This window comes from Pseudomonas sp. MPR-R2A5, from assembly GCF_058793055.1.
The window spans coordinates 1-53,528 of sequence record NZ_JBXAFK010000045.1 but is presented as its reverse complement, the minus strand read 5'-3'; the positions used below and the strand labels follow the sequence as shown (position 1 = coordinate 53,528).

Below are 53,528 nucleotides of genomic sequence, written 5' to 3'. Positions count from 1 at the left end.
TTTAGGCAAGGCTGAGCCTTGCACCACTCGATGACGTGAATATGGAAATTCGCCACCTTTCAAACACTTATAGAACCTAAACCGTAGCCGGGCTAATGCCTGGGGCTAGGCCTTTCGTTTTTTATCTGCATGGATCCGAATTTTTACAAATGAAACATTGATTCCGTCAAATGAAATGCTTATTCTGTGTAACGAAACATCGATTTCATGGAATAAAACCCGATAGAGGGAAGAAATGAGAGGTGGGATCTAGATCAAAGACGTGTAGGACTCCAGTATCGCCCCTGTATCTAGTGAACGGTTGCCCTGGGGAAATGATGCAGAGCCTAGACAAAAGAGAGTTGGCGGTTTTCGCCGTCGCACAGCCTGATTACCGGGTCGTTCTTGAGGAACGAATCGACAGCGACGGACGAAAGTGGGCATTAATTATTGAAAGTCCTTCGACGGGACAGGTTTACAACGTTGTAACCGCGTTAGGGAAAACCAGGTTATTCAAGAATGCCGATACTGCTATCGACTTCATAAAGGAAACCTGCCCTAACAACCCTTTTAGAGTAATAACAGTAACGTACGGGGGTTCCCCGTCATGATGAAAGAGGCAATGGTATGCAATCTCAAACTTCCAAAGTTGGACGAACCGTAGAAGGACTGAACAAAGAAAGTTGGCGTACTTGGCTCAAGGCCAAGGCATCACAAACCCTGCAAAGCGTTCTCTCGCAAAAGACCCCGTCGCATAAAGCGATGATGCGTAATGACTGGATGGCCAAGGCCACCAAGTTTGCAACGCTGGGGTCGCTTCTCTCGCTGGCCCTGATCCCTGAATTCGCCAACGCGGCACTGGATTTCAGTGGATTGAAAAGCATGGCCAAGGACTTCGTGTCCTTCCTCATCTTTGACGTTGGTTACTACCTGGGTATCGCAGCCATTGCGTTCTGCGGCTTTCAGGCGAAGTCCGGTCGTATGTCGTGGGGCCAGTTTGGCTGGGCGGTATTCGGTATCTTCCTGGTGTTCTTTGCCCCGAACTTTGTCGACACGATCAAAGAAGGCGCTCAATCAAGCTTGAGGTAATCCATGGCCGAGCAAAATCCTGATGAAGGTGAAGTGCTCGTAGTGGCGATGGCCCGGCCATCAATGGTGGGGCCGTTTACCTTATCGAGTATTTTGATCAGCCTCATAACCCCAGTGTTGGCAGCACTGTTACTTCGATCACTTTATGTGCTCGCTACGATGCCAATACTTTTTGCCGCTGCGTACTGGATCTGTAGCAAAGACGTGTACTTGTTTGGTGTGCTGAGAGCGGCATTCAAGTTGAGAGCATCACGGCTACGTAAACTGTGGGGATATAGAAGTTATGCGCCTCGTTGATAAAGCTTTTAATAAGCTAGTGCGAAATATGGATCTTTCGCTTGGTGTCCAACATCCAGAAGGGTCCGATCAGGATCTCGATGAGTTGGTGGTCAGCGAGATGGTACCGTATGACGTGCATTATGACGATCAAACAGTCATCACCGGCGAGGATTCGCTGGTGCAGGTCATCAAGATTGATGGCCTGATGTTCGACTCGCTCACTAGCACGCAAATCAAGCTGTTCGAAGAACGCCGCAATACCGTACTACGCACAGTGGCAAGCAGTGATTTTGCCATTTACGTTCATGTCATCCGCCGTAAGGTGATCGACTTTCCAGAAGGGCAGGGCGGTACTTGGTTCTCCAAGTATTTCAATGCCCGGTTGCGCAAGCGCTATGAGAACAGAGGTTTCTACGTCAACGAGATCTATATCTCGCTGGTTCGGAACCGCTTTCGCTCAGGCGTGCCAGGACTCATGGATCGGGCAATCGCGCTGGTCACTGGTAACTCAGCTGCAGATGAAGCAGGCGAGACGCATGAAGCGATGGCCGACTCACTCTACAAGGCCGCAAACCTTGTACTGCGAGGCTTGTCCGACTATGGCGCTACTCGTCTGCGCATCCAGCGTCATCCGACTGCAACCAACGGCGTCATTGATCGCGAAGCTGCATATCAAGCAGTGTCCCGCTTCCAGTGGAAATGGGACGACTTCAAGGTCCAGCTGGGGGATCACGCCGAGTACGACGCAGATGCTGTTTACGATTACCTGGGCGAGGAATACTGCGAGCTGAGCAGCTTCTTCAACTACTTGATCAATCTTGAGTACCGGAAAATCCCGGTCACTGAACTGAAAATCAAGGAAGCATTGCCCTACGCCCGGTTGAACTTCCGCATCCTGGCAAACATGTGCGAGATTCGCGGCAGTACGTCAGCACGCATCGGTTCCATGTTGAGCATGGCTGAATGGCCGCGTCGTACACCGTCGCGCATGATGAACAAATTCCTGCAACAGCCAGTTGAATTCATCATCACTCAATCGTTTTTCTTCGAAAACCGTATTGAAGCTGAGTCGGCAATGATGGATGAAACTCGCCGTCTCAAGGTTGCGGATCCACACAAAATCTCCGAGGACGATGCCAAGGAACTGGCCGAGGGTATCCGTGCTTTGCGCCGTGGCGATACGGTCAATGGTAAACATCACCTGACCATTTTCATTCACGTTCCATCAGACACAAACACCACCGCCGAGAGTCGCAAAGCGAATGTGAAGCGACTGGATAATGCAGTTGGTTTGATCGAAGGCTGTTTTGTCGACCTGAACGTCAAGTCGGTTCGTGAGTGGTTGGCCCTTGAGACGTTCTTCTGGTCGCAGCTACCTGGTCAACAAGAAGCTCTTATCGGTCGCCGGGGAAAGATCAAGTCAACCAACTTTGCGGGCTTCGCATCGTTGCACAACTTTGCTCGCGGGCGTCGTGACGGCAACCTGTGGGGCCCTGCAATCACTGCTTTCGAAACGGAAAGTGGCACTCAATACAACTTCAACTACCACCGTGAATTGGAAGGGATGGTCGCTGGCCACACTGGCGTGGCTGCAGGCACCGGGTCGGGTAAAACCGCATTGATCGCTGAAACAGTCAGTGAAGCGGACAAAGCCTTGCCGGTTGTGTACTGGTTTGACATGCGCTACGGGGCCACGGTTTTCATGATGGCCATGGGCGGCGTGCATTCCATCCTTTCCCCGCACAACAGCATGGGTTGGAACCCCTTCAAACTCCCTGACACGCCTGAGAACCGTGCCTACCTGATCGATCTGCAGATCCAGATGCGTGAGTGCTACGCAAGCACCGCCACTGAGGCCGACGATATCAAGCGGTTCAAGGATGCAGTAAACGAGAACTACGAGCTGCCGTACGAAAATCGTCGGTTGCGCAATGTTGTATGGACCTACGGGCACGGTGCATTAGCCGACATCATGGCCATCTGGCACGGGGCCAAAGGAATCGAAGGTGCAAACGCCGGCGTATTTGATAACGAAACCGATACTTTCGATCTCAGTAAGTCCCGGCACTACTGCTTTGAAATGTCGGAGCTGATGAAAGGCGGCGAAGCACGCCCGGAACTGCCGGTAGTGATGAGCTACCCATTGCACTGCATTGAGCAGGCCATGAATGGCAGACCCTTCATTCTGGTTTTGGATGAAGGGCAGAACCTGGTCAAAAACGATTTTTGGTGCAATCGAATTGACAATTTCATCATGCAGATCCGCCGTAAAAACGGGATTTTGATCTTCATCACCCCGGACGCGAAGTACTTCCACAGTGAAACCGACTCCATCGACAAGCAGACCGTAACCAAGATCTACCTGGCCAGCGACTCGGTGAAAGACGAAGACCACAAGAACCTGACGGAGGAAGAAAAGAAGTGGTTGCGCGAGCTGAATCCAAAGGACCGCAAGTTCTTGATTCGTCGCGGCCAGGAATCGATTCGTGCGTGCTTCGACCTGTCCTCCGATAACCCTGACGAAGACCTGTCCGATTTCATTCCGGTCCTGTCTTCAAACGATGTTGGTGTGGCCTTGATGTACTCAATCATTGAGCGCCTGGGCACCAATGACCCCGAGGTCTGGGTGCCAGTTTTCATGGCAGAGGCCAAGGCCAATAACACCCACAACTTGAAGGCGATTCGATGATGGCTCGTATGAAGAAATTAAGTATTGCTACAGCAATAGTGATGGTTCTCGGTGGCTCAGCTCACGCGGGGGTTCCTACATTCGACTATGCAAACGCAGCCGCGATGGCTCAAGAGTTGGCCCAGCTTCAAGAGCAATTCAAGGTACTCAAACAGCAGTACGAAACTCAGACCAACATTATGAACAATATGCAAGGTTCCTATGGTCGAGGTTCTATCGGTCTGAATGATTCGATCAATTCCGCATCCGTAGTGCCCGGTTCCTGGCAAGAGGTTGTATCTCGTCAAAACTCGGGTGCCTACGGCAGCAAGCAGTCGTATTACGAGGAACTGGTCAACACCTTGCCGCAAGAACTGTTCGCCAGTCCCGACAGCAACCGGGCACGCGGATACCAGCTCAGCTCTAACTCTGTTGTCGCTGCCATGTCAGCGGGTGAAGCGCTGTACAGCGAGGTACAGGTTCACTTGAACAACCTGACCACGCTTTCCATGCAAGTTGATAGCACCACCAACTCCAAGGATGCCGCCGACCTGCAAAACCGAATTGCCACTGAGAACGGCATGCTTACGTCTGCCCAATCCAAGCTGCAGGCATTGAACATGAACCTGCAGGCGAACCTGGCTAATCAGGAAAACCAAGCAACGTCGCAGAACGAACAGTTCTTCCGTTGGAAAAAAGACTAATTCTCGCGTGCGAGAAAAGGAGATCACATGAAAACTCTTTGGCTGATTCTCAAGATCATCACCGTACCGGCCTGGGGGCCTCTGTGGCTGTTCTACCGGTTTGGCAAGTTCATGCTGCTGCTCGTCATCGTGTCTGCGGCTTCGGGCTGTGTAACCAACACCGGCAAGATCGACAAGTCGCCATGTGCCTGTGAGTTCAAGCCTTTCGTTATTCAGGCCAAGGAGGCCCGCAATGTCTAAGTTCTTCACCGTCACCAATACCGTGTGCGTGATCGTCGCCGGGTTTGTCGTGGGGACCATCATCTACGTCAACACCACCACCTTTCAGTTCGGTAGCGAGGCTCCAGCGGCTTCTAATGGCGATGCTCCCGTACGGATCGAAACGTCTTCTGGCAACCCGTTGTTGAAAGCCACTAAAGCTGATGTGGCCAGGTGGTTTCCGGGGACATGCTTCGCCGAGATCTACATGAAGAACCCATCGTACAAAGGGGGCCTGGTCGCTGGGTGCATCGACAAAACGTCGAAAGAGATCAAAGCCGAAACGGGCGTGACACTTGGTGCTGATGACTTCCGTTCTTCCGAGGTCATCACGCACTTCAAGTCTGTGTACGGGGCATCGAATCCATGGCGGACCTAACCCTCAAGGGCCTGATTGGGGCGACCGATGAGGTGACAACTAGCTTTGTCGCCGAGGTCTTCCCAAATCTCGCTGGCTTGGTAGAGCCCCTGGTCTGGACAATCGCCGTCGCTTATTGGGCAGTCCTGGGTATTCAGACCTATAACGGCAAAATCTCTGTTGCGCCGTGGGACATTGTTAAACGGGCAATGCTCACGTTTATGGTCTTCCTGACGCTCAACTGGTCAACCGGAGGGTCGGCGCTCTATCAGATTTGGGGCACTTGGACTGAAACCATTGCGGCACAAATTATGAGCCGGGGTGTTGATAGCACTTCAATGCTTGACGCGCTTTATGTGAATGTCGGCCAGGTCGCAAGCACGCTGATGAACGTTAGCTGGCGTCAGTTTGGCATGATCATCATGGGTTCGGGTTTGTTTGCGGTGAACTGCATTTTGTTTATCGCTGCAATCCTGAATATGCTGATCGCTAAGTTTGGTGCAGCAATCATTATGTGCATCTTGCCAATACTGCTCGGGTTCGTTTTTTTCGAGCAAACACGGCAATGGACAATGAGCTGGTTTAGCAAAATGCTGAACTTCTCGCTGATCTACATATTGTCCATCGCAATTGTTCGTTTTGGATATGCGATTTTCGGTCAAGCAATTGATGAAGTCGCCAATACAGCCACCATTTCGGATGCTGCGTTGATCACCGCTCAACAATGGGGAACTCTTATCATCGTTGAAGGCGTGTTGATCATCTGCTTATTGCAAGTTCGTGGGTGGGCAGCTGCGATTGCTACCAGCGCAACAGTCGGTGGTTCTTCGTTGGCGATGATGGCATTGCGAACTGTAGGATTGGGGAAATAAGCAATGGACAATACATTGAAGAAAGATGAGATTGCACGCCGTAAGCGTCAGCTCGAACACAAGAAGGTAAAACAAGAACGTAACCGTAGTTACTTCCTGAATGGTGCGTTCGCACTAGCCCTGCTGGGGTCGGCAATTGCCATCGCGTTCCTGGCTGAAACAAAGACGTTCGTCAATGTGGTGACGGTGATCGGCGCCGATGGTGAAGTGCTCAAGCAGCGCACGGTTACGGCGGAAAACGTCGATAAAGAGCAGGCTGTTATCGAAGGCGTTCTGTTTGATTTCATTCGTGCTTGTAACACCTTTGACCCTCGCCGCAAGCAACAGCTGTCCGATACCTGCCACACGTACATGACCCGGAATGTCGCTGTCGAATATGAGAAGGAGATCAGCCCTGATAACGCACGCAATCCATACGCTTCGCTCGGAGAAAACGACTGGATCGAGGCCCAACCCAAGCGCATGAACAAGGTTGGTGATGAGTATCAGGTGATATTCCTTTCAACCAATCACAAGTGGGGTGACAAAGAGCCAAGGGTTACTTCCTACCTGGCAACGATAAAGGTTGCACACACAATGGTCCCTAGAGCCTTGGGTGATCGTTGGGAAAACCCGTTTGGCACCTTGGCAACTTTATACCGTAAGAGTGAAGAACTGAGCCGCCAGTAATTCATTCCCACAAGGAAACTAATCATGAAAAAACAGTTCGCTCTACCGACAGCTATTGCCCTGAGTTTGGCTCTGTGTGCATTTAATGCACAAGCCGCAAAGTTGCCGAGGGCTCTGTCCTCTGACAACCGTGTCAAACAAGTGCCTTATGACCCAAACCAAGTTTACGAGCTGGTCGGGACTTACGGATACCAAACATCCATTGAGTTCGAAGCGGATGAAATGGTCAAAGTCGTTGCACTTGGTGACACGATTTCCTGGCAGAGCATGCCATTCCGTAACCGGGTTTTCTTGAAGCCCGTGGAAGACAATGCAGACACAAATATGACGGTGATTACATCCAAGCGGACGTATTACTTTCAGCTCAACAGTACGAAGGCGAAAACAAGCCAGTCGTACTTGATCCGATTCGTTTATCCAACCAGCCGTGTCACATCGTTTAACGATGCAGCGGATACCCCAGCGCCTACGGCTACTGGGCCAGTCACCAGCACCGGTACTCCTTCTTCCCCGAACATCAACTACGGCTATTCGGGTGACAAAGAGGCCATCGGCCTGCAGGGCGTCATGGATGACGGTCAGTTCACCAAGTTTTTGATGAAGAAAGGTGCGGATCTGCCGCAGTTTTACCGCGTGCTGCCTGACGGCACTGAGGCAATGGTCAATGCTCGCCGCGAGGGTGAGTATTGGGTGGTTCAGCGCCTGGCCAGCATGTTCGTGGTGCGCAGCGGCAATTCCTACATCTGCGTTGAAAACCTGTCGAATCCGTATAAGCGCACTGTTACTCGGGGTGCGCGTGATGGGGGAGGGGCATAACCATGGCGAAGGAACCTATCAAACCAACTGATCAACCAGCGGACAAAACCCGCGAAGAAGAAATGGCCGAGTGGAACGAGTCGCAATCGAACTCGATGCTAAAGGCTGGCTCTGGTGGAAAGCGCAGCGGCGTTCTGATGATTGGCGCGGCGGTTGTGGCGTGTGGTTTTGTGTACTGGCTCAAGCATGACAGCGGCGAGCCTGCTGCCCCTGCAAAAAACGACGAGATAGTCGCTGCTGATCGCCGCAAGGTCCAGGACCCAACACCTAAGCGCGAAGCGGCGAAGGTCAAGCCAGTGAGCAACGATGGCGAGCCTGGCGCACCCGCTGACACTCCGCGTTCAACAGCTGAGCGTCAGACTCAACAGGAGGGCTTGAGCGAAGCTGAACGTCAGCGTCAAGCGTTGGAATTGCAAGAAGAGGTGGCGCGCAAAAAGATGCTCGCTGCGCGTCAACGCTCCGCGATTTTTGCAACTGCAAAGGACGATGGTTTTGCGCAAGGTCGTGACGATCAAGATCCAGCTCAACAGCCAGCCGGTGGGTCGTTGCTGGGCGGTAACTCGGGTAATTCCGGGCGCGTCTCCCGCAATGCCAACGAGAATTTCGCATCGTCGACTTACTCCACCGGCGTACCGGTGGCGAAAGCTCGCGCTCTGGAAAATTTGCAGTTCAAGGTTCTGCAGGGTGCTGCAATCGAGGCGACTTTGCAGCCACGGGCGCAGAGTCAATTGCCCGGTCAGATTTGTGTAACCACTGCTCAGGACGTTTATGCGGCGGAGGGTCGCCGCGTAATGATCCCTTGGGGGTCTTCGGTGTGCGGGAGCTATAACGCCAGTCTGTCACCTGGTCAAGAGCGCCTATTCACCGTTTGGAACTGGTTGCGTATGCCCAAGTTGCCGGGTCGTCGCGCCATGGAAATTGCATTGGATAGCGCTGGATCTGACCAACTGGGCTCCGCTGGCCAAGGTGGTGTCGTTGATAACCACTGGGCGCAGATCTTCGGCGTTGCTGCTGCCGTCTCGATCATCGGCGCGGGTGCTTCCAACTCCGGCGTTTCCTCGGGTGATCAAGAAAACTCGGCCTCGCAGTACCGTACTGAAGTGCAACAGGCTGCTGCTGAGTCCTCGCAAACCATTCTTAGCCGGTACGCAAACATTCAACCGACAGTCACCGTTCCTCATGGCTCACGCGTTGTGATCTACCTGCAGCGTGATTTGGACTTCACCGAACAGTTCGCCGAGGAAGCCAAAGAGGCTGACAGCGGCGGCGTGAAATTCATTAACTGAGGTTTTTCCATGTCTGAGATTGCTTCGTTCCGTCAAAAGCTGCGCAGCTTTGATTTCCTGCTCGATGACCCTGCGGTATCCGAGATCGCTATCAATGGTCCAGGCAACGTATGGGCCGCGTATCGCGGTAGCCGGTTCATGCGCCCCGTCGTTGTGGATGGCGTCACCCTTCCGCTGATCAAGTCGCTGGCCGAGTTGATTGCGGCGCATACAGAGCAAGAGGTCAACGCTTATACGCCGATCCTGTCCGGTCGCATCCCTATGGACATGAGCGACCACGTAGCGGACTCGGAACGTGGCGACTATCGGGTCCAGTGCGTGCTTGCGCCTGCCGTTGAGCAACATATCGGCGGCATCGTCTGTATTCGTAAACCTGGCCGCGTTCAGCTGACGATGGACCAATACATCGCTTCGGGAGCGTTTGACCAGATCAACGAGGCACGCACGCCAGATCAGTACAGCGATGATCACCTGGTCGAGTTGTACCGCGCCAAGCGCTGGTCGGAGTTTTTCATTGGGTGCGTCAAGGCCCACAAAAACATCATGATTTCGGCAGGGACAAACGCTGGCAAAAGCACCTTCCTCAATATGCTGTTGCAGCATGTTGACCCTAATGAGCGGATCGTCACCATCGAAGATACCCGCGAGATCCGTCTCAAAAGCGAGAACGTGGTTCATTTGATCTATTCCCGAGGTGGCCAAGGCAAAGCGCGGGTCACTCCGTTTGATCACCTTGAGTCGATTCTTCGTCTTACGCCTGACCGCGCAATCATGGGCGAGCTTCGCGGTGCTGAGGCTTACCCCTATCTTGAATTGCTGAACACCGGCCATAGCGGTTCATTCAGCACAATCCACTCGGACAGCCCCGACCTGATGTTTGACCGGCTTGCGTCGATGGCATCGCGTGGCGGCTCTGACATGACCAAAAACCAACTTGTGGAATTCTCACGTCACCTGATCGACGTAGTGATCCAGTGGGAATACGGCTTCGATGGCCGTCGATTCATCACGGAGGTGCAATATGCAAAAGCTGCCTAAATTCGCGCTGGCCATCCTCGCATCGGCCTGCCTTGTCGGCCACGTTGCCGCCGAAGAATCACAGCCTAAACGTTTCTCCGAACTGGCAGCCAAGTGCGCCCCGAACGTTCACGCGTCAACGCTCAAAGCGCTGATAGGCAATGAATCCTCTTTCAACCCTTACGCCATTGGCGTGGTTGGTACTCGTCTTGAGCGTCAACCCCAGTCCCTAAGTGAAGCCGTTGCGACGGCTGAACAGCTGGAGCGGGATGGCCACCGTTACGCGATGGGCTTGGGGCAACTGCTTGTCACGAACATGCGCGCCCGGGGCCTGAGCTATCAGGACGTTTTCGAGCCCTGCCGCAACCTGCAGGCGATCAGCAATTTGCTGATCGAGTATTACAGTCAGGCCCTCAAGACCAGCAGCACGAAGCAAGAAGCGTTGTTGAAAGCAACGTCGATGTATTACAGCGGCAACGAACTGCGCGGTTTCAAACCAGACCATCCTGGGGAAATGTCCTACGTCGAAAAAGTGGTCGACCGTGCAAGTAACCCAACGCCAGAAGATCCAATTGTGCCCGCGTTCGACGTTCAGGAAGCCGCTCAAGCCATCCCTGTAGTTGCTAGCACCAAATCCCCATCGAAAGCGCGTAAGCGCGCTCAGGGAGCCTCTGAGCAGCCTGCTGGCCCGTGGCTGACCTTCACTGATTCAAACGGTCAGGCGGTAGCACAGGCACAACCCCAAGCACAGCAAAAGCCGCAGATTCAGGTTCAGTTGGATACCGGCGATGCGCCCGAGGAAAAACGGCAGTTCACAGCCTTTGACGGGCAGACTGCTAATGCTGAGCCAGCGGCAACGCCCGTACAGCAGCAAGCCACCCCTTCGTTCGTACAGATAATTAACTGATTTCTCGCATGCGAGAAAAGGAGATCCCAATGCGCAAACAAGTTTTAGCTTTTCTGGCGACTTTGGCATTTGCCGGTGTTGCCCAAGCAGGCGCGCAGCCCCCTAATGACCTTTCGAATGGGGAAAACAGCAATGACGATGCTTGCGGTGCAACTCTCTGTCTGCTTGGCATGTCCCGCGACGGTGATTGCGACAAATATCTCAAGCGCTATTTCAGCATCGTGAAGTTCAAGCATGGCAACTTCAGCCCATCCCGGACTGCTGCAGCCCGTGGGGATTTTGTCGCGCAATGTGTTGAAGCTCAAGACAGCGCCAAAGAAGCAAACGATAAGTGGGGAGGCTCGCGCTATGGGTTCTAAGTTGCACGCCGCCCGCATTTTTGCCTTCTCCGCGTTCTTTGGCTTGGTGTCTCCAATTGCTTGGGCGGACCAGTCCACGGACGCCAAGCCGTCAGCGGCGGCGGTCGATGTAGACGGTGCACGTCGCATCGAGGTGGGGTTTTCTCCGGAAGGATCTGCCCGCGACCTGGTACTGCGAACCATTGATTCTGCCTCCAGCTCGATCAGGCTCTCGGCCTACGTGTTCACCAGTCCTGATGTTGCGAAAGCATTGATCACAGCGAAACAGCGCGGGGTCGATGTGGCGGTGGTTGCTGATTACCAAGGCAACCTGCAGGGCAACGGCTCGCGGGCTGGGAAACACGCGCTGTCACTCCTGGTACGTGCTGGCATACCGACGCGCACGATCAGCACTTACGCGATTCATCATGACAAATTCATCGTTGTGGATGGCAAAGCGGTAGAAACCGGGAGCTTCAACTACTCCGCTGCCGCCGCCAAGAGCAACAGCGAGAACGCATTGGTGGTTTGGAATGATGCCGATCTCGCCGAGCAATACCTGAACCACTGGCAAAGCCGGTGGGATCAGGGCAAAGCTTTCAAACCGCAGTATTGAGCGAGGGTCTACCAATGGAAAAAGACGAAAACCCAATGGACAAGGATCGAACGCAACAGGGTGAACGTGGTGCTTATCAGCTGACAGGAGGCAAGCGACCTGGTGAGAACGCGGCGGAGCATGTGAACGCTTCGCCACGGAATGTCGAAGACTGGGCGACCGATCACAAGCGCAGTAGTGAGCCATCCTTCGAACTGTTTCAAAAATACGGTCCTGCTATTCAGCCGGACATTGGCAGGGCCTACGATGGCCCAATTGTTCACCGCGATTCACAGTCGTTTTATCAAGCTTCGCGGGTCAATGGTTACGATGTTTTGATTGAACACAAGCGCACGTCGCTCAACAGCGTGCAAGCCGCTGTGTTCACCAGTGACAGATCAGTGAGCATTCGCTATGTGTCTGAAAGCGTCGGCATAGCGAAGCCAGCCATGGAGCTGGATGGGCAAAGATCACCCGAACACCTGCCTAAAGGCGCCGCTGGAATAGGGCGGGTTTAAACCGCGTTCAATTGCTGCAGATCTAGGACAGATAAGAGGATTAGGACATGGCCAAAGAAGACGTTACTCAAACCACCTACACCATCAATCAGGAAGGCAAAGAGCGTCAGGTATTCACTGACGCAAAGGCCGCTGGAGAAGCGTGGTTCAAGGCTGACTTGACTAATAAACCGATGATCCTGGTACAAGAGCCCGGTGATCGTCCGAAAATGTACGCTGGCACCGGTGTGCATGAGGGTAAGCCATACAAGGATTTGCCGTTTGATAATGCACCTGGTGCAGCTAAGTTCAAGGCGTCGTTCAAAGGCGCTCTTGAGCTGAGCAAAAAGGAGCATGCCGGTGCTGCAGCTGGTAAGCCTGCAGAACCAGAACTTGCCAAGTCAAAACCGATGGATATGCCTGCGTACGAGCGCGCTGTCGCTGGCAAAACCTACGAAGGCAAGGTGGTTGGGTTCAAGGAGAACCAAGTCATACAGCAGATCGTGAATGGTGATCGCGTCACGCACATTGCGCATGACCGCTCCGCGCTGAGCAGTGCAAAGTCCGGTCTTGTTCACCCTGGCAAAGACTTGTCGATTCGTTACCCTTTCGCCGGTGTGGGCATAGTCAAAGATCGTCAGCTGCAGCATGAACAAAAGGTGCCTTCGCACCAGCCCAAGGGATTTGGCGGAATGGGCCGAGGCTGAACAAAGGGAGATTGTTTGAAAAGGGGGCTTTGCCCCCTTTTTGCTGCCTGCGATAAATGTGATGGCGCGCCATGCTGTCGGGGTAATGCCGAGATAAGGGAAAATTAGGACATTCGTTCTGTAACGATATGATTTATATAGTTTTTTATGAGTCATCATTTCGCATAAACAAAACGCACAATCCAGCCCTTTGCTTAACCCTTCACCAAGTCTAAGCGTCAGGTTTACCGGGTAGAGTAATGCCGAGATAAGGGGGAAATTCACTCACTTAGTTCGTAACTGTCTATTCTTAATCGCTTTTTTATTTTTCCGCGAACACTCCAAAATCATTGGTGGCAGGTTCCTCAGCGGGCCCGCCGTCAATTCTTAAGATTTTCCGGGTCTCATGGGCTTGGAGCTGGTTTACCAACACCTCAGTTAGCACGGGCTGAGTCCAAAGTTTTGTGGGTGCATGTAAACCACGTTTCGAGCATGTCGCCTTGGAATGTAGCCTTAGGAAGCCTATATTCGACTGCGCAATCAAGTGTCAAATCCAATGCCCTTAGGAGTTGAGGGCTAGGTTGATGGCTTACGCCGTAGTAACGAGCCGGCGGCGTTTTCTTCGAAGGCTCTAGCCTCCTCGATATAGCTATGTACGGTAGCATCGTGCCGCCAGCCACCCTGGCGCTTGATCTCTAAAAAGTCCGCCCCGGCACGGTAAGCACTGGTGGCCAGCCCTCGGCGCAGGCTGTGGCTGCTCATCTCGGGCACATACAACAGTCCTGCGGCGCCGGCCCGCGCGGCGAGGATCGAATTAACGCTACCCTCGTACAGCGCCACCTTGCCGACGACGCCCCAGCGACTGATGCGTCGAAACAACGGGCCTTGCTCAATCTGCGCGGCCTCCAACCAGCTGCGCAGCGCCTTCGCTGGGCAGCAGAGGCTGTCGCCGTAAGGGATCGCTCGCTCCAGCCCCTCACCCTCTTGATCGGTTTTGGAGCGCGGCAGCGTGATCCGTAGACCTTCCCGTTCCCACTGCAGATCTCGAACCTCCAGCGTGACCAGCTCACTGCGGCGGAATGCTCCAAAATAGCCCACCTGCAGCAACGCGCTGTCACGTAGCGCGGCGAGCCCTTCGAGCGTGTCCAGGTGCGCCACGATGAGTTCGAGATCTCCCAGAAGCAGGGCTTTGGCTTTTTGTCGAGGACGCCCGTTCACCCGCTCGATACCGCGCAAGGTCTTGCGTACGGTGGCGCTCGCGGCCGGGTCGGGAAAGCCCTGATAGCGGTGCCATTGCCCCAACGCTGTGAGACGCAGGGCCAGGGTGCGCGGGTTCAATACTTCGGCAAAGGCCAGCAGGTAACGAATCACCAACGCCTCGTCGCACGGCAATCCGCCGCCCCAGGCTTGAAAGTGACGAATGGCCGAGCGGTAGGTGCGCCGGGTGTTGTCGGAGGTGGCCGCCGCAAGAAAACGTTGATGTTGCTGAGCCAACTGCTCGGGCGTGGCAAGCGTACCGTGGGTACGCGCCTGCGCCGCCCGTTCGCCGAACAGTATCGAGGGGACGCCTTCGTCCTTATTGTTTGCCGTCATCTAGAATGCCTGTTTAGGCCATGTGTACTGCGGATTATAGAAGTGAATGCCGATCATGAACATCTCACCCACGATAAGTGACCTTTATCGTGGGTCAGCTGGCAGTCTCACCGGGCTTAACTATTCTGTACTTAAATCGATGTATTACGTTGTCCATAATACGGTACGAAAAAATCCGAGGTGTTCATGGCCCGTTCCGGCGTTCTCTATGTGCATGTCGCCCATGCTGCTGAGCGGCTCGTAGCCGACGGCCACAATCCCACGATCGACAGCATCCGTGCCGCCTTGGGCGGGACCGGCAGCAAAAGCACGCTTGCACCCTTGTTGAAGCGCTGGAAAGCCGCGCACCCCGGCACGCTGGCCCAGGCCGAATTGGGGCTGCCGGCCGAACTCGTCCTGGCGGTGAAAGGTGTGTACGAAAAAGTACAGGCGGATTCGGCCCTGCAAGTCGAGCAGGCTGAGCAGCTGCATCAGGCAGCTACCGCCGCGTTGCAGGAGCAGTTGCAGCAAGCTTTCGTGGAGCACGACGCGTTACTCAGCGTTCAGGAGCAGCAGGCCCAGGCGCTGGCCGCCGCCACTACGCGCAGTCAAGGGCTGGCAGAAACCGTGCAGCGTCAGGCGGTGGTCTTGGCCGGTCTGGGCAGTGAGAAGCTCGGACTCGAACAGCGCCTGACTGATCGCGCCTGCGAGGTGGCCTCACTGACCCAACAACTGCAGCAGCGCAGGTGCAATCTGAGCATTACCAGGTATCGGTTGCTCAGCAACGCGCCGACGAGCGCCAGAGCGCTGAACAACGCCAGCAGCGCCTGGAGCACGAACTGAGTGAACTCCGGCAACGCCTGCTCTCTCAGCAAACCCAATTGGGTGAACTGCAGGCACAGAAACAGCGTCAGTCGCAAGACAATGATCACCTACAGAATACGCTGCTCACGACCCAGGAAGCGCTCACCCAAAGCCGCAGCGCGCATGAGCATGTGGTACTTCAACTCACCGAGTTGAAGCAAATGCATCAGGCACTGGAACAGCGCCATGGTCATGGCACGGAGTCTTTGGCTGAGGCGCAGACGAACCTGGCCGTGACCGAGCGGGAGCGAAGCCTACTGGCGGAACGCTTAACCCACACTGAAACCCAATTGAGCGAGTTGGCCACAGAAAAGCAGCTCATCCAGCAAGACAACGCGGGGTTATCCCGTCAGCTGGCGAAGCTCAGGGTTGAGGGTAGTCGGTCCTGATAGGGGCAATGAGGATGTAGTTTCGATCTGAGCTGACTGCCGTCCCCTTATGGCGCGGGAAACTCCAAGTGGAAGGCGGTCCAGCCGTTGGCAGAGGTGCACCAGACCTTGCCTTGATGCGCTTCAATGATAGAGCGGATGATGGCCAGGCCCAAGCCGGCGTTACTCGGACTGCCTTCGCGTCGAGTTGGATGGACACGGTAGAATCTGTCGAATAACTTATCCAGATGCTCAGGTGGGATGGTTTCGCCAGGATTTTCCACTGTCAGAACAGTGGAGGTGTCGCTCCGGCTGAGCTGCACCCTGATGGTTTTACCTTGTGGGGTATATCGCAGCGCATTGGAAAGGAGGTTAGAAATAGCGCGATGCAGCATGAGGGCATCGCCTTGAACACTTCCGCAACCAGACAGCTCAAGTTCAATACCGCGCTCATCCGCTAGTAGGCCGTAGTATTCAAGCAGTGTATCCACCACTCCCTCAAGGGCGATCCACTCACGCTCAGGGGTGATCAAGCCATTGTCCGCCTTGGCCAGGAACAGCATGTCATCGATCATGCGAGACATGCGTTTGAAGTCCTCCAGATTCAAGTAGAGGTTTTCCTCGTACTCCTCGACGTTCCTTTTTTTTGAAAGAACGACCTCTGTGTGCGTCATCAGATTGCTGACCGGTGTACGCAGCTCATGGGCAATGTCAGCCGAATAGTTGGAGAGCCTTCCAAAGGCGTCGTCCAGTCTTGCCAGCATGGCGTTGAATGAGGAAACCAACTGCCGTAGCTCCACTGGAATAGACACCATTGGAATACGTTCCTTGAGTGAATTAGCAGAGATTGAAGCCGCGGCCCTGGTCACCTGATCCAATGGGCGCAAGCCGCTGTGAGCGACTATCCAGCCCAGACCGGCGCAAACGAGGGCACAGATCAACAACCCTATCCAGAGCCACCACTTGAGGGTTTCGAAGAGGAACATATTGTCGGTGACATTGAGAGCGATGATCACCGTCATGGGCTTCTCTTGCCCTGCAACGGCGACCTGCGCGGTCATGCCGCGAAACATCTGCTCCTGATTCTGCCAGTCCCAAACTCGGCGGCTTGCAAAATCGCGGAACCGCTCGGGAATATTCATTGCTGCCGGATGGGCAAAGAGTACCTTTCCACTGCTGTCGGAAATGGTCGCGGTGAGATCTTGATTCGTCCCCAGCAATGCCTGTAGTTGTGGCTTTAGCTCATCGAAAGCCTCAATGCCAGGCAGCTTCCCCAAAATGCTCTGGCTGGTTTGCAGCTTTTCGAGCAGCGTATGCTCATCGAGTGAATTGAAGTGCTGTTGACAGAGATAGTTGAAGCTGAACCCTCCGACAGTCAGCACCGCAGTGACCACGAACATGAACATCAAACTCAGACGTGTCGTCAGGGAGAGGCTCTTCATACTGACTCCGGTGCGTCGAGCATGTAGCCCATTCCCCGCACGGTACTGATCAATTTGAGGTCGAAGTCATCATCAATTTTTGCTCTAAGCCGCCTGATTGCTACCTCGATGACGTTGGTGTCGCTGTCGAAATTGATGTCCCAGACTTGCGATGCGATCAGTGATTTGGGCAACACCTCACCCCGTCGGCGAAATAGCAGTTCAAGAAGGGCAAACTCTTTGGCCGTGAGGTCGATACGCTTGCCTCCCCGAAGGGCCCTACGCTTCATCAGATCGATTTCAAGGTCAGCAATCTTGATATGGGTCTGTGACGGAGCACTGCTACCTCGGCGCAAAAGACTCCGAACCCTGGCCAGCAGCTCGGAAAAGGCAAAGGGCTTGATCAGGTAGTCGTCAGCGCCAAGCTCCAGCCCCTTAACCCGATCCTCCACCCGGTCACGAGCAGTCAGGAAGAGTACGGGGACATTCTTGCCTGCCGCGCGAACCATGCGCAGCACTTCCCAGCCATCCAGGCCGGGCATCGTAACGTCCAGTATCAGCAGGTCATAAGCTTCGCTTAGGGCGTACTGAAGGGCGTTGGTACCGGTAATCACCAGGTCTACATTGAATCCGGCCTCATTCAGCCCCTGCTGCACGTAGGTACCAATTCTCGGCTCGTCTTCAGCTAACAGGAGTTTCATATGGGGGTTCTCACATAGATGACACCTGGAGTGTGCGGGGGTTTGAGGTTACCCACCAGAAGCTTACATAAATGTAATTTTCGCTTCAGGTTCCCATCAGGGAGGGCCGTCTAGGGTGAAACCATGAGCACCGTGTAGGGCTCATCTCGACAGCCAAACGTAAACCCTATTCTAGGTTGTCGTTGAACATTTACCCGCTTGAGGAGACTGTCTCATGCAACTCATAAAAACTGCGCTTGTGATCGGTTCGGTCCTTCTGTCGTCCATGGTGTGGGCTGAAGGCGGTGGAGACCGTGTTATTGCCCGCTTTGCCGCTCATCAGAATCAGGGCACAAGCATGGAGCAGCAAGCTGTGAAATCGCCGCCAGCGCCTAATCTAAAGGGGGTAACGGTTCATAAATAGGCTTGAATCAGGCATGAGCCGCTGTGTGGTACGGGAGCGCTACTGAGCTTGTCTCAAGGCGTACTCAACGTTGAGGGAGCTATGTGCTGTGATGGCTCAAAATCTGGACAGAACTTTGATCAAGCTGCTCATGGTGCTGCTGTTTGTCGTAGCGGCAGCACATGGTCAATCTTTGATGTTTAAATCCGAGCCGTCAAATGTCTCTCTTAACTGTCCAGTAGCGCAGAATATGCTTTCTGAATCGAGCAGAATGAATATCTGCCCTGATATGCTGAACCCAGTCACTTGCTCGGTAAGTTGTTCCATTCCCTCAACGGGAGCGGTCGCGTTCCTTGTTTCAATCTGGCACACCTTAAAGTCTTCTCCATACGACTGTTATACCACTTCACTCGGTCGTATGCCCGTTGCTCCAGACCCTTTTCCGCCCAAGTATTCCAGCCTGTCCTAACCAAACCAAACCAAACCAAACCAAACCATGGGCAAGCTTGTTCGTTCTTTTAGCAGCACAGCCAAAAGAACATTTTAGAAATCGATTCTTTTGATGGACCTAACGCATGCCTCTACATGACCCAGCCGGTACGTTTGAACATTGGTTTTGTGTCTGAGGTATGTCAGTAATCAATACCTGAAAAGCATAGAGGATTAGCCCATGACCAAAAATATAGCGCGATACGCAAGAGGTCTGTTGCAACGTCACCCACTGCTTGCAGGGCTTGCCGTTGCAGTTGTTTTCACCTTGCTCTTTAACCTCCACAGCCTGTTTTCAGCAGCCACTCTGCCCATTCTATTTTCTATTCTGCCCTGCCTGTTAATGATCGGGCTCTGCATGAAAAGCATGGGCGGTAAAACTGCCTGCGAGCAGAAGGCTCTGGATCAGCCGTTGCTGACCCAGAGCCTGTCGAAAACCCAAGTCGTTGATCAGGAGAACTATTATGCGTAACTCTATTGCCTACACCGCCGTACTCGCCGCTCTCCTAACTCTTGGAACTGTTTCCACGAGTTTTGCCGAACAGCCTAAGAGCACTACCAAGGACAGTTCTGACATGATGAAGGGAAAGGATATGCCGATGATGGATGGCGGTAAAATGCCGATGAAGGATATGAAGAAGGAGATGTCAACTATGATGAAGAGCTGCAATACAATGATGGAAAGCATGAACAAGCATATGAACAGTGAGTCCCCTCAAGGCGGCAGTAATGTGAAGTAACAGCTCGTTCAGCCGCTAATTTTGTGTGCCTCTTAGGCAGAGCTACACAAAAAACCACTTCTGAGTAGTGGTATTGCGCACAAGCCGTATCGCTACTCAGATGCTCCCATGTTTCTTCCAGGTGCCGGCGCTGAATGCCGATCCACTGTTGATCGAGAAGGAGCCTTATCATGAATGACTTTGCCATGCACTATGGGCGTTGGAGTTGGGTGCTGATCATGGTGCTCATCGCATCCTGGGTCCTCTACCGTTTCGCCGCCCCACGCAGCTGGCGCGACTGGATGGGCGCAGGTTTGGTGCAAGCGTTCATCATCGCGTTATACGCCGAGATGTATGGCTTCCCACTAACTATTTATTTGCTGACTGGTTTTTTGGGAATAGATCTCCCGCTGACCGGATACTCGGGCCATCTCTGGGCAACGATGTTGGGCTACGGTGCTACCGGGGCCATGCTGGAAATGATGTTGGGCGGCGTGTTTATCGTGGTCGGCTTGGCTCTGTTGATCCGGGGTTGGGTCCAGGTTTACCGCACAAGTCTGGAGGGGAAGCTGGCGACACAGGGTGTCTACGGTGTGGTCCGCCACCCGCAATACACCGGGATCATGCTGGCGGTCTTCGGGCAGATCGTTCACTGGCCGACGGTTATCACGTTACTGTTGTTTCCCATAATCGTCTTGGCTTATGTCCGCCTGGCGAAGCGGGAGGAATCGGCCTTGACCGAGCGCTTTGGCGAGGAATATCAGGCCTATCGGCAGCAGGTGCCAATGTTGTTCCCACGCCTGCGGAATTGGCGGGAGTTCATCCATTCACTGCTCTTTGCTTATCAGCAATAGCCTAGTGTTCTCTGAGCCTGCGTGACGAACACGTCACCAGAAACGGGTCGCACAGAATACTTGTTGACCGAAAAAAAGGCGCCTACCTCAGGCGCCTAAAACCATCCTCTAAACCAAAGGAGCAAAACAAGAGGATGGTGGAGCAATCAACTCTTCATTGCACGGCAAGCGTGGCGGCAAGACTTTCGCTGGCCAATACGGCCTATTAGTGGCTGATGGCTGGCCCGATATCAGCTACTGAATGCCGAACCAGCCAGCCATGCCAGTGTTACTTCAGCGTCTTGATCGACACGATAGTGGCTGTCATTCCCTCGGCACGAAACTCAAACGCTACTCGATCCCCAGCCTTCAGACCTGCCAGTTGTTTGGTTGTTGCGTTGAATGCCATGGTCATGGCAGGCCACTGCACCGCCGGAACGGCGCCATGAGCGATCGTTACCATGTGCTTTTCAGAGTCAATCGCCTTAACGATGCCTTCCGCTTTGGCTCCGGACACCTCCTTGGCTGTCTGGCCCATGTTCATGGTTTGCATTGATTTCCCCCCCATATCCATCTCCTCTGCATAGGCATTGAAAGAGAGCGTGGCTACGGCGGTTACAATTGCAATTAGAGTCAGTTTCATACGATTTTTCCTTCTGGGGTTGTGGGTACAGCGGGAAGGTGCCGGCGGCGCATCAAACGGTAGGCTGCCGGAATGACAAACAGGGAAAGCAAGGGCGCAGTGACCATACCGCCGACCATCGGCGCGGCGATGCGGCTCATGACCTCGCTACCGGTACCGCTGCCCAAAAGGATGGGTAGTAGACCGGCGATGATGACGGCCACGGTCATGGCCTTGGGTCGAACGCGTTGCACCGCGCCTTCACGAATCGCCGCGACCAGCCCACGCTCAGTGCTGTCGCCGAGGTCTTCACGTTCGGCCCAGGCGTTTTTCAGGTAGAGCAGCATGATCACGCCAAATTCGGCCGATACACCGGCCAGGGCGATAAAGCCGACACCGGTGGCCACCGACAAGTTGAACCCCAGCAGATAGAGAAACCATGCGCCGCCAGTCAATGCGAACGGCAGGGTGGCCATAATCAGCAAGGCCTCATCGAAGCGGGCGAAGGTCAGGTAGAGCAGGACGAAAATGATCAGCAGCGTGGCCGGCACCACCAGCTTGAGCCGTGCATTGGCCCGCTCAAGAAATTCGAACTGCCCCGAGTAGCTCAAACTCATGCCTGGCTGCAGTTTGACTTGCTCGCTGACGACCCGGCGCAGGTCGGCGACCACCGAGGCAATATCTCGGCCACGTACGTCGATATACACCCAGCCTGAAAGTCGGGCGTTCTCGCTCTTGAGCATCGGTGGTCCTTCACTGACCTTGACCTTTGCCACCGTGCCGAGGGTGATCTGGCTCCCCAGTGGGGTGTAGATCGGCAACTGTTCCAAGGCGCCGAGCGAGTCACGCCACTCACGGGGATAACGGACGTTGATCGGGAAGCGAGCGAGCCCTTCAATGGTCTCTCCGATGTTTTCACCACCGATAGCGCCGGCCACGATCGATTGCACATCAGCGATGTTCAGCCCATAGCGGGCAGCGGCCTTACGGTCGATATCCACATCGATATAGCGGCCACCGGTCAGGCGTTCGGCCAGGGCCGAACTGACACCGGGCACATCCTTGGCCACGCGCTCGACGGCCCGAGTAGCCGCATCGATCTCCGTCAGATTGGTGCCGGCAATTTTCACCCCGATCGGGCTCTTGATCCCGGTAGCGAGCATGTCGATGCGATTGCGGATCGGCGGTATCCAGATATTAGTCAGTCCCGGAACACGCACCACCCGATCCAACTCTTCCACCAACTTCTCCTGGGTCAATCCGGGTCGCCATTGCTCGCGTGGTTTGAACTGAATAGTGGTCTCGAACATTTCCAGCGGTGCCGGATCGGTGGCGGTTTCAGCGCGACCCGCTTTACCGAAAACGTGTTCGACTTCGGGCACCGTCTTGATCAGGCGGTCAGTCTGCTGCAACAGCTGCGCCGCCTTCTGCGCCGACAACCCCGGAAGCGCCGAAGGCATGTAGAGCAGATCGCCCTCGTCCAGCGGTGGAAGAAACTCCCCTCCCAAGCGAGACATCGGCCATATCGCGCTGAGAAAGATCAGTACTGCGATCAGCAGGGTGATTTTTGGCCGACGCAGCACCGCATCCAGGGCCGGTTGATAGATCCTGATCAACCAACGGTTCAGCGGGTTCTGTTCCTCATTGGGAATCCGTCCGCGAATCCAGTAGCCCATCAGCACGGGCACCAGAGTCACCGACAATCCGGCCGCAGCAGCCATGGCGTAGGTTTTGGTGAAGGCCAGTGGCCCGAACAAACGGCCCTCTTGAGCCTCCAGGGTGAACACCGGAATGAACGACAGGGTGATGATCAACAGACAGAAGAACAATGCCGGCCCGACTTCGGCCGCCGCTTCGGTCATCACATGCCAGTGATGTTCACCCTTCAGTTCTTCCCCTGGATGGGCCTTGTGCCAAGCCTCAACTTTCTTGTGGGCGTTTTCGATCATCACCACGGCGGCATCGACCATGGCGCCGATGGCAATGGCGATCCCGCCGAGTGACATGATGTTAGCGTTGATCCCTTGGTGGCGCATGACAATGAAGGCAATTAGCACCCCAACCGGCAAGGAGATAATGGCCACCAGGGATGAGCGCAGGTGCCACAGAAATATCCCGCAGACCAAGGCGACGACAATGAACTCTTCAATCAACTTGTGGCTGAGGTTTTCCACGGCGCGGTCGATCAGCTTGCTGCGGTCGTAGGTGGTGACGATTTCTACCCCCGCCGGCAGACTGCTTTTCAAGTCGTCGAGTTTGGTCTTGACCGCCGCAATGGTCTCGCGAGCGTTCTTGCCACTGCGCAGAATCACCACGCCACCGACGGTCTCACCTTCACCGTCGAGTTCGGTGATGCCGCGACGCATCTCCGGCCCCAGTTGGATCGTGGCCACATCTCCCAGGGTGACCGGCACGCCACCCGCACCGAGCTTGAGGGGAATTGCGCGAAAGTCATTGAGGGTCTTCAGGTAGCCAGAAGCGCGCACCATGAACTCGGTCTCCGCCATCTCCAGCACCGCACCACCGGTTTCCTGGTTGGCCTTGCCAATCGCCTCGGTGACCTGCGCCTGAGTGATGCCCAGGTTGGCCAGTTTCAGCGGATCGAGCTGTACCTGATACTGCTTGACCATGCCGCCCACCGTCGCCACTTCCGCCACATTGGGCAGGGTCTTCAGTTCAAATTTGAGGAACCAGTCCTGCAAGGCCCGCAGTTGAGCTAAGTCGTGTCCACCACTGCGATCCACGAGGGCGTACTGATAGATCCAGCCCACCCCCGTGGCGTCGGGTCCCAAGGCCGGTTTGGCGCTGGCGGGCAGGCGACTTTGTATCTGGCTCAGGTACTCCAACACCCGCGAGCGAGCCCAATACATATCGGTACCGTCTTCGAACAGCACATACACGAAGCTGTCGCCGAAAAAGGAATAACCGCGCACGGTTTTCGCCCCCGGTACCGAGAGCATGGTGGTGGCCAACGGGTAGGTCACCTGATTCTCAACGATCTGTGGCGCTTGTCCCGGATAAGGCGTACGGATGATCACCTGAACGTCAGAGAGGTCTGGCAGTGCATCGATGGGCGTGCTCTGAACTGACCAGATGCCCCAAGCGGTGACAAATAGCGTGGCCAGCAGTACCAGGAAGCGGTTGGCCACGGACCAGCGGATAAGGGCGGCGATCATGGCTGGCCCCTTAGTTTTTCCAGGCGCTCAACGCGCAACCCATCATCGGTTTGGCTCACTGCAATCCGAACCTTGTCGCCCGCCTTCAGTCCTTGCATGAGCGCAGGGTCCGCCAATGGGAAGGTCATGGTCATGCCTGGCATGCCCAGCGTCTTGAACGGCCCATGGGCGAGGGTCACGTCTTTGCTGTTGATCTCGACGATCTGCCCATCCGCCTCATGCAAGGCGTGTGTCGCGGCAGCAGGTGGTGGCATGTCCAGCGTGCTGGCGACGATACCCTTGAGGCTGGCCTCGGAGTCGAGCAGGAACTGTCCGGAGGAAACCACCTGCTGGCCTTCTTCCAGACCTTTCAACACCACGGTCTTGCCGTCGTTTTCCTGCCCGGGTTGCACCTCTACCGGCCGGTAGCGACCAGCGTCTTCGGCGAGCATCACCAGGACGCGTCGGCCGGTGCGAATGAGCGCCTCGCTTGGCACCCACAACACGCTTTGCTCAGTCGAACGATTCAGCCGCACCTGCGCCGTCAATCCGGGTCTGAGGCGCCCGTCAGGGTTGGGCAGTTCGACGCGTACGCGAACGGTGCGGCTGTCCGGATTCGTTTCCGGCAGAATCGCGCTGACCGTGCCGTTGAGCACAGTCCCCGGGAAGGCTGGCAGGCGTGCTTCTACCGTTTGACCGACGACGATTGATCCAGTCTCCGACTCTGGAACGGCCACCGCCAGCCAGACGCTACTCAAACCATTGACGCGTGCCAGGGTCTCGCCGGCCGCCACGGTCATCCCCGTACGCACATCCAACTCTTGCAGCACACCGCTAATGGGGCTGGTGAGGGTCAGGTTCGGCTGGACCTTGCCGCTGCGTTCTACCTGGGTAATCAGCGCCGCCGGCATCCCCGTGAGGCGCAGCCGTTGGCGTGCCGCCGCCAACAAGTCAGCATCGCCGTTACGTTTAAGTGCGAGGAATTCTTCCTGAGCAGCAGCCCATTCCGGTACCAGGATATCCGCCAATGGCGCATTGGCTTTCAGCACATCGCCTGGCGCACGGGCATAAACCCGTTCCACAAAACCCGCGGTACGCGCCTGGATCACGGCGACATCCCGCTCGTTGAACGCCAGCACACCGACCACGTCCAGGCTGGAGGCCAGGACTCCACGAGTGACGGTTGCGAGGCGCAGGCCGAGATTCTGGGTCAGGCTTGGGTCGATACTCATGGCCGCATTGTCCGCCGCGGAATCAGCGTATCGGGGCACCAACTCCATATCCATGAAGGGCGATTTGCCCGGCTTATCGAATTTCTGTTGCGGCTGCATCGGGTCGTACCAATACAGTGCCTTGCGTTCGTCTTGCGTCTTGGGACTCTGCTCGGCGAGTGCACTAGGCATTCCGTTCATGCGTTGTTGAGCGAACCAGTAACCGCCTGCAATCCCCAGGGCGACCAACAAGCCAGTCAACACAGCCGTTTTCCAGATTCGAGTGCTCATTGGCTGGTTTCCCCATAATTGAAATACAAGCGCGCATTGGTCAGGGCTCGCTGTTCTTCGACGTCGATTTGTTTGAGACGGGCCTCGATGAGCTCACGTCGAGCCGCGACGACAGCTGCCAAGTCGCCTTTACCGGCGCGGTAGCTGGCCATGGTCAGTCCGACCTTTTCCTTGGCCAGGGGTACCAGGCTGTCCTGACTGCGGTGTACGGCACGGTTCAGACGCTCGTAGTCGGCCAGATCCGCCTCCAATTGCTCGGTATGCTCGCGTGTCAGCGCTTCGCGCTCGGCTTCCAGTTGATTCAGCTCGGCGTGTTTGGCGGCAATCTTGGGATTTTGTCGGGAGCCGGGGAACAGCGGCAGGTCAAAGGTGAATTGCACGCTGACCATATCGCCGAACTCCCGCCCGCGGCGCTGGTAATCGAGTTCCCAGCTCCAGTCGGACTGCTTTTCCGCCTCGGCTTCACGCACCTTGGCTTCGGCTTCGCGGGTCATCGGCGTGAAAGCCGCCAGCGCAGGATGATGTTGCAGCTTATGGGAATAACCTGACGTATCGACGGGCCATTGCGGCAAGCCACCAGTTGGCTCGTCGTTGGCCGCCGGACCAATCCAGCGCTTGAGGGCCGCTTGGGCTTGCGCACGCAGGCGGATCAGTTCGTCCTGTTGTTCCGCCAACTGAGCTGCCTCCTGTTTCGGCGTAACCACATCGGCAGGCTGAGCACGACCACCGGCGATCTGCGCGCGGACGGTATCGGTCAATAGACGATTTTCTTTGTAAAAGTCCTGGAACAGCGCTTCCTTACGTTCGACGGAGTAGCTGCTGATCCAGGCCAATGCCGTGGCCTGACGGACATTCAGACGCTCCACACGGCCTTCGGCCGCAGCTCGGTCAACGGCCGCCTCAGCGACCTCAATACGTGCTTTGCGTTTGTCGCGGTTGGGTACGTCCTGCATGACCCCGACCATCTGCATGGTCATGAAGTCCTGGTCAATGCTCCAGCGATCGGGACCGCCAATGGGATAGTTCTGTACGCCGAGCTTTAACTTTGGATCGGGTAATTCACCGGCAGGGATGGCTGCGCTACTGGCGGCTTGCAGTTTGGCCGCCTGGGCGGTCAATGACGGGGCATTGTTTTCGGCCAGTCGCAACGCTTCATCGAGTGTTAGGGGGGCAGCTAGGCTCGGCAGGGCCAGCACGCTTGCCGCCAGGGCAGCCACGACGGGCCAACCTGCACAATAGCGTTTGGGGTTCATGCTCACGATTCCTGTGATGTTCCACTGCGCGCCTCTTAGACAGGCACGCAGAAATGCCATCCCGCCAGGGCGGGATGAGACTCAATGTGGTAAAGAAATCAAATACGAGGCGGTCGCCACACCCCGGACGGGGTATGAGCGGCCAGGAAGTCGCTGAAGAGGGATAGCACCAGCGGACTGGACAAGCGGGTGACAGGCTTGATGATTGATACTTGCAGCATGCCGCCGGTCTTGCATTCCTGGCCAGGCTTGCAGGGTTTGCCATGCTCGGAGGGGCTTTTCATGTCGTGACAGCAGTCCTGCCCCATATCACCCATCATCGCCATGCCCGTCGTTTTCATGGGGCACGGTTCTGTCGGTGCCTGAACGCCCGCCATCCCGCTGAGGGGAAGCGCCAGGCTAATCAGAAAAATGAGGCAGCACCGCAGATAGCGTTTCATGCGGGGGAGTCTAGCGGCTGGTAGCGGACTGTACAATTACGAATCTGTCAGGAAGAGCCCGTTGGCTAGAGTCTGAAGGTCAATAGGAACCTCCTCGTGCAGAAACAAGGACGCGTTAAACAACCAGGCCCAACTCGCTGATAAACAACCAGGCCCAACTCGCTGAGCGTGGAAATAGTTACCGCTTACGGCATATCGTGTGAATCACGTTTGGTCGGTTTGACCTCCTGTGTGTCATCGGTAGTGGGTGCATCCTTGTGCATGTTGCGCATACAAAACACCATCGACAGCGGACACAGCAGCACCAGAAAGATCAGTGCGTTCGCCGCGATCCAGGCTTGAAAAGCAGGAAACAAGACATAGGCAGCCGCCAGGATAATGGCTGCACCGATGCCCAGCTGAACCATTGAGGGTTTATTACGAGTCATGATGCTCTCCTATCGGGCAAGTCATTGGGGGGTAGATCATCCAGAGCCTGCCCAGGTGGTTGCTCAGAATCATCGCAATGCTCGGCCAGATACGACAGGGCCTCGCACATGACCTGAAGCGTGGTAATGCGCGCATTCAGCGCATCGATATTGCTCAGCGCTATGGCCTGAACCTCGTCGTCAGGACGATTGCGGTCCCGCCATAACGCCAATAAGGCACGAACCCGCTCGATCGATAATCCCAGATCTCGTGCATGGTGGATGAAGCGTAAAACGTGTACATCGCGCTCGCAGTAGACGCGATAGCCAGACCGCGTGCGCTGTGACGGCGGGATCAGATTGATGCGCTCGTAGTGGCGGATCATCCGAGCAGACAAACCGCTGACATTTGCCGCCTCACCAATGTTCATTAGATCCTCCTGTTCGCTGAAACGCCGAGTCAGCCCTATTCTCGTTGTGCTGGCTGCCACCGCTTCAGCAGCAAGGCGTAAGTCACCACTGAGACACTGGACAGCGCCATTGCCGCGCCAGCAACCACCGGGCTCAACAGGCCCATCGCCGCCAGCGGAATACCGATCAGGTTGTAGACGAAGGCCCAGAACAGACTCTTCAAAATCCGCCCATAGGTGTGACGGGACAGCATCAAGGCATCCGCCACCAGCGCCGGGTCGCCGCGCATCAGGGTGATACCCGCGGTATGCATCGCCACATCGGTACCGGTCGACATAGCGATACCGACATCGGCCGCCGCTAATGCTGGCGCGTCGTTGATGCCGTCGCCAACCATCGCCACGACTGCGCCGTCGACTTTCAGTGCCCGTACCGCCGCCGCTTTGTCGCCGGGTAGAACCTCAGCGCGCACCTCGTCGAGGCCGAGTAGCTTGGCTACGCCGGTGGCCGCTCCAAGGTTGTCGCCGGTAATCATCACGGTACGGATACCCAGCGCTTTCAACCGCGCCACGGCTAACCGTGCGGAGGGCTTTAGCACATCACCAAAGGCAATCAGGCCCAACAACTGTGGCTGTTCGGATAGCTCGGCAAGCCAGGACACGGTGTTGCCGGCCTCGGCCAACGCCGCTGCACGAACCGCAAGCGGTGATAGGTCCACACCCATCTCCCGCATCAGCCGCGAGCTACCCAGACGCAGATCGCGGCCTGCCACTGAAGCCGCCAAACCTCGCCCCGGCAAGGCAGTGATCCCGGATGCCGGTAACAACGTCATGCCTTTTTGCCGGGCTCTGTCCAGTAGTGCTTGGGCCAATGGGTGCTCGCTACCGGCCTGAGCTGACGCCGCTAGTTGCAGCAAGCGTACACTGTCGCCATCCTTCGCTTTCAGAGCCGTTACCTGGGGCTTGCCCAATGTCAGCGTGCCGGTCTTGTCAAAGACCACTACGCTCACCCGATGTGCAATCTCCAAGGCTTGCGCATCTTTGATCAGAATGCCGTGGCGTGCGCCGACCCCTGTACCAGCCATGATCACAGTCGGTGTGGCGAGGCCCAACGCACAGGGGCATGCGATAACCAATACCGCTACCGCGTTAATCAGCGGGCCGGCCACCTCGCCGGTCAGCCACCAGCCAATCAGCAAGGTCATAGCCGCGACCACCAGCACCACCGGCACGAAAACGGCACTGATCCGATCGACCAAACGCTGGATCGGCGCCTTGGTCGCTTGGGCGTTTTCGACCAAGCGAATGATCCGAGCCAGGGTGCTTTCCGCACCGACTGCTGAGATCATGATCAGCAGCAGACCTTCGCCATTGATTGCGCCACCGGTTACCGGGTCGCCTTCACCTTTCGCCACTGGCAGGCTCTCACCGGTCAGCAGCGACTCGTCGAGATGGCTTTGCCCGTCATGCACCACGCCGTCCGCCGGGACCTGCTCGCCCGGCCGCACCACTACCATGTCACCGACGATCAGTGAACTCGCAGAAACTTCGTACTCCATCCCGTCGCGTCGCACGCGGGCGATGTCTGGCCGTAGCGCCTGTAGTGCCCGGATAGCGTCCGCGGTATGGTGCTTGGCGCGTGCTTCCAGCCACTTACCGAGCAAGACCAAGGTGATCACTACCGCAGAAGCCTCGAAATAGAGGTGCGGGACGCCGGGGCCGGAATGCGTCGCCAGAAGATAGACCGACAGCCCGTAGCTCGCGCTGGTACCGAGCGCCACCAACAGGTCCATATTGCCGCTGCCTACGAGCAATGCTCTCCAACCCGCCCGATAGAAACGCGCACCCAGCCAGAACTGAACAGGCGTGGCCAGTAGCAACTGCACCCAGCCTGGCAGGCTCCACCGTGCGCCCAGTAATGCGGTGATCATCTGTATCACCAACGGCAAGGACAGCACGGCGGCCACAGCCACCGGCCACCAGTCACGGTGAAGCGGAGTACCCGTGGACACCTCGGCAGCCGGAACGCTGGCCTCGTAGCCGGCAGTTGCTACCGCTTGAGTCAGCACCGCCAGTGATACTACGCCGGACACCGCCCGAACCCTGGCCACTTCACTGGCCAGGTTCACCGTGGCCGACCGTACACCCGGTACTTTTAGAAGGGCTTTTTCGACGCGCCCGACGCACGAGGCACAAGTCATGCCGCCGATGGCCAAGACCAGTTCGTCTTCTTTCACGCGGTAGCCCGCGTCTGTTACGGCCTGGAGCAGGGGCGTCAGTGCTGCATTGACATCAACTTCGACGGTTGCCGTTTCGTTGACCAAGTTGACACTGGCGGCAGAAACACCAGGCACTCGGGTCAATGCTTTCTCGACACGTGCTACGCAGGAGGCACAAGTCATGCCCGCTACGCCGAGTGTCCATTGCTGGACAGGATTAGGCGTAACGGTAGCGGTATGGGGAAATAGGCTGGACATCACCAACCTCCTGAGGAACCTCTCTACCGTAAGGCTGGACCTTGCCATTGCGGTAAGGTCAAGCAGCAACGTGATCGCTGGACGAGTCCGCGAAAAGAGGATTGAGACGGGTCTGTCGGCTGAGTCCCCCCTTCAATGCTTATTAAGCAGAAAGGTCTTCTCTTTCAACGTCATACAGAATTAATGCGTTGGTTTCCGCCTCGTCTTGGTGCGTCTCCTATACTGATTCGCGCTGACAGACTCAACACAAACATTCGAGCGCCGTTGGTACAGCAGGCAGAGTGCTGACAGCGTCCCTTCCAGTCACTGTAAGGAGATCGAACATGGCAATCCGTATTGGCGACGAAGCACCGGATTTCACCGCCGAAAGCACCGAAGGCCCGCTCCACTTCCACGAGTGGATTGGCGACAAATGGGCCATCCTGTTCTCGCATCCTAAGGATTTCACCCCTGTCTGTACCACCGAACTCGGGTATATGGCCGGACTCAAGCCGGAGTTCGACAAACGCAACACCAAGATAGTCGGGCTCAGCGTCGACCCGGTCAGCGACCACCGGGCCTGGGTCGGCGACATCAAGGAGACCCAGGGCCATGCGGTCAACTATCCCATGATCGGCGACGAGAACCTGGTAGTGGCGAAGCTCTACGACATGATTCACCCGAATGCCGGTGGCGGCCCACGCATCGCCGTGGACAACGCCACGGTGCGTTCGGTGTTCATCGTCGGCCCGGACAAGAAGGTCAAGGCGATGCTGATCTACCCGATGAGTGCCGGGCGCAACTTCGACGAAGTGTTGCGCCTGCTCGATTCGCTGCAATTAAACGCCAAACACATGGTCGCCACCCCTGTGAACTGGCGGCCGGGCGAGGACGTCATCATTCCCACTTCGGTGTCCGACGAAGAGGCCAGGAAGAAATACCCGCAGGGCTTCAAGACGTTGAAGCCCTATCTGCGCACCGTGGCGCAGCCGAAGTAACATCAACCAGCAAGGGCTCAGTCACGATTGGAGAATGGATTATGTATCTGGGAAAGACTCTACGCCGGACGATATCGATTGGCGTGTTGATTGGGCTCACCCACCTGACTGCCGGCGCCGCGATGACGGTCACCTTGAAGCACGTCCATGGGCTCGCTTTCAGCCAGGATGGGCAACAGCTTTCCATCCCCAGCCATGACGGCCTGGCCCTGTACCGTGATGGCCACTGGAGCAAGGCACCTGGGCCTGAACACGACTACATGGGCTTTTCTGCCGGCCGTCAGGCGATCTATAGCAGTGGTCATCCGGCCAGTGGCAGTCCCCTGGTCAATCCTCTCGGGTTAATCAAGAGCAGTGACGGTGGCAATACCTGGCAGCCGCTTGGACTTCAAGGAGAGTCGGACTTTCATCTGTTATCCAGCGGTTTCGACAGCGGGGCTATCTACGTTTACAACACGCACCCGAACTCGAAAATGACCTCTCCTGGCTTGTATTACAGCCTGAACGACGGGGCCACCTGGCAGCATGCTGTGGCGCAAGGAATGGGGCCAGAGCCGAGCGCATTGGCGGTGCATCCCACTGACAGCAAAACCGTTGCTGTGGCTACCGGCAGTGGCCTGTTTTTATCGAGCGATGCCGGCGAGCACTTTCAGCCGGTTATCCAAAATGTTCAGGTGCCAAGCGTCAGCTTCAGCCTCGACGCAAAGAGCTTATGGTTCGGCAGCTATAACAAGGTAGCGCTGCTCTCGATCCTCGACCTGAAGACCCACGCGATCAGCGCCCTCGGTTTGCCACCCCTCAATCAGGATGCCGTCGCTTACCTGGCGCAGAGTCCGACCAATGCTCAGGAGTGGGCGATGGCGACGATCAAGCGTGACGTCTATCTCTCGCAAGACAACGGCAAGACCTGGAAAGCGATCGCACAGGCGGGGCAAACGTTGGAATAAGCCTCCTGAGCGGCGTACCACCTGGGCCTAGCCGGTCAGCGATGAGCAAGTCCCCGTTTATCTCCGGAAGTATCTCACTACCGCGAGGCCCAGCCTCGCGGTAGGTCTATTGGTCTGCGACTCCGGCAAAGAGGACGCAGTACCATTACGCAGTTAATGGGTGACACAGGGCTGTAGCGTGGTATGGCATTGAGTGTGCCAAATGCCAGGATGAATAATGTAAAACGACACCTAAAAGCCGATGCTAGTCTTGGTACATACGTCGGTATGGTCGGTGCTGTTTGCGACTCCAATGGAGTTGCCGGTTAAAAATGGGGGATTGAGCCAACACACTTCGTGGTGGCCGGGGGAATTCGCCGGCACTGTGCCGGCAGGATAGGGAATATGAGTAGCTCCCAAACTATTCACCCGATTTGGCTCCGGCTGACCCACTGGGTCAACGTCATCGCGGTGCTCATCCTGGTGATGAGCGGCTGGCGTATCTATAACGCCTCACCGATTTTTTTTCTTCCGGATTCCCGACAGCATCACTCTGGGTGGTTGGTTGGCGGATGCACTGCTTTGGCATTTTGCGGCGATGTGAATACTGTTCATCAACGGCACTATTTACCTTCTGCTCAATATTTTCTCCGGCCGCATCGCCTACAAGTTTTCCCGATACGCCCCGCCCGAAGTCTTTCATGATTTCCTGGCTGCCCTCAGGGGCAAGCTCGTCCATGCCGACTTGCGGCAATACAAGGCCCTGCAAAAGCTCGCCTACCTCTTTGTCGTGCTCGATCTCATTGTGCTGTTTCTGTCGGGCCTGGTGATCTGGAAGCCGGTGCAGTTTCCTCTGCTGAGGGAGCTGATGGGTGATTATGACTCAGCGCGCATCGTGCATTTTGTCTGCATGGCCTGCTGGTCGCTTTTACCGTGGTGCATCTGGTGATGGTGGCGCTCGTGCCGCACACACTGATTGCCATGCTGCGCTGACGCTAAACCATGATCAAAAAAATTATAAAAGACGGGCTTGATGAATCCGCCATCACCAAATCGGTGGCGCAGGAACTTGATTTGCCCGCGCGTAAACAATTTCTTCGCCCTGTCTGGACGCTGGGCGGGATTGCCTTGCTGACAGGCTGTCGCCTGGATGATCGCGACTCGGTGGAGTCCATGTTGAACATGGGTGTCACGCTTCAATGACAAATACAGGCGGCGCTGTTCGATCCGGGCAGGTTGGTACCGATCTACCCCGAGTCGATGATGACACGCCTGTTTCCCTTCAATACCTATTACGACCGCGACGGCATCCTGGACATCGACGGTGATGATTTCAAACTCAAGGTCGGCGGCCTGGTCCAGGATAAACACAGCTGGACCCTCGCCGAGCTGAACCAGTTGCCGCAAACCCGTCAGGTCACGCGGCTGATTTGCGTGGAGGGCTGGGGCCGTGCGAAACACACTGTGCGTTTTGCTGACAGGCTGGGGGCGTTCTTTCAGGAGTTCCTCTTTAACCCCAATGAGCCTTGCCCGCCGCCGCAAATGACGAAGTCATACGGCAAGCGGGCTCAGAAATTGCCACATTTGAACCACCGCGGTGATTACATTTCTGTCAGTTTGGGAGTGCGCCAAACTATTCAGCAATTAGCGTGATCGACTGCTTTGGCTTTGCTTTCTGCGACGGGGGATTGGGTACTTTGCTTTTGGGCAATTTGGTACGATTCCATTGAGTCCTTCCTGGCCGCTTCCATGCGTGCGAGTGTCCGGTCACCACCGCCTTCGGCCATCGCCAGAGAAGAAACGGTCAAGGCTGCGATGACAAGCAGGGTTTTCATGGATTTCATTTGGGTATCCTCGGATAAGATTTGGTTACCCCGTTGAATTCACATCAAGACGTGATTCGTGGGGGTTGAGCTCAAGACACGACGTAATCTTAAAACTCTCTCCCTGTCAGAAACCTTAGATGAATATTACAGTTGTGTCAGGTTACCACTTTCCTCTTAGACAGCAGACGGCTTAATCCGTAAGGTCTCGTACATCCAAGCAACATTGCAGCGTATTTAACCGTTTAAAAATTTACACATGACAACATTGTAAGCTTCCGGTCATTTTCAAAGAGGCTTGACGGCTTTTGAAAAGCTGGGCAGGATCTGAAGTTTGCCGACGTGGGCGTATTGCTTTTAACCTTGAGTGTTCGATATGTGTATTGCGTTGGGATTGGTAATTCCATAAAGGTGATTAGGCGTGAGTATTAATTTTGAAAAAGCCGTTGGTTCTGCGGAAAGAGCGTTAATCTATCACATCCAAAGAGCTGAGGTGCTGAGCAATAATATTGCTAACTCTGATACGCCCAACTTCAAGGCCCGCGACTTGGACTTTCCTGCTTTACTTGCAGAACAGTCAAAACGAGTGACGGCTACTCAGTTTTCTTTACAAACAACAAACCTAAAACATATTGCAGGGAACGGATCAGCAGGCGAAGATGGGAATGCTTTGCTTTACAGAACTCCAAATCAATCATCTCTTGACCAAAACACCGTGGTTCAGCAAGTCGAACTTGCGAAGTATACGGAAAATGAAATTCATTTCGAGGCAGCGTTCGCTCGACTAAATGGCGCATTTAAAGGCTTGATTAAGGTATTGCGCGGAGAGTAATGACCAAAAAGTCAATTCGACGTTGACCTTCCCTGCATTACGATCCACTGAAACTGTTGCCTTGTTATCCAGTGATTGAATGGCTTTAATGATTTTGCTAACGCAGTTGCTGCAACTAATGCCTGATACATCGTAACCGTCCGAGCTACACCGCCTTGCATATCAGACCTTGATCTCCTTTAAGGAAGGTCTGAAGTACCCAGCGATTTTTTTGATGCCTTCTCTGCATGAGGTTCAAAAAACGCTGATTCGGTCGAAAAGCAGACCTTTCCACTATTTAATTCATGATTTCCTCTAATCGCGCTGTTTCAGGGCGATTGGCCCGCATTACAGGCGCACCTCTCCTGCATTCAACAATCGTTTCGCACCATCCACAAGTTCGACAAGGCGAACATCGTCGTCTGTTGAGCGATGTTTTTCGTCTGACCACGAAAGCGCACTTTCGTATAGCCAAACTTGCGATTGATCACTCGAAATGGATGCTCAACCTGGGCTCTGACTTGCGCTTTCGCATACTCAATTCCGTAGCACACTGCCGATCACCGTGTCTTTGCCATGCTCTTTGTACGAACCGGGCCGTGCAGAAATCGACCAGATCATCTTGCGATCCTGGTGTTCCTGGCGCTTCTGCACCCCGGTATAACCGGCATCGCCACAGACGTGAACTTCTTCCCCCATGAAGCAGTTGATCCACTTGTGTCACGTCTGCCCCGTTGGCAGGCGTACCGACAACGCTATTAACCAAGCCCGAATCCGCATCTACGCCAATGTGGGATTTCAGTCGGGTAAAGCAGGAGTGTTACCACTCCTGCCTCCCCTAAGAACCGTACTTGAGAGTCAGCCCTCATACGGCTCAAGCCTTCCAGTAGCCTGAGTGAGACCGGGCTACCTGACAATGCGCTCTTCGGCGCTCAAGGTAAGACGTCCATGCCGGATCGAACGGGTTCGCTGCACTGCATATTTTGATATGCCGAACTATCGAAACACTGACTACAAGGCCGACCTCGAACAAGGTATGACCGAAATCGGCTGCATGGCCCATGCCCGTCACAAGTTCTTCGACCTGCATGATGCCAATAGTTCGAGGAGTCAGGTCCGCTTCATCGTTGTCGTCGAAGCAGGCACCTCGGCGCGGAACAAAGCAATGGCCGCAAACGCTAGAACCAGCTCAACAGCCGCGAAAACGGCCAGCGCCTGAGTGAATCCCTGCCGCAGCAATTCGCCGAACACCAGGCTGCCCAACCCGAAGCCGACGAAGAGCATGAAGACGTTGAGTCCCATCGCCTGGCCCGGTCGCTGCGCGCCGATCGACGTGACGAGTCCGGCGAACAACGGCTGGGTCATGTCGTAGCCGAGTGACAGCACCGTGATGGCCGCGGCGGCCGCGAAAAGCGGCATGTCGGCAACTAGGGCCGCCGCGGCGATCGCACCGAGCGCCAGTCCGAGCGGAATCAGCCTGCTGCGACCATATCGATCCGCCGCACGGCCAATGGCTGGTCCGAACAGAAATCCGGGAATGCCATAACCCAGCAGCGCGAGGCCGATCCCAACGGGTCCCAGTTCATAGTGGCGCTCCAGGTACAAGCCCAGCCAGGTGAATACACCAGAGTGAAAGATGGAGTTGACGAAGACGTATGTGTAGGTGCGCCTACCGCGCGCCGTGCTCAGGAGGTCGCGGTAGCCGCGAAACAGTGCGCCGAGGCCGCCGCCAACGCTCTGCAGCGCGTTGGCAATAATCTCGCGGTGGGGCAGCAGAATTATTAGCATCATGAGACCGATAGCGCCGACCGAAAGAAACAGCCCTTGCCACCCGACGTAGGGTTCGAGTAGCGCACCGAAAGTAGAGCCGAAGGCCATGCCGCCGGCCATCGCGCCGAAGATCCAACCCAGCGGGCGACCGCGTTGCTCATAGGAATAGAGCCTTGCGACGAGAACCAGCGCGAGCGGCACCACGCCGCTGGCGCCGAGACCGGTCAGCAGCCGCCACAGCACAAGCTCCTGAACCGAGCGAGCGGTGGCGGTCAACGCAGTCAGCACCGCGAACGCCAAGAGCGACGCGGCCATGATGCGCCACAGGCCCAGCCGGTCAGCCAACAGGCCATAGACGAGCGTCGCGATGCCGTAGGGAATCAGATAGGCGGGCACGATTAGGCCAATCTCTTGCGGAGAAACGCCGAACACCTCCGACAGCCGAGGGATAATCGGCGCCACCATGAACGCCTGGAAGAAGATGACGAATGTCGCCAGAGAGAGCATGCGAAGCACGCTTTCACGCGGATCGCCGCTGCGTTGTACTTGAGATGAATTCATGTGATTCGATGCCTATGTGAACGAGTAACTGCTTAGGAGTCCGTGCCATTGACGACTTCGGTTCACGCGTGCTGCACGACGTTGGCCATTGGCGGCGGTTTGCCGACGTTGAGGATCGCGTCGATGAACAGTGACGGGCAGCCCCACAGCGAATTGAAGAAGATCGCCGTGACGCTTACCGTCGTGACCCACACGGGATAGATCAGTCCGGATACAGCGTCGCCTGCAGGTTTTTCCGGGCCTTGGTGACATAGGCGCGTGCCACCGGCACCGCCGCCATTGCCACCGGGTTGAAGCTGAAGACCAAGCCTGCCAAGAACGCTGCGATGGCCGCCGCCAGACCGCCCTGCTGGACGAGTTGCAGCCACGATTCAGTGTCCATTCAGTTTCCCTGCGCGCGCCGTCAGCTCGGACACGAGCTGTTGAGCAGTCGGCAGCCTAGTGAACACGAGTGCCCCGTCAATCGCGACAGCCGGAACCGTGAGAACGCCCAGCTCCACCGCGTAGTCAATGTTCTTAACGATGTCGATCTCGCTCCAAACCGCACCGCCAGGAAACGCTGCGAGCACGGTATCCTTGAGGTCGCGCCTGGACGCGCTGCAGTTGCCGCATCCATCAGCATAAAAGACTTCGATCTTCATTGTTCAGTTTCCCTGGTCACATGATTCAGCGCATTCAGGATGGGGCAGTCATCAAGCGGGTGCGAGTCGTGGACGCAGTCGTTGATCAGCCGGTCGAGTTCGGCCGACATTGCTCTCATCAGTTTGATCTTGGCCTCCAGCGCCAGCTTCTTTTCGATGGCGAGCTTGCGAACATCGGAGCAGCAGGCCGACGCTTGTTGCGGAAGCGCCAGCAGTTCGCGAATCTCGGACAGCGTGAAGCCGCATTGCTGCGCTTGCCGGATGAAATGCACCCGTCGTGCCGCGTCCTGGGGGTAGAGACGGTAGCCGTTCTCGCCCTTTGCCGGAGGCGGAATCAAGCCCTCGCGCTCGTAATAGCGCAAGGTATTGGGGGTGGTGCCTGCAAGCGTTGCGAGTTTACCGATCGTGAGCATGGGAGGACTTGCTCCAAGCAGGGACAAGGAAAGTGTAAACCTTAGTCCTAAGGCCAAGGTCAAGTGCCGCGCGATGACCCTGTGGGTGGTGCTGTCTGGTACACCATCGCCCGGACGGCCAGATCGCAGTAGGCTTCGATCACCGCATCAGTCATAGCGGCGTCGGGCGGTGCGCAGGCCTCGATGGCGGACAGGACAATATCGGCCACCATCAAATCGTTCTGGCGAATCGCCTCTCTGTAGGCTCTCAACAGGAGCCTTTCAAGATAAGTCGTTCTCATGGTGAGTCCCTCGGTAGCACACACTGTCAAGGTAGTGGTTGCCACTGAGGGAAGGTCAAGTGGGGAAAACAGGACCATTTTTGGGTCACGGGTCGCTCTACCCATAAGTAGCGCATGACTAGACTGATCCGGACACACCACAGCCGAAGCTGCGCCTCACCCCCTTCGGGCCTTTCGAGAGCGGATGCGGCCAGTTCATCACACAGACTTAGAGCTGATAATCAGGAGCTAGCTCCACTAAAGGGCTCAGCTGCTCGTAAGTAGAGTTCAAGCAGGAACTTAAAGCTACGAGATCATCCTGTAGCCGCTCGGCTTCCTGCCAAATACTGTCCACATCGGCTGTGGGGATGGATAGAGGAGCACCCTCCAGCACCGTCAGTGCCATCGCGTGCAGGCGTAAGAGATCATCTCTAATGCTACCGATCCCTCCGATTTCAGCGAGGCAGGCATCCAGACGTTCGACCATCCGAAGCACTTGAGAGGTGTCGTAGCGCTCGCGCAAGGTTTCAAGAGCCTTGGCATCGACTTCCCCATAGGGCGTCACTCGAAACGAAGCAGGTGGAATGTGCATCAGTTCGTCTCCTCATGCCCACGAATCGAATCCGCAGCCTGCTGGAAAATGGAGTCCTTGATCCAGGGCTCCGGGGGGCGCTTGAGGCTGAGATTGAATTCTCCAAAGCGTTTGACGTTGCTGGTCAGGTATTGGCTGTTACTTCTTGGCGCAACTCACGGTTGCCGATCCATTTGAGCAGGAAAATTGTCCGGATTACACATCCCAGCTCCTGCGCTGCATGGTAGAGCTTGTTGCGCCGACTGTAAGAACCGAGTTTGCGCAGCAGCATTGGAGAAGATATTTTGCCAGCCTGAATCGACAGGGCCACCTGCATCAGATCCTGCCAATGGGTCTCTATCTGGCTCCAGTTGACGGTGTCCGTGAAGAGGCTGTTGATGTGCTTGTACTTTGCCGAGCGATCGGGCCGATACATGATCAGGTTGCGCCAGTTGCGGATGCGAGGCATTAGATTGATGCCCAGCAAATGGGTGAAGGCAAATACTGTGGCGGACTGGCCTTGAGTGTCTGAATAGGCTGTCCGCTCCAGAGAGGCCATGGAATTCTTCCCTCAAGAAAAAGCAAAAGCTTCAGCATAGACGGCTAAACTCGGGACGAGGAAAGGCAACACAGGAAAAAGTTAAACCTAAGCTATATCATAAGGTTACAGGACGAATGTCCTAATTTTCCTTTATCTCGGCATAACCCCCTGTCAGAACGAAGCGCGGTCAAGTGGAATGGCGGGGGCCCCGCCGAAGGTGGGTTCCGCGTCCGCAGGACCGCCGCAGGCGTATTCTGCTTGACGGTGCGCAGTGACCCCCAGTCTGCGCCGGTGTGTGTGGGATAGCTTCACCACCCCGCGCAACCGAGGCCTGGGCGACCCCAGCGCGTTGACAAGGGCCGCGCCCTTGGTGTTGCTTTGTTCTGCCGTCCAGGGGGCACCCCTGGCTGCCAGCGGCGATCCTAGTTCTGCTCAGCCAACACCTTGTTTCGGAATTCACCTGCGCGACTGATGGAAACGCCGGCGAGTTTCGCTAACAGGCCAATTGGGATGAGTCCGATCAAATGCTGGTACCGGGCCAGTTTTGAAACCCGCTGATATGGAGTCGCCCCTAAAAACTTCTGCCGCTGTTCTACAACGGCAAAGGGTACGCCCACGGCGCGGCTGATCTTCGCCGTTGACATCGATCCGAACAGAGATTCGTAACCGAGCCACGGACCGACATAGTTTTTTAGCCGGGGCGTTGCTGGTTCCTTGGGTAATGGTTTAGCAGGGGGACGGCCCAAAGTTTCACGCCAGTTTCGAACCGTTGTTTTTGAAACGCCTGCGAGATCGGCCACGTCCTGGTCATGCACGATGCCCAAGAGTGGCTTGTAGGGCCGCAACGGATGGTTGACCGGGAAACGCTTTGGCTTTGGGAGTGAGGGCGGTCCTGGCTTGGCCTTGACCCCTAAAGATTTGCGGTATTGATCAACGCTGTAGGCAGAAACCCCGCAAAGGCGCGCTACAGTGCGAGTTGATTCTATGCCCAACAAATGCCGGTAGGGCTCGATGGCAATTCTTACATTCCAAGCTTCGATATCGAATAGCTGACGCCGGTAACGAATTACGTTTTTTTTCGTACCGACAAGCTGAGCCAAGTCCTCGTCTCTCATGGTCCCCAGCTTGCAGTCATACCATCTGGCCTGGCCTATATTCTTCCAATCAGCCATAAAATCCTGTCATCTAAATGCGAAAGGTTCCGGCAATACCGGAACCCATATTCTCATCACAATTCAAAAAATCATCTACACGCCTGATTTACCTGCGCTCGCTCCGTCCAGGGCGGAACGCTGTTTGCGTTCCAGCGCCTTACCGTCCAACACCGTGCGCGGCTTGATGGACTCGTTACGTTGACGCTCTCGCGCCTGCTGCAATGACAGGGCTGTGGATTTGTCGTAACGGTTTGCAATGGCGGCAGGCAATCCGGCTATTGAGTCCGTATAGATGCGCGCTTCGTGTCTTGCCCGGCTGATGGCCACGTACCAAAGGTTTTGTGAAGTCGTCCGGCTTTTCGTGTTGATGGAGATCATCACTCGATCATTTGTAAGACCTTGGGCGCTGTGGACGGTAGCGGAATAGGCGTGCTCTAGATGCAATGGCCGATTAGTTGGGAGGGCAACTACCCGTTCTGGCGTGCCGTCTTTCTCTTTGAGGGATGCCAGCTCGATGACGCCATTGGCATTCCCAACAACCCGCATTCGGTCGCCGTTGGTGAGATCCAGTTTCTGATCATTGCGGGTGATCCGCACCAGATCGCCAACGGAAAATTCTGGTTTCTCAAGGTTGTACACGCTGAGCTTGGTCAGCTTCCGAGGATTAAACTCAACGCGGTTCCCGTTCTTGTCTTTTACCACCAGCACGTTTCCGGGCAGGGCCTGGTCAACGGTATACAGCTCCCCTCGGGACAGGCCAGCCCTTATGTAGTCCTTCTCGGGTTGTACGACCATTCCCTTTTTGTAGCTTGGTGCGTACCGGCGTTCGGCCTGTGTGGTGTCGACTCGGTTGAGCGTAGCCAGCTCTTTGCCCTTGCCTACAAGCCCAAGCGACTCCCTTGTCATGGTGTTGATCTGTTTGCGGTCCTTGTTCGTACCGGCGACGATCAATACCTCTTTACGTTCTTGCGGCGTCAACGACATGTAGTCACGAACGATGGCTTGGTGTCGTTGGCCAGGTTCCCGGAATTCTTCAACATGATTGACATGCTCAAGTGACTTTCCCGGGTTGCCATCAGCCGCATGCTGAACAGCAATTTTTAGTTCCTGGTTCTTCTGTCGCTGAATTTCCTTGATCCGCGCAGTTTGCATACCGTTTTGCTGCAACTGGGCGAAGGGTTTGCCAGCCTCGATAGCCTCTGTTTGTTTGGTGTCGCCCAGCTGGATCAGTCGGGCACCGGACTGCTCAATGAGTCGCATCAGCTGCTCCATCTGACGGGCACCGACTACACCAGCCTCATCGAGTACAACGATTGTCCGCTCATCCAGCTTCTTGTCTTTGGTATGGAAAAAACTAGCGAGTGTGTGAGCGTCCAGCCCTTCGTTTTTCAAAGCGGTTACTTGGTTGCCGTAGGGGGCCAAAGCGACGACACGAAAAGCCGCATCGGTCGTTGTCGACCGCTCGGTCATGGCGTTGTTGACTGACTCGATCAACTTAACAGCGCGATCAACTGAGTAAGTTTTGCCGGTACCGGCGTCGCCCTGGATGCCAACGAATCGGTTGCTCGTACTAACGATCACTTCCACGGCCTGATACTGGCCTGCAGATAGTGTTGAGCCCTCCAGTGCTTTTGCTACCTGCTCTTTGCTCAACAGCGGCGCGACTTGGCCACGTCCGCTGCGCTCGATGGCAAGAATCGCCTTTTCACGTTTCAACGCCCGCTGAGTGGTGTACCGTTTTTCAACTTCAACTAAAGAGCCACGGCTGATCGCCATCTTGACGTACTGCTGGGCTTCCTTTTCGCTCCAGCCCTTTTGCTCTTTCAGCAATGCGCGCCATCCTGCAGGTGACAGCGCGGCCCCCTCCGTACCAGTGGCCATCCTGTAGGATGGTGGCGACTCGATCAGTGATCCCTGTTTCACCAGACGCTTGATTTCATCGTCGACTTCGGATGGCGAAGCCAAGCCAACGGCGCGCCGTAGTGCAGCTGTGCGCAGATCTGACTCGCCGACAACCTGCTCACGTTCGGTCAGATGGTTTATGGCGTATTGCACCACTGCCTGGCCTGGGGTGATGCCTTCCGGCAGATTGTGTTCTGCATGGATGCTCTCTGAGCGCCTGCCGTACTCGCGGTTATCAAGCTGACTGCGGCCGCCGAACTCGATACCTAGATCTCTCGCCTTGGTGACCCAGTATTCCTTGACCAAATGACGGTCGCGCTCGTCTTTGCGTGGCCTGGTGGCCATCGCAATGATCTGCTTTTCCAAGGCCGTGGCGTTGCTCCGTGTTTTGCCGTCCTTGGCCAACGCTTCCTCGATCACCTTGGCCCGACTCGAAAACGCCTCGATCTGGTCCCTCGAAATATGGGCCAGCTCGAAATTCCCTTCTTTGTCTAAAACCCGGATTTCATAGCCCAGCTCGCGCAGCTCCTTGGCCAGCTCGCCCTTGTACATGGCGTCAATCTGCGGTTGGATCTTGAAAATATCGTCGTTGTGTATTGCTCGCCACTTACCATCCTCACGCCGTGTCGCGTTCATGACTACGGCGTGGGTGTGCAACTGAGGATCTTTGGCGCGGCTGAGTTCATGCCGAAATTTACCAATGATGAGATTGCCCGTTCGTTCGAGCATGGACTTGCCATGTTCTTTTCGGCGGGCCTGCGCCAGTTTCTCGACATGCTCCATCGCTTTGGTCACTGCGCGGTCGTGCGCCGCGACCACGTCCTTGTCACCGGCAATCAGAGCCTGCATCGAGACAGATTTTGGAGCTGAGAAGGTCAGATCCAAACCCATCCGGCGATTACCCGTTTCCTTATCAAAGGTCTTGGGCATCACTTCGCCGTTCGGAAGCTTGCCGTCAAAAAGCTTGGCCAGCTCCTTCTGGTCGATTGGCCCCTCCAGTCCTAGAAGCTCGGCGCCAATTCCCTGCCATTCACCGGGGGACTCTTTTGCGTAGTAATCGTCTGCAGCTGTGTAGTAGCCAGCTGCAGCGTACTGGTTGCTCCCCTTGATAGAGGTAACATTGAACATGGCTACCTCGTTACGCGGCTTGACCGGTGATCATGATTGCCTGGGCGCGCTCTTTGTAATCGATGTACGGCGTCTTCACCTTGGTGATCGGGAAGTCTTCACCGAATTTCACGTAGGCGACCAGATCTGGAAGGTTGGAGATTTCAGACGCCTGAACCACCGGCTCATCCCGCGTGACTTCCTCGGTCCTGGTCAACTTGCCCGCGGTGTAGGATTTCCGCCAGCGCTTCACATCGTGAGAGCCGAGGATTTCGCTGGCCATGCCTGCGTTCTTGGCGTTCGCTGCAGCGAGAATGACGTAGTTTCGGAAGCACGAAAGCAGCGTTTCCGCATCGTCACGGCCATAACTGGCGTTGAGTTGGGACCAATCCTGCAGACTGCCGACCATACGCAGACCATGTTTCCGCCCTTTGGTCGCCGCTGGAACAAAGCTTTCCAGCTTGCCGAGGGACTGCAGCTCGTCGAGGAACAGCCATAGCCGCTTGCCTGTCATGGGCTCAGAGCTGAGGATCGTTGCGCAGATGGTGTCAATCCACGTGGCCACCAGCGGTTTCATGGTGTCACGCATGTCCTCCCGCCAAGTGATGAACAGATTGCCGGCATTCGGATCGTTCACCCATTGATAAATGGAAAAATCGCCCTTGCTCATGTAGCGCAGGGGACGAATGTATTTGTTCATCATGAACTGGATGCTGGCGATTGCCTTCTCTGCGTTGTCGCGGAAGTAGCCCTCGGAGTCCGTGTTGGCCAGGAAAGCGCGGATGGTGTCGCCATCCTCCCGCACCAACAAATTCACCAACGTGTCTTGGTTCGGGTTGTTGGTTTCTTTCAGCTTGCGCATGGTGTCGGACAATACGTCGCGTGCGTACGCGCACCACTGTTCGTCACTCGGGTCGACCTGGGGTGGAATTATCGACTTGGCCATCCGGTTGAAGTCATGGATGCCCCGGATCTCATTGAAGATCGTCCAGCCAGCGGAGCGAGCGTCGAATGGGTTGAGAATGTAATCGCCTTTGAAACTGAATTTCGAATAGAACGTGCCGTTCGGGTCGACAACGGCCATCCGATCACCACGTTTCAACGCCGAGGCGATCATGCCTTCCATCGTCACGGACTTACCGGCACCGATAGAAGCGCAGATCATTGTGTTTCGATCTTCAAGGTGCAAAGGCATAGGCAGCTTGCCAATCATGATCGGATCAGACTTTCCAAGCCCCCGTTTTTTCCGCTCGCGATTGGTCTTCTCGTTGCGGCGGCGCACCTTTGCCTTGACCGTATGCCAGTTCTTTATCTCCGAGCCCCGCAGAAATTCTTGGTACTGCTCGCCCCGAAACCCATCGTCACAATACTCGTACAGGTAATAAACCAGCGAAGCGGCGACTGCTGAAGTGGCAATTGTGGCCCCCAGTACAATCGGGTTGTGCCAGCCGTTGTGAAGCGTTTCTTTGAACGCTGCTGGGAATGGCGTCAACGGCATCTGCGCCAAATAAACGCCTGCTGCCCATCCAGCGATCGGCAACCCGAAACCGGCTGTCATCACTGCAGAATCGACTTCTCTTTTATGCATTGTCCTCTCCTGATAGACGTTCGATGTCGCTGGCCAGCTCTGGCAACAGCGTACTGATCAACTGATCGGCATCGGCCAGATGGCTGAGTTCAGCACGCAATTGGTTGACCTTTCCCTGCTGCAAACTTTGGCGCAGCAAGTAGACGGCAATAGTCAAAAGGGTTCGATTTTCCGCCTGAGCCTGGCTGACGTTTTCGAGCAAACCAAGCATGCGTTGCTGATCTGCCCAGCTGTCCAAATCGGTCTGTCGGCCACCCGATTTCTCGCTGGCCAGAGCCCTGTCACGCACGAAGGTAGACAAGTGTTTGTAGCCCGCCAACGCCGCCGCTTGCTCTAGCCGAGCCTCTTGGTCGTCGTTCAAACGTATGGGAAGTGTCTTCGCCACGGTGGTCCTCGCTGAGCCATAAATGGGGCATATTCAGGCCTAACGATAACTGCCGAAACTGCGTATAGCAAATGTAATACATAAAAAGCTTGATTTTGCTGGTTTAAATTGTACTTTTGTAATACATATGTATAGCGCATAAAAAAATTGATTTTGCTCTGTAGGCCGCGCACAGCGCGGCTTTCACCTCCCGCTAGGGGGGTGCGTGTTGTGTATTGAGACTTTGACCCTGTTAAGGGGAAAAGTTGAAGCTCTTGTTAAGGGCGTATCCACTAGTCAGGCCGAAGGCCGTAGGGGGGTAGCACAGATGGTATGCAGAAAGGGTGCAAGAAGGGTGCTACAAGAGAGCAGGAAGAGTGCAACTTGACTACAGGTAGGGGGCGAGTAAGATGCACATAGAGTGCAATAGGGGTGCAGATAGGGTGCAAAATGGCCGACAAAGATCTAACGAATGCACTGATGGCGGTAGGGCCTGAGTCAAAGGCAGCGAAAATACGCCAGGTGATGCCATTGATTGAGCAACAACTGAGTGCGGGTGTACGTCGCCAAGTGATCCTGGATGTGTTGAAAGAACAGGGGATCGAACTGAGCATGGAGACGCTGAAAAGTTATCTATATCGGTATCGCAAAGCGCAACGACAAAACCCCGAGAAACAGACCAAAACGACAAGCCCAATGCCAAGCATGCAACCTGTGATTGAGCGAGAGGCACCAGAGAATGACGGAGGTGTATCGTACGGTACAGATGCAGACTCGAAGGTCAGCCAAACGGCCCCGTTGGGGCCGAGTGAGCTGAGCAAGATTATGAATCCTGGGGACGATCAGAACGCCTCAGATCTGGCCATGTATGAGAATGCAGGCCGTCGAAAAAGGACGCCAAAATGAAAATCGCAGTTGTCAATTTCAGCGGTAACACCGGCAAGACCACCTTGTCCGATTCGCTCCTGTCGCCACGCATGGGTGGCGTACGTTTCGCAGTAGAGACGATCAATGCCGGTGCATCGGATGATGCCGCCGAGATCGAGCGGCTCAAGGGTCGCCAGTTCGGTGAGTTGTCGGAAATTCTCATGACGGAAGACAACGCCGTGGTCGACGTTGGAGCATCCAACGTCGAGGATTTTTTCAAGTACATGGGCCAGTTTGCAGGATCGCACGAAGAATTCGATTTCTTCCTGGTGCCCACGGTATCCGAGAAAAAACAGCAAGCCGACACGATCAACACGATTAAGACGCTGGCCGCGCTGGGCGTTCCGCGCAGCCGGATTCTGGTGGTCTTCAACAAGGTCGAGATCGACGACGCGGACGACTTGCCGCACACCTTCGCAGCGCTGATGGGTTTCCACGAACTGGAGAAGAAATTCACGCTCAAGCGTGATGCGGTGATTTACTCGAACGAAGTGTTCGAACGCCTCCGGGCTTTGAAAACCAGCATCGCCGCTGTGGTGCAGGACACCACGGATTACCGCGAGCAACTGCGAGCCGCGCAAGATGACGCCGCAAAGGAACAGGCCAAACGGATGATCTCTGTGCAGCGCCTGGCAAAGTCGGCCTGGCAGAACCTCGATCAGGTGTACGCCACGCTCTTTGGAAAGGGGAAGTAAGCGATGGCCAAGGACGCTACGACAGCGCGTGAAGCGATGGTCGGGCAGATGATGGAAGATTTCGACGCGCTCGTCCGTCGTTTGGAACAGGTCGACGGCGAGTTGGCGGCGAAGATCTCCGAGGCCGTGCGCGATGGCTCGGGTAAGGCTCTGCTCCAGTCGCAGATGAACTTCGAATCCATGATGGAAAAGGAGCGCAATGCACTGATCCTTGCCGGGCGCGAAGCGGTCGCAAGGATCGGTAATGAGATAAACCGGAGTTCGGCCAATCTGATCACTGCGCAAGCGCAGCGCCGCGCCGTGGGATTTTGCGCAATGCTCATCGGCGCCGGTGTGGTCATCGGCGCACTTCTCATGGTTGTAGGTCAGCAGCTCGGACTGTTCGGTTGATCGAGGGGGTACGTCCCCCTTTTTTTGGGGTGTATCCTGTATCGTACGATACAGGATATGCTTTCCCACGAATTACACCCTCCCCGCCGCTGGTAATCAGGCTTTGGGGTTTTTCTCGCATGCGAGAAAGGAGTCCTTATGTCCGCAACGCCAAGTCAGCAGCTTTACGAAGAAATTGAAGGGGCCTACGACTGGTTCAATGAAAAGTTGTTCGGCGGGCAGTTGCCCGGCTGCATTTTCACCCTGCAGCGAAAAGCCAACACGTTTGGGTATTTCTCGCCGTCGCGTTTCCTGCTCCGGAACGGCGCGGGAAAAAGCGATGAGATTGCGCTCAACTGTGCGTACTTCGCGCATCGTCGGATTGATCAGACGCTTTCCACGCTTGCACATGAACAGGTTCATCAGTGGCAAGACCACTTCGGCACGCGATCACGAAGCGGCTACCACAACCGCGAGTGGGCCAACAAAATGAAGTCCATCGGACTGATGCCGTCCGATACAGGTGAGCCAGGTGGTAAGCAATGCGGCCAGCAGATGACGCACTACATCATTGATGGTGGGCCATTCGCTGTTGCATGCCAGGAACTGATTGAACAGGGCGGTATGCTTTCTTGGATTGACGTGGTTACCCAAAGGGTGGCCATGTCAGCGACCCAGCTTTATGGGCCTGATGGAAAACCCGTCGAACAGCCTGTGGCTGATCCGACGATAGACATACTGGCGCTAACCTCGGCGGGGTTGCTGACACCTGCCACAAACCCCGAGGATCCGAAGAACAAGCGCAAATACACATGCCCGAGCTGTCATTTGAATTTGTGGGGTAAGCCTGGTTTGAGCGGTCGCGTGCAATGCGTCGACTGCAAGGTGCTGTTCGTGGATTCAAAAGAACTGGTGGAAGTCCCTGCAGATCCATCACCCAGTTGAGCCGGTCGCAAATGTCTGACGTTTCAGAATGAACGTCAGTTGATTGCGGCTGGCCGCTGCCGGTCAGGCGACGTATGAGCTGCGGATCCAAGAGCGCAGCTCTTGGTCGCCGAAGGCTGCTTTTTCGCCGTTGGGCTCACGCATGAAAAATCGTCCAGCGAGCGAGGCCCAATAAAGGCCAGAGCGAGCGGTGCAGTTATCCACGGTCCAGGCGCGCTCTTTGCCTGGGCGGTGGGTAACTGCAGGACGATTTCCTGAGTCGTGCGCAGATCTAGGACGTGAGCCCAGCGGCGACCGGCCAGGTGGCCGGGGAAAATGGTTGCGGATCCAAGGGCGCAGCTCTTGGTCGCCGAAGGCTGCTTTTGCGCTGCAGGAGCTCACGCACGAAAAATCGTCCAGCGAGCGAGGCCCAACAAAGGCCAGAGCGAGCGGTGCAGTTGTCCACGGGCCGGGCGTGCTGTTTGCCCGGGCGGTGGGCAACTGCAGGACGATTTCCTGAGCCGGGCGCTGATCTAAGCCGTGAGTTGCTGCAGCGCCCGGCCGCAAGGCCGGATGGTTTTAGATCCACCGGGAGAAAATCACCTGTGCCGTTACAGAGCAAGCGGAGCGCGCAGGCCGAAGGCCGGAGGCGTGAGGATGGAAGCCCGAAGGGCCAAGACCTGGCGCGCTTTTGGCCAGGGCTTGGTTCACGACAGCCGCCCCCCGAAGGGGGCACGCACAGTAGGGGGGAATCAGGGAGTGGATCTAGGCGGGATTCTTGTTGGCTGCGGGGGCAACCTCTACCCACTGTTTGGCCCCGTTCGAATAATCACCACCTTCGGCAATAAACACTTGGCCATCTTCTAAAACCGCGTACACACCTGGTCGTTCATGGTTAGGGTCGCGCAGTTCGTTTTTCCAACAGAAGGCAGACCGCTCCCAAATACACACGATCCCTCCTGTTTGTTCCTCGTTCTTTTTTCGCCATTCACGGGCGATCATTCGAAGGTCAGAGATTGAGTGTTGCATGCGGCACCTCTTCACGAATCAGTGGAAATTGCGCTATGTGGCGGGTTGAGCCGAGGCCACATGTAGCGAACGATATAGCTCAAAAGTACGCACACAAACACGGCATACCAGAACCATTGCTCACGCAACAAAGCTCGGCGAAAGTCGATCATCGTCATGTTGTCGCCGGCAATGAAGAACGCGCACAGAGTGGAGCACAACGAAAAGCTGAATCCAGTAGCGACCACGCCGAACGCGAGGTGACTGGAAAACGGTTTACTCATAAACAACTCCTTGTAGAAATCTAACCCTGGGCTGGCAATGGAATTGCGGGGGGTGTTGGGGTTAGGCACGGCATCCGGGCCGGGTTTTTCGCAATCTCCGCGCAGTGACTTTCATAGTCGGCTTCGGCGCGATTCTTGGCGTATTTTTGTTGAATCCATCCGGCAACCAAAAAGATGGCCAACCCAACGAATAGGATTTTTTGGCGTCGTGATGTGGCTGTTTTCATTTCTGCAGGTTCCCCGTGTCGATCATTTCGTTTTAGGTTGGGGGTATGGTTTGGCCATTGCCTTGACTTGCTCGGCCAGCTCGGGCGGCAGCCACACCAGCACCGGCACCAGCTCACTGGCGCCCTGCTCGTCCAGGATTGCCCGAACGCGCTTCACAGCTGCGTGAACGGTCTGCTTAGACATGTCCCTAGCGTTGGCCACGTCTTGCGGGCGCTGGCCATCAACCAAGATGGCCTTGGCAATCTCTACCGTAGAGACCGCCAAGCGACGCGAGGCGAATACCGGCGATATTCTTTTCCAGTCCTCGGCGGTGTAAATCGACTGCATGTAGTAACTCCGTTTTTCAGTGGTCAATGATCCGTGGCCACCGCTGTGCGGATCCGGGAACGGATCTCGCTATGGGTAATGACCGGCAGACACAGGAACGACCAGCAATGACCGAAACAACGGGCATACACGCGCACCAAATCGCCGACCTCGGGGGCCTGCAGTATGAATGAATCGCCGGTGTCATCGGCGAAGTAGTCCAGCACCTGGCCATGACTGACCGCAAAATCAAAGCGTGCCTCAGTGATGCGCGCAGGCTTGGTGCCGTTGGCCGCTTCCTGTGCCTGCAGGAAAGCGGTTTGATCGTCAAGAACTGCGCCGGGGTGACGCACGCGAATCTCCGGCAACATTAGCCAGCTGCAGCGAGCGGCCCACATGTTGGGGCCAATCTCGCGGGCGTAGTCAATGATTGTGGTCTGACCTGGTACAAAGAAAACTTTCTGCATGGCGGCTTTCTCCTTGCGAGGTAGGCCGGGCGTGTAGCGCCCGGCCTGGACTTGTTAGGCGGCTTCGCGAATGTGCTGAGCCAGAACCCAAAGGGCGCGATTTAGCTTCACGTCCTGGTCAATGCCGGAGACGGCGCGGGTACTGGTGCGGCGACCTTGCTTGTTGAGACCTGCAAGCCCTCCCTTGATGGTGTTTTCCTGTACGCGGTTGAATGTGGTCCAGAGATCATCGGTGCGATCTTCACGGCGGCGAGGCATGAGCAGCTGTGAAGCTGTCACCGGCGCCGGGCCTTCGGCTGGGTCGTAGCGGTACGCTAATGCAGCCTCGGCGAAAGCGTGTTGCAGCTCGGGGCGAATCTGGATTTGCTTCATGGTTTCGCGCTGATCCTCGATCAGTGCGAATTGGTCCAGCACCTCATATGCCCCCTCGATGACTTCGCCGATCACGTCTTGACGACCGCTGTGACGGACTTTCTGATCCATCGCGGCTTCTCCTAGCACAAGACCGTTAGCGCACACAAAGCGGAAGCAACCGCCCATCATCTGGTAACTGCTGGTGCCGTCGTGGCTGTTGAGCAGGATGATTTCGTTGGCTTCCTTGTCCATGATGTTGGACGCATGGCGCAGACGGATCATGTGTTTGGTGTGCTGGATCTTGTCGGTGTTACGCACGCGGGTTTGGCATGCCATGAAGGGTTCAAACCCTTCTGCGCGAAGCGCGGTAAGCACGTCGACGGTAGGAATGTAGCGGTAGCGATCGGAGCGGCTGTCGTGCGCTTCGACGGCAAAAATGGACGGCGCTACACGCGCGATTTCGTCATTAGTCAAAGGGGTGTTGCTGCGAACCATGCAAGGGTTGCGGAAGCTGCTGGATAGACGCATTTTTGAATCTCCTTCGCGATTTGCCTGGGCGGTTGCCGCCGCTGGTTCCAGGCTGTCTTAGCGGTATTGCTTCGACGTAGAAATTATCGCAAAAGAACGGTTACGAGTCAACTATTAGTACAATCTAATTTTACTTATTTTTATATATAAATAAGCCCGGCGCTTGGCCGGGCTATCTCTTCGCAGACCGTCAAGGGTGAGTCAGAACGGAATCCCGTCATCCTCGGGGTCAAAATCGGGTTGCGGTTGCGGCGCCGATTGTTGGGGGGCCGGTTGTTGTGGCCGCTGTTGCTGCGGCCTTGGCGCCTGGTTGGTGCCGTCCTGGTTCTGCGGTCTGCCCCCCAGCAGCTGCATGGTGCCTTGCATGTCTACGACAATTTCTGTCGTGTAACGCTTGATACCGTCCTTCTCCCACTCGCGGGTTTGCAGCTTGCCTTCGATGTAGACCTGTGAGCCTTTGCGCAGATACTCGCCGGCAATCTCGGCCACCTTGCCGAACAGGGATACCCGGTGCCACTCTGTTTTTTCGACCTTCTGCCCGGTCTGCTTATCGGTCCATTGCTCACTGGTGGCCAAGCTCAAATTGGTCACGGCGTTACCGTTGGGAAGGTAACGAACCTCGGGATCCTGACCGCAAGTCCCTACTAGAATCACTTTGTTGACGCCACGGGCCATGATGGAAACTCCTTTTAGATGCCCCGGCTTACCGGGGCTGTGGGGTGGTTTTAGTATGCGTCGCCTTCGAAGCAACCACACGGGCACGTCATTTCATCAAGGCCGTGTTGGCAATAGCCGTTCTCGGCGTCCTCCTGTTCGCGTGCCGCATTTTCGCTCGCATTCATGTAGCCATATTCGCGGGCATACACAAAAACTTCCGCGAACTCGGGGGCTGTTTCGTCAGTGCCGAACTCGCCCTCGATACCCGCGCAAAAGAAGTTGTGAACGACAGTTTCGTAGGTCGAACCACGCTTACAGGCATACGAAAAAATATCGTCGACCTTGGCTTTCATTTCTTCAATGCTAGGGGCCTTTGGCCCGAAAATGCCCCGAGCAAAAGCCAGGAAATCATCAGCGGTCAGCCAGTTGTGAAAGATTGGGGCGGTGGCTTGAGACTGGGTATGAGTGTTCATTGAAAGCTCCTTCGCGATTTGCCTGGGCGGTTGCCGCCGCTGGTTCCAGGCTGTCTTAGCGGTATTGCTTCGACATAGAAATTATCGCAAATTCACCGAACCAAGTCAACTATTGGTCAAATCTAATTTGACCTCTCGTCGCAGTTCTCGCGTGCGAGAATTTATCGAAATCGCTTGCCAACGCCGCTCTGCCGGGCTGCTCAGAGGCCGAGCGTTGGGCGCGGGAAATAAACGCTTTTCAAAGCAGCAGCCGCAGGCTGCATCAA

At 55.7% G+C, this 53,528-nt stretch carries 63 protein-coding genes and 4 pseudogenes; 34 read left to right on the top strand and 33 right to left on the bottom strand.

The window, feature by feature from the left end:
• The first annotated feature begins 606 nt into the window (after positions 1–606).
• The 16 genes from AC1Q6I_RS26675 to AC1Q6I_RS26600 are packed head-to-tail and all read left to right on the top strand — an operon-like array spanning position 607 to position 13,039.
• A complete protein-coding gene (locus AC1Q6I_RS26675; protein WP_102605340.1) occupies positions 607–1,068 on the top strand; it encodes a TrbC/VirB2 family protein in 462 nt (153 codons plus the stop codon).
• A gap of 3 nt (positions 1,069–1,071) precedes the next feature.
• Positions 1,072–1,365 carry a VirB3 family type IV secretion system protein gene (locus tag AC1Q6I_RS26670; RefSeq protein ID WP_102605339.1) on the top strand — a complete coding sequence of 98 codons (294 nt, stop codon included), beginning with the start codon at positions 1,072–1,074 and terminating at the stop codon, positions 1,363–1,365.
• Positions 1,352–4,036 carry a VirB4 family type IV secretion/conjugal transfer ATPase gene (locus AC1Q6I_RS26665; protein WP_256579811.1) on the top strand — a complete coding sequence of 895 codons (2,685 nt, stop codon included), beginning with the start codon at positions 1,352–1,354 and terminating at the stop codon, positions 4,034–4,036. Before AC1Q6I_RS26670 ends, AC1Q6I_RS26665 begins: the two co-directional genes overlap by 14 nt.
• A complete protein-coding gene (locus AC1Q6I_RS26660) occupies positions 4,033–4,719 on the top strand; it encodes a TrbJ/VirB5 family protein (RefSeq protein WP_256580202.1) in 687 nt (228 codons plus the stop codon). Before AC1Q6I_RS26665 ends, AC1Q6I_RS26660 begins: the two co-directional genes overlap by 4 nt.
• A 27-nt stretch (positions 4,720–4,746) precedes the next feature.
• Positions 4,747–4,959 (top strand): hypothetical protein, encoded by a 213-nt coding sequence (locus AC1Q6I_RS26655; RefSeq protein WP_102605337.1) that lies wholly within the window; start codon positions 4,747–4,749, stop codon positions 4,957–4,959.
• Positions 4,952–5,356: a hypothetical protein gene (locus AC1Q6I_RS26650; protein WP_102605336.1), complete on the top strand. Its 405-nt coding sequence runs from the start codon at positions 4,952–4,954 to the stop codon at positions 5,354–5,356. Before AC1Q6I_RS26655 ends, AC1Q6I_RS26650 begins: the two co-directional genes overlap by 8 nt.
• Positions 5,344–6,207: a TrbL/VirB6 family protein gene (locus AC1Q6I_RS26645; RefSeq protein ID WP_102605335.1), complete on the top strand. Its 864-nt coding sequence runs from the start codon at positions 5,344–5,346 to the stop codon at positions 6,205–6,207. The genes AC1Q6I_RS26650 and AC1Q6I_RS26645 overlap by 13 nt, the downstream gene beginning before the upstream one ends.
• Before the next feature lie 3 nt (positions 6,208–6,210).
• On the top strand, positions 6,211–6,876 hold the full coding sequence (locus AC1Q6I_RS26640; protein ID WP_102605334.1) for a VirB8 family type IV secretion system protein: 666 nt from the start codon (positions 6,211–6,213) through the stop codon (positions 6,874–6,876).
• Between the two features lie 24 nt (positions 6,877–6,900).
• The gene (locus AC1Q6I_RS26635; RefSeq protein WP_102605333.1) at positions 6,901–7,692 is read left to right on the top strand and encodes a TrbG/VirB9 family P-type conjugative transfer protein; all 792 of its coding nucleotides are present in this window, start codon (positions 6,901–6,903) and stop codon (positions 7,690–7,692) included.
• A 2-nt stretch (positions 7,693–7,694) separates the two neighbouring features.
• The gene (locus tag AC1Q6I_RS26630) at positions 7,695–8,978 is read left to right on the top strand and encodes a TraB/TrbI/VirB10 family type IV secretion system protein (RefSeq protein WP_102605332.1); all 1,284 of its coding nucleotides are present in this window, start codon (positions 7,695–7,697) and stop codon (positions 8,976–8,978) included.
• 9 nt (positions 8,979–8,987) lie between these two features.
• The gene (virB11, locus tag AC1Q6I_RS26625) at positions 8,988–10,016 is read left to right on the top strand and encodes a P-type DNA transfer ATPase VirB11 (protein WP_102605331.1); all 1,029 of its coding nucleotides are present in this window, start codon (positions 8,988–8,990) and stop codon (positions 10,014–10,016) included.
• Positions 10,000–10,902, top strand: a complete 903-nt coding sequence (locus tag AC1Q6I_RS26620; protein WP_102605330.1) for a lytic transglycosylase domain-containing protein — start codon at positions 10,000–10,002, stop codon at positions 10,900–10,902. Before virB11 ends, AC1Q6I_RS26620 begins: the two co-directional genes overlap by 17 nt.
• A 29-nt stretch (positions 10,903–10,931) precedes the next feature.
• Entirely contained in the window at positions 10,932–11,261 is a 330-nt protein-coding gene (locus tag AC1Q6I_RS26615; protein ID WP_102605329.1) for a TrbM/KikA/MpfK family conjugal transfer protein, read from the top strand.
• Positions 11,251–11,856, top strand: coding sequence for a phospholipase D family nuclease (locus tag AC1Q6I_RS26610; protein ID WP_102605328.1), 606 nt, complete (start codon positions 11,251–11,253; stop codon positions 11,854–11,856). The genes AC1Q6I_RS26615 and AC1Q6I_RS26610 overlap by 11 nt, the downstream gene beginning before the upstream one ends.
• A 14-nt stretch (positions 11,857–11,870) precedes the next feature.
• The gene (locus tag AC1Q6I_RS26605; protein WP_102605327.1) at positions 11,871–12,353 is read left to right on the top strand and encodes a KfrB domain-containing protein; all 483 of its coding nucleotides are present in this window, start codon (positions 11,871–11,873) and stop codon (positions 12,351–12,353) included.
• Positions 12,354–12,400: 47 nt separating this feature from the next.
• Entirely contained in the window at positions 12,401–13,039 is a 639-nt protein-coding gene (locus tag AC1Q6I_RS26600) for a KfrB domain-containing protein (protein WP_102605326.1), read from the top strand.
• A 555-nt stretch (positions 13,040–13,594) separates the two neighbouring features.
• Here the strand turns inward: AC1Q6I_RS26600 and AC1Q6I_RS26595 are convergent.
• Complete coding sequence (locus AC1Q6I_RS26595) at positions 13,595–14,611, bottom strand: tyrosine-type recombinase/integrase (protein WP_102605325.1); 1,017 nt, start codon at positions 14,609–14,611, stop codon at positions 13,595–13,597.
• Positions 14,612–14,797: 186 nt separating this feature from the next.
• On the opposite strand from AC1Q6I_RS26595, the gene AC1Q6I_RS26590 reads away from it, so the two are divergent.
• Together AC1Q6I_RS26590 and AC1Q6I_RS26585 are read left to right on the top strand one after the other, a co-directional pair.
• Positions 14,798–15,433 (top strand): DNA-binding protein, encoded by a 636-nt coding sequence (locus tag AC1Q6I_RS26590; protein WP_102605324.1) that lies wholly within the window; start codon positions 14,798–14,800, stop codon positions 15,431–15,433.
• The gene (locus AC1Q6I_RS26585) at positions 15,337–15,843 is read left to right on the top strand and encodes a hypothetical protein (protein WP_146013720.1); all 507 of its coding nucleotides are present in this window, start codon (positions 15,337–15,339) and stop codon (positions 15,841–15,843) included. The genes AC1Q6I_RS26590 and AC1Q6I_RS26585 overlap by 97 nt, the downstream gene beginning before the upstream one ends.
• Before the next feature lie 47 nt (positions 15,844–15,890).
• On the opposite strand, the gene AC1Q6I_RS26580 is transcribed toward AC1Q6I_RS26585, so the two are convergent.
• A complete protein-coding gene (locus AC1Q6I_RS26580; RefSeq protein WP_102605322.1) occupies positions 15,891–17,264 on the bottom strand; it encodes a heavy metal sensor histidine kinase in 1,374 nt (457 codons plus the stop codon).
• Positions 17,261–17,944, bottom strand: coding sequence for a heavy metal response regulator transcription factor (locus AC1Q6I_RS26575; protein WP_102605321.1), 684 nt, complete (start codon positions 17,942–17,944; stop codon positions 17,261–17,263). Before AC1Q6I_RS26575 ends, AC1Q6I_RS26580 begins: the two co-directional genes overlap by 4 nt.
• Before the next feature lie 214 nt (positions 17,945–18,158).
• Here AC1Q6I_RS26575 and AC1Q6I_RS26570 point away from each other — a divergent pair, with 214 nt between their 5' ends.
• The 4 genes from AC1Q6I_RS26570 to AC1Q6I_RS26555 all read left to right on the top strand — a co-directional run bounded on the left by AC1Q6I_RS26570 (position 18,159) and on the right by AC1Q6I_RS26555 (position 20,388).
• Positions 18,159–18,347 (top strand): co-regulatory protein PtrA N-terminal domain-containing protein, encoded by a 189-nt coding sequence (locus AC1Q6I_RS26570; protein WP_102605320.1) that lies wholly within the window; start codon positions 18,159–18,161, stop codon positions 18,345–18,347.
• A gap of 649 nt (positions 18,348–18,996) precedes the next feature.
• Positions 18,997–19,287, top strand: coding sequence for a hypothetical protein (locus AC1Q6I_RS26565; protein ID WP_102605319.1), 291 nt, complete (start codon positions 18,997–18,999; stop codon positions 19,285–19,287).
• Complete coding sequence (locus tag AC1Q6I_RS26560; protein ID WP_102605318.1) at positions 19,280–19,555, top strand: hypothetical protein; 276 nt, start codon at positions 19,280–19,282, stop codon at positions 19,553–19,555. The genes AC1Q6I_RS26565 and AC1Q6I_RS26560 overlap by 8 nt, the downstream gene beginning before the upstream one ends.
• Before the next feature lie 170 nt (positions 19,556–19,725).
• Positions 19,726–20,388 (top strand): methyltransferase family protein, encoded by a 663-nt coding sequence (locus AC1Q6I_RS26555; RefSeq protein ID WP_102605316.1) that lies wholly within the window; start codon positions 19,726–19,728, stop codon positions 20,386–20,388.
• Between the two features lie 268 nt (positions 20,389–20,656).
• Here AC1Q6I_RS26555 and AC1Q6I_RS26550 read toward each other — a convergent pair whose 3' ends face one another.
• The 8 genes from AC1Q6I_RS26550 to AC1Q6I_RS26515 all read right to left on the bottom strand — a co-directional run bounded on the left by AC1Q6I_RS26550 (position 20,657) and on the right by AC1Q6I_RS26515 (position 30,633).
• Positions 20,657–21,010 carry a copper-binding protein gene (locus AC1Q6I_RS26550; protein ID WP_102605315.1) on the bottom strand — a complete coding sequence of 118 codons (354 nt, stop codon included), beginning with the start codon at positions 21,008–21,010 and terminating at the stop codon, positions 20,657–20,659.
• On the bottom strand, positions 21,007–24,165 hold the full coding sequence (locus AC1Q6I_RS26545; RefSeq protein ID WP_102605314.1) for an efflux RND transporter permease subunit: 3,159 nt from the start codon (positions 24,163–24,165) through the stop codon (positions 21,007–21,009). Before AC1Q6I_RS26545 ends, AC1Q6I_RS26550 begins: the two co-directional genes overlap by 4 nt.
• Positions 24,162–25,646 (bottom strand): efflux RND transporter periplasmic adaptor subunit, encoded by a 1,485-nt coding sequence (locus tag AC1Q6I_RS26540; protein ID WP_102605313.1) that lies wholly within the window; start codon positions 25,644–25,646, stop codon positions 24,162–24,164. Before AC1Q6I_RS26540 ends, AC1Q6I_RS26545 begins: the two co-directional genes overlap by 4 nt.
• The gene (locus AC1Q6I_RS26535; protein ID WP_102605312.1) at positions 25,643–26,899 is read right to left on the bottom strand and encodes a TolC family protein; all 1,257 of its coding nucleotides are present in this window, start codon (positions 26,897–26,899) and stop codon (positions 25,643–25,645) included. Before AC1Q6I_RS26535 ends, AC1Q6I_RS26540 begins: the two co-directional genes overlap by 4 nt.
• A 98-nt stretch (positions 26,900–26,997) precedes the next feature.
• Positions 26,998–27,339 (bottom strand): hypothetical protein, encoded by a 342-nt coding sequence (locus tag AC1Q6I_RS26530; RefSeq protein WP_102605311.1) that lies wholly within the window; start codon positions 27,337–27,339, stop codon positions 26,998–27,000.
• A 185-nt stretch (positions 27,340–27,524) separates the two neighbouring features.
• Positions 27,525–27,767: a DUF2933 domain-containing protein gene (locus tag AC1Q6I_RS26525; RefSeq protein WP_102605310.1), complete on the bottom strand. Its 243-nt coding sequence runs from the start codon at positions 27,765–27,767 to the stop codon at positions 27,525–27,527.
• Positions 27,764–28,177, bottom strand: a complete 414-nt coding sequence (locus AC1Q6I_RS26520; RefSeq protein ID WP_256579810.1) for a MerR family transcriptional regulator — start codon at positions 28,175–28,177, stop codon at positions 27,764–27,766. Before AC1Q6I_RS26520 ends, AC1Q6I_RS26525 begins: the two co-directional genes overlap by 4 nt.
• Positions 28,178–28,212: 35 nt before the next feature.
• A complete protein-coding gene (locus AC1Q6I_RS26515; RefSeq protein ID WP_102605309.1) occupies positions 28,213–30,633 on the bottom strand; it encodes a heavy metal translocating P-type ATPase in 2,421 nt (806 codons plus the stop codon).
• Positions 30,634–30,956: 323 nt separating this feature from the next.
• On the opposite strand from AC1Q6I_RS26515, the gene AC1Q6I_RS26510 reads away from it, so the two are divergent.
• The 5 genes and pseudogenes from AC1Q6I_RS26510 (at position 30,957) to AC1Q6I_RS26490 (ending at position 34,189) form a co-directional block, all read left to right on the top strand.
• Positions 30,957–31,610, top strand: a complete 654-nt coding sequence (locus tag AC1Q6I_RS26510) for a peroxiredoxin (protein WP_102605308.1) — start codon at positions 30,957–30,959, stop codon at positions 31,608–31,610.
• 41 nt (positions 31,611–31,651) lie between these two features.
• Positions 31,652–32,557, top strand: coding sequence for a F510_1955 family glycosylhydrolase (locus AC1Q6I_RS26505; protein ID WP_102605307.1), 906 nt, complete (start codon positions 31,652–31,654; stop codon positions 32,555–32,557).
• Positions 32,558–32,941: 384 nt separating this feature from the next.
• A pseudogene (locus AC1Q6I_RS26500) lies at positions 32,942–33,529 on the top strand (cytochrome b/b6 domain-containing protein).
• Between the two features lie 9 nt (positions 33,530–33,538).
• On the top strand, positions 33,539–33,739 hold the full coding sequence (locus tag AC1Q6I_RS26495) for a hypothetical protein (protein WP_256579809.1): 201 nt from the start codon (positions 33,539–33,541) through the stop codon (positions 33,737–33,739).
• A gap of 60 nt (positions 33,740–33,799) precedes the next feature.
• Positions 33,800–34,189 carry a molybdopterin-dependent oxidoreductase gene (locus AC1Q6I_RS26490; RefSeq protein WP_256579808.1) on the top strand — a complete coding sequence of 130 codons (390 nt, stop codon included), beginning with the start codon at positions 33,800–33,802 and terminating at the stop codon, positions 34,187–34,189.
• Here AC1Q6I_RS26490 and AC1Q6I_RS26485 read toward each other — a convergent pair.
• Positions 34,174–34,380 carry a co-regulatory protein PtrA N-terminal domain-containing protein gene (locus AC1Q6I_RS26485; RefSeq protein WP_102605306.1) on the bottom strand — a complete coding sequence of 69 codons (207 nt, stop codon included), beginning with the start codon at positions 34,378–34,380 and terminating at the stop codon, positions 34,174–34,176. The two genes, AC1Q6I_RS26490 and AC1Q6I_RS26485, sit on opposite strands and share 16 nt — an antisense overlap.
• Before the next feature lie 400 nt (positions 34,381–34,780).
• Here AC1Q6I_RS26485 and flgB point away from each other — a divergent pair, with 400 nt between their 5' ends.
• The gene (gene flgB / locus AC1Q6I_RS26480) at positions 34,781–35,191 is read left to right on the top strand and encodes a flagellar basal body rod protein FlgB (protein ID WP_102605305.1); all 411 of its coding nucleotides are present in this window, start codon (positions 34,781–34,783) and stop codon (positions 35,189–35,191) included.
• Here flgB and AC1Q6I_RS26475 read toward each other — a convergent pair.
• Positions 35,144–35,311, bottom strand: a complete 168-nt coding sequence (locus tag AC1Q6I_RS26475) for a heavy-metal-associated domain-containing protein (RefSeq protein WP_102605304.1) — start codon at positions 35,309–35,311, stop codon at positions 35,144–35,146. The genes flgB and AC1Q6I_RS26475 overlap by 48 nt on opposite strands.
• A 207-nt stretch (positions 35,312–35,518) precedes the next feature.
• Positions 35,519–35,972 (bottom strand): annotated as a pseudogene (locus AC1Q6I_RS26470) (transposase); the annotation flags it as partial.
• 210 nt (positions 35,973–36,182) lie between these two features.
• Between AC1Q6I_RS26470 and AC1Q6I_RS26465 the strand changes: the two are divergent.
• Positions 36,183–36,278: pseudogene (locus tag AC1Q6I_RS26465) on the top strand (IS66 family transposase); the annotation flags it as partial.
• Positions 36,279–36,280: 2 nt separating this feature from the next.
• Here AC1Q6I_RS26465 and AC1Q6I_RS26460 read toward each other — a convergent pair.
• The 12 genes and pseudogenes from AC1Q6I_RS26460 to AC1Q6I_RS26405 form a co-directional block, all read right to left on the bottom strand.
• Positions 36,281–37,501: an MFS transporter gene (locus AC1Q6I_RS26460; RefSeq protein WP_256579807.1), complete on the bottom strand. Its 1,221-nt coding sequence runs from the start codon at positions 37,499–37,501 to the stop codon at positions 36,281–36,283.
• A gap of 62 nt (positions 37,502–37,563) precedes the next feature.
• The gene (locus AC1Q6I_RS26455; RefSeq protein ID WP_256579806.1) at positions 37,564–37,695 is read right to left on the bottom strand and encodes a hypothetical protein; all 132 of its coding nucleotides are present in this window, start codon (positions 37,693–37,695) and stop codon (positions 37,564–37,566) included.
• Positions 37,696–37,703: 8 nt separating this feature from the next.
• Complete coding sequence (locus tag AC1Q6I_RS26450; RefSeq protein WP_173883033.1) at positions 37,704–37,883, bottom strand: hypothetical protein; 180 nt, start codon at positions 37,881–37,883, stop codon at positions 37,704–37,706.
• Entirely contained in the window at positions 37,873–38,142 is a 270-nt protein-coding gene (locus AC1Q6I_RS26445) for a thioredoxin family protein (RefSeq protein ID WP_102605300.1), read from the bottom strand. The genes AC1Q6I_RS26450 and AC1Q6I_RS26445 overlap by 11 nt, the downstream gene beginning before the upstream one ends.
• The gene (locus AC1Q6I_RS26440; protein WP_102605299.1) at positions 38,139–38,555 is read right to left on the bottom strand and encodes a heavy metal-responsive transcriptional regulator; all 417 of its coding nucleotides are present in this window, start codon (positions 38,553–38,555) and stop codon (positions 38,139–38,141) included. The genes AC1Q6I_RS26445 and AC1Q6I_RS26440 overlap by 4 nt, the downstream gene beginning before the upstream one ends.
• A gap of 59 nt (positions 38,556–38,614) precedes the next feature.
• Positions 38,615–38,836, bottom strand: a complete 222-nt coding sequence (locus AC1Q6I_RS26435; RefSeq protein ID WP_146013718.1) for a hypothetical protein — start codon at positions 38,834–38,836, stop codon at positions 38,615–38,617.
• 208 nt (positions 38,837–39,044) lie between these two features.
• Positions 39,045–39,410: a Tn3 family transposase post-transcriptional regulator TnpC gene (tnpC, locus tag AC1Q6I_RS26430; protein WP_102605297.1), complete on the bottom strand. Its 366-nt coding sequence runs from the start codon at positions 39,408–39,410 to the stop codon at positions 39,045–39,047.
• A pseudogene (locus tag AC1Q6I_RS26425) lies at positions 39,407–39,927 on the bottom strand (Tn3 family transposase); the annotation flags it as partial. The pseudogene AC1Q6I_RS26425 and the gene tnpC, both read right to left, overlap by 4 nt.
• Before the next feature lie 422 nt (positions 39,928–40,349).
• Positions 40,350–41,099 carry a hypothetical protein gene (locus AC1Q6I_RS26420; protein ID WP_219730591.1) on the bottom strand — a complete coding sequence of 250 codons (750 nt, stop codon included), beginning with the start codon at positions 41,097–41,099 and terminating at the stop codon, positions 40,350–40,352.
• 75 nt (positions 41,100–41,174) lie between these two features.
• Complete coding sequence (mobF, locus tag AC1Q6I_RS26415) at positions 41,175–44,111, bottom strand: MobF family relaxase (RefSeq protein ID WP_102605296.1); 2,937 nt, start codon at positions 44,109–44,111, stop codon at positions 41,175–41,177.
• A 10-nt stretch (positions 44,112–44,121) separates the two neighbouring features.
• Entirely contained in the window at positions 44,122–45,678 is a 1,557-nt protein-coding gene (locus AC1Q6I_RS26410; RefSeq protein ID WP_102605295.1) for a type IV secretion system DNA-binding domain-containing protein, read from the bottom strand.
• Positions 45,671–46,063 (bottom strand): hypothetical protein, encoded by a 393-nt coding sequence (locus AC1Q6I_RS26405; protein ID WP_256579805.1) that lies wholly within the window; start codon positions 46,061–46,063, stop codon positions 45,671–45,673. The genes AC1Q6I_RS26410 and AC1Q6I_RS26405 overlap by 8 nt, the downstream gene beginning before the upstream one ends.
• A gap of 429 nt (positions 46,064–46,492) precedes the next feature.
• On the opposite strand from AC1Q6I_RS26405, the gene AC1Q6I_RS26400 reads away from it, so the two are divergent.
• The 4 genes from AC1Q6I_RS26400 to AC1Q6I_RS26385 all read left to right on the top strand — a co-directional run bounded on the left by AC1Q6I_RS26400 (position 46,493) and on the right by AC1Q6I_RS26385 (position 48,978).
• The gene (locus AC1Q6I_RS26400; protein WP_102605294.1) at positions 46,493–46,948 is read left to right on the top strand and encodes a TraD protein; all 456 of its coding nucleotides are present in this window, start codon (positions 46,493–46,495) and stop codon (positions 46,946–46,948) included.
• On the top strand, positions 46,945–47,664 hold the full coding sequence (gene stbB, locus AC1Q6I_RS26395) for a StbB family protein (protein WP_102605293.1): 720 nt from the start codon (positions 46,945–46,947) through the stop codon (positions 47,662–47,664). The genes AC1Q6I_RS26400 and stbB overlap by 4 nt, the downstream gene beginning before the upstream one ends.
• Positions 47,665–47,667: 3 nt before the next feature.
• Positions 47,668–48,054 carry a hypothetical protein gene (locus tag AC1Q6I_RS26390; protein WP_102605292.1) on the top strand — a complete coding sequence of 129 codons (387 nt, stop codon included), beginning with the start codon at positions 47,668–47,670 and terminating at the stop codon, positions 48,052–48,054.
• A 138-nt stretch (positions 48,055–48,192) separates the two neighbouring features.
• The gene (locus tag AC1Q6I_RS26385) at positions 48,193–48,978 is read left to right on the top strand and encodes a SprT-like domain-containing protein (protein ID WP_102605291.1); all 786 of its coding nucleotides are present in this window, start codon (positions 48,193–48,195) and stop codon (positions 48,976–48,978) included.
• Between the two features lie 744 nt (positions 48,979–49,722).
• Here AC1Q6I_RS26385 and AC1Q6I_RS26380 read toward each other — a convergent pair.
• From AC1Q6I_RS26380 to AC1Q6I_RS26350, 7 genes are all read right to left on the bottom strand, one after another.
• Positions 49,723–49,986, bottom strand: a complete 264-nt coding sequence (locus AC1Q6I_RS26380; RefSeq protein WP_102605290.1) for an antirestriction protein ArdR — start codon at positions 49,984–49,986, stop codon at positions 49,723–49,725.
• Positions 49,987–49,997: 11 nt separating this feature from the next.
• Positions 49,998–50,249 (bottom strand): hypothetical protein, encoded by a 252-nt coding sequence (locus AC1Q6I_RS26375; RefSeq protein ID WP_102605289.1) that lies wholly within the window; start codon positions 50,247–50,249, stop codon positions 49,998–50,000.
• A gap of 249 nt (positions 50,250–50,498) precedes the next feature.
• Positions 50,499–50,804 carry a TrfB-related DNA-binding protein gene (locus tag AC1Q6I_RS26370; RefSeq protein ID WP_102605288.1) on the bottom strand — a complete coding sequence of 102 codons (306 nt, stop codon included), beginning with the start codon at positions 50,802–50,804 and terminating at the stop codon, positions 50,499–50,501.
• A 23-nt stretch (positions 50,805–50,827) separates the two neighbouring features.
• Complete coding sequence (locus AC1Q6I_RS26365) at positions 50,828–51,250, bottom strand: hypothetical protein (protein WP_102605287.1); 423 nt, start codon at positions 51,248–51,250, stop codon at positions 50,828–50,830.
• 54 nt (positions 51,251–51,304) lie between these two features.
• Complete coding sequence (locus AC1Q6I_RS26360; RefSeq protein WP_102605286.1) at positions 51,305–52,132, bottom strand: DUF932 domain-containing protein; 828 nt, start codon at positions 52,130–52,132, stop codon at positions 51,305–51,307.
• 201 nt (positions 52,133–52,333) lie between these two features.
• Positions 52,334–52,807 carry a single-stranded DNA-binding protein gene (locus AC1Q6I_RS26355; RefSeq protein WP_102606538.1) on the bottom strand — a complete coding sequence of 158 codons (474 nt, stop codon included), beginning with the start codon at positions 52,805–52,807 and terminating at the stop codon, positions 52,334–52,336.
• A gap of 50 nt (positions 52,808–52,857) precedes the next feature.
• On the bottom strand, positions 52,858–53,262 hold the full coding sequence (locus AC1Q6I_RS26350; RefSeq protein ID WP_102606537.1) for a hypothetical protein: 405 nt from the start codon (positions 53,260–53,262) through the stop codon (positions 52,858–52,860).
• On the opposite strand from AC1Q6I_RS26350, the gene AC1Q6I_RS26345 reads away from it, so the two are divergent.
• A partial coding sequence (locus AC1Q6I_RS26345; protein WP_218274072.1) for a hypothetical protein occupies positions 53,255–53,528 on the top strand: 274 nt, incomplete at its 3' end. The genes AC1Q6I_RS26350 and AC1Q6I_RS26345 overlap by 8 nt on opposite strands.

What these genes read in the sequence shown, in the direction of transcription:
- AC1Q6I_RS26675 (WP_102605340.1), top strand. Translation starts at nt 607, where the DNA reads ATGCAATCTCAAACTTCCAAAGTTGGACGAACCGTAGAAGGACTGAAC.
- AC1Q6I_RS26670 (WP_102605339.1), top strand. Translation starts at nt 1,072, where the DNA reads ATGGCCGAGCAAAATCCTGATGAAGGTGAAGTGCTCGTAGTGGCGATG.
- AC1Q6I_RS26665 (WP_256579811.1), top strand. Translation starts at nt 1,352, where the DNA reads ATGCGCCTCGTTGATAAAGCTTTTAATAAGCTAGTGCGAAATATGGAT.
- AC1Q6I_RS26660 (WP_256580202.1), top strand. Translation starts at nt 4,033, where the DNA reads ATGATGGCTCGTATGAAGAAATTAAGTATTGCTACAGCAATAGTGATG.
- AC1Q6I_RS26655 (WP_102605337.1), top strand. Translation starts at nt 4,747, where the DNA reads ATGAAAACTCTTTGGCTGATTCTCAAGATCATCACCGTACCGGCCTGG.
- AC1Q6I_RS26650 (WP_102605336.1), top strand. Translation starts at nt 4,952, where the DNA reads ATGTCTAAGTTCTTCACCGTCACCAATACCGTGTGCGTGATCGTCGCC.
- AC1Q6I_RS26645 (WP_102605335.1), top strand. Translation starts at nt 5,344, where the DNA reads ATGGCGGACCTAACCCTCAAGGGCCTGATTGGGGCGACCGATGAGGTG.
- AC1Q6I_RS26640 (WP_102605334.1), top strand. Translation starts at nt 6,211, where the DNA reads ATGGACAATACATTGAAGAAAGATGAGATTGCACGCCGTAAGCGTCAG.
- AC1Q6I_RS26635 (WP_102605333.1), top strand. Translation starts at nt 6,901, where the DNA reads ATGAAAAAACAGTTCGCTCTACCGACAGCTATTGCCCTGAGTTTGGCT.
- AC1Q6I_RS26630 (WP_102605332.1), top strand. Translation starts at nt 7,695, where the DNA reads ATGGCGAAGGAACCTATCAAACCAACTGATCAACCAGCGGACAAAACC.
- virB11 (WP_102605331.1), top strand. Translation starts at nt 8,988, where the DNA reads ATGTCTGAGATTGCTTCGTTCCGTCAAAAGCTGCGCAGCTTTGATTTC.
- AC1Q6I_RS26620 (WP_102605330.1), top strand. Translation starts at nt 10,000, where the DNA reads ATGCAAAAGCTGCCTAAATTCGCGCTGGCCATCCTCGCATCGGCCTGC.
- AC1Q6I_RS26615 (WP_102605329.1), top strand. Translation starts at nt 10,932, where the DNA reads ATGCGCAAACAAGTTTTAGCTTTTCTGGCGACTTTGGCATTTGCCGGT.
- AC1Q6I_RS26610 (WP_102605328.1), top strand. Translation starts at nt 11,251, where the DNA reads ATGGGTTCTAAGTTGCACGCCGCCCGCATTTTTGCCTTCTCCGCGTTC.
- AC1Q6I_RS26605 (WP_102605327.1), top strand. Translation starts at nt 11,871, where the DNA reads ATGGAAAAAGACGAAAACCCAATGGACAAGGATCGAACGCAACAGGGT.
- AC1Q6I_RS26600 (WP_102605326.1), top strand. Translation starts at nt 12,401, where the DNA reads ATGGCCAAAGAAGACGTTACTCAAACCACCTACACCATCAATCAGGAA.
- AC1Q6I_RS26595 (WP_102605325.1), bottom strand. Translation starts at nt 14,611, where the DNA reads ATGACGGCAAACAATAAGGACGAAGGCGTCCCCTCGATACTGTTCGGC.
- AC1Q6I_RS26590 (WP_102605324.1), top strand. Translation starts at nt 14,798, where the DNA reads ATGGCCCGTTCCGGCGTTCTCTATGTGCATGTCGCCCATGCTGCTGAG.
- AC1Q6I_RS26580 (WP_102605322.1), bottom strand. Translation starts at nt 17,264, where the DNA reads ATGAAGAGCCTCTCCCTGACGACACGTCTGAGTTTGATGTTCATGTTC.
- AC1Q6I_RS26575 (WP_102605321.1), bottom strand. Translation starts at nt 17,944, where the DNA reads ATGAAACTCCTGTTAGCTGAAGACGAGCCGAGAATTGGTACCTACGTG.
- AC1Q6I_RS26570 (WP_102605320.1), top strand. Translation starts at nt 18,159, where the DNA reads ATGCAACTCATAAAAACTGCGCTTGTGATCGGTTCGGTCCTTCTGTCG.
- AC1Q6I_RS26565 (WP_102605319.1), top strand. Translation starts at nt 18,997, where the DNA reads ATGACCAAAAATATAGCGCGATACGCAAGAGGTCTGTTGCAACGTCAC.
- AC1Q6I_RS26560 (WP_102605318.1), top strand. Translation starts at nt 19,280, where the DNA reads ATGCGTAACTCTATTGCCTACACCGCCGTACTCGCCGCTCTCCTAACT.
- AC1Q6I_RS26555 (WP_102605316.1), top strand. Translation starts at nt 19,726, where the DNA reads ATGAATGACTTTGCCATGCACTATGGGCGTTGGAGTTGGGTGCTGATC.
- AC1Q6I_RS26550 (WP_102605315.1), bottom strand. Translation starts at nt 21,010, where the DNA reads ATGAAACTGACTCTAATTGCAATTGTAACCGCCGTAGCCACGCTCTCT.
- AC1Q6I_RS26545 (WP_102605314.1), bottom strand. Translation starts at nt 24,165, where the DNA reads ATGATCGCCGCCCTTATCCGCTGGTCCGTGGCCAACCGCTTCCTGGTA.
- AC1Q6I_RS26540 (WP_102605313.1), bottom strand. Translation starts at nt 25,646, where the DNA reads ATGAGCACTCGAATCTGGAAAACGGCTGTGTTGACTGGCTTGTTGGTC.
- AC1Q6I_RS26535 (WP_102605312.1), bottom strand. Translation starts at nt 26,899, where the DNA reads ATGAACCCCAAACGCTATTGTGCAGGTTGGCCCGTCGTGGCTGCCCTG.
- AC1Q6I_RS26530 (WP_102605311.1), bottom strand. Translation starts at nt 27,339, where the DNA reads ATGAAACGCTATCTGCGGTGCTGCCTCATTTTTCTGATTAGCCTGGCG.
- AC1Q6I_RS26525 (WP_102605310.1), bottom strand. Translation starts at nt 27,767, where the DNA reads ATGACTCGTAATAAACCCTCAATGGTTCAGCTGGGCATCGGTGCAGCC.
- AC1Q6I_RS26520 (WP_256579810.1), bottom strand. Translation starts at nt 28,177, where the DNA reads ATGAACATTGGTGAGGCGGCAAATGTCAGCGGTTTGTCTGCTCGGATG.
- AC1Q6I_RS26515 (WP_102605309.1), bottom strand. Translation starts at nt 30,633, where the DNA reads ATGTCCAGCCTATTTCCCCATACCGCTACCGTTACGCCTAATCCTGTC.
- AC1Q6I_RS26510 (WP_102605308.1), top strand. Translation starts at nt 30,957, where the DNA reads ATGGCAATCCGTATTGGCGACGAAGCACCGGATTTCACCGCCGAAAGC.
- AC1Q6I_RS26505 (WP_102605307.1), top strand. Translation starts at nt 31,652, where the DNA reads ATGTATCTGGGAAAGACTCTACGCCGGACGATATCGATTGGCGTGTTG.
- AC1Q6I_RS26495 (WP_256579809.1), top strand. Translation starts at nt 33,539, where the DNA reads ATGATCAAAAAAATTATAAAAGACGGGCTTGATGAATCCGCCATCACC.
- AC1Q6I_RS26490 (WP_256579808.1), top strand. Translation starts at nt 33,800, where the DNA reads ATGACACGCCTGTTTCCCTTCAATACCTATTACGACCGCGACGGCATC.
- AC1Q6I_RS26485 (WP_102605306.1), bottom strand. Translation starts at nt 34,380, where the DNA reads ATGAAATCCATGAAAACCCTGCTTGTCATCGCAGCCTTGACCGTTTCT.
- AC1Q6I_RS26460 (WP_256579807.1), bottom strand. Translation starts at nt 37,501, where the DNA reads ATGAATTCATCTCAAGTACAACGCAGCGGCGATCCGCGTGAAAGCGTG.
- AC1Q6I_RS26450 (WP_173883033.1), bottom strand. Translation starts at nt 37,883, where the DNA reads ATGGACACTGAATCGTGGCTGCAACTCGTCCAGCAGGGCGGTCTGGCG.
- AC1Q6I_RS26445 (WP_102605300.1), bottom strand. Translation starts at nt 38,142, where the DNA reads ATGAAGATCGAAGTCTTTTATGCTGATGGATGCGGCAACTGCAGCGCG.
- AC1Q6I_RS26440 (WP_102605299.1), bottom strand. Translation starts at nt 38,555, where the DNA reads ATGCTCACGATCGGTAAACTCGCAACGCTTGCAGGCACCACCCCCAAT.
- AC1Q6I_RS26435 (WP_146013718.1), bottom strand. Translation starts at nt 38,836, where the DNA reads ATGAGAACGACTTATCTTGAAAGGCTCCTGTTGAGAGCCTACAGAGAG.
- AC1Q6I_RS26420 (WP_219730591.1), bottom strand. Translation starts at nt 41,099, where the DNA reads ATGGCTGATTGGAAGAATATAGGCCAGGCCAGATGGTATGACTGCAAG.
- mobF (WP_102605296.1), bottom strand. Translation starts at nt 44,111, where the DNA reads ATGTTCAATGTTACCTCTATCAAGGGGAGCAACCAGTACGCTGCAGCT.
- AC1Q6I_RS26410 (WP_102605295.1), bottom strand. Translation starts at nt 45,678, where the DNA reads ATGCATAAAAGAGAAGTCGATTCTGCAGTGATGACAGCCGGTTTCGGG.
- AC1Q6I_RS26400 (WP_102605294.1), top strand. Translation starts at nt 46,493, where the DNA reads ATGGCCGACAAAGATCTAACGAATGCACTGATGGCGGTAGGGCCTGAG.
- stbB (WP_102605293.1), top strand. Translation starts at nt 46,945, where the DNA reads ATGAAAATCGCAGTTGTCAATTTCAGCGGTAACACCGGCAAGACCACC.
- AC1Q6I_RS26390 (WP_102605292.1), top strand. Translation starts at nt 47,668, where the DNA reads ATGGCCAAGGACGCTACGACAGCGCGTGAAGCGATGGTCGGGCAGATG.
- AC1Q6I_RS26385 (WP_102605291.1), top strand. Translation starts at nt 48,193, where the DNA reads ATGTCCGCAACGCCAAGTCAGCAGCTTTACGAAGAAATTGAAGGGGCC.
- AC1Q6I_RS26380 (WP_102605290.1), bottom strand. Translation starts at nt 49,986, where the DNA reads ATGCAACACTCAATCTCTGACCTTCGAATGATCGCCCGTGAATGGCGA.
- AC1Q6I_RS26375 (WP_102605289.1), bottom strand. Translation starts at nt 50,249, where the DNA reads ATGAGTAAACCGTTTTCCAGTCACCTCGCGTTCGGCGTGGTCGCTACT.
- AC1Q6I_RS26370 (WP_102605288.1), bottom strand. Translation starts at nt 50,804, where the DNA reads ATGCAGTCGATTTACACCGCCGAGGACTGGAAAAGAATATCGCCGGTA.
- AC1Q6I_RS26365 (WP_102605287.1), bottom strand. Translation starts at nt 51,250, where the DNA reads ATGCAGAAAGTTTTCTTTGTACCAGGTCAGACCACAATCATTGACTAC.
- AC1Q6I_RS26360 (WP_102605286.1), bottom strand. Translation starts at nt 52,132, where the DNA reads ATGCGTCTATCCAGCAGCTTCCGCAACCCTTGCATGGTTCGCAGCAAC.
- AC1Q6I_RS26355 (WP_102606538.1), bottom strand. Translation starts at nt 52,807, where the DNA reads ATGGCCCGTGGCGTCAACAAAGTGATTCTAGTAGGGACTTGCGGTCAG.
- AC1Q6I_RS26350 (WP_102606537.1), bottom strand. Translation starts at nt 53,262, where the DNA reads ATGAACACTCATACCCAGTCTCAAGCCACCGCCCCAATCTTTCACAAC.